We start from the raw sequence: 57380 nt of genomic DNA, 5'->3' as shown, positions 1-57380 counted from the left end.
GAGAGTCCGGGGGCGACGGGTGCGAGCGGTCCCGCGGCCTGCGCGGGGACCATCCCCGCGGCCGGGACGGCGAGCAGGGCGACGACGAGTGCGGCGCGTCGACGCCAGGGGCGAGATACGGCCATGACGTTTCTCCTGGTGACAGGGGACAAAGGAGCAGTGACCTACCAACGAGTAATACCCGGACGGGTGACGGCGCTCACGTCGATGACAACTTCTCGGAGCAACATCACCGTGCCTACCTGCGACGTGTCGCCCCGTTGGTCCAGATGGAGGCGCTACTTTGTGCATCGAGACCGACGAGATGGGGAGGGTTCGGTGCGACTCGTTCGCCTCGCTCAACAGCCGTCCCGGGTGGCCGAGGACGTCCGCGCCGCGCTGGCCTCACTCGGCCGGGGCAGCAACGTCGTGGGCGGGATCGCCCTGGTAGGCGCCAGCCCGGTCGAAGGAAGGCCCGTCGAGGCCGTCGTCGTGATGCCGAAGGGCGTCCTGATCGTCATCGGCGTCGACCTGCCCGACCCGGCACTGAAACTCGAAGCCCCGCTCGGCGGGCCGTGGAAGGCCGACGGCTGGCCGCTGGTCCACGGGGACACCTCGATCAACCCGGCCACCGACGCGCTCTCGCTGTCCGCGGCGTGCACGCACAAGATCGCGGACGTCGCACCCGGCGCCGGGCCGATCGGCACGATCATCGCCGTCGGCCCCTATGTGGAGACGGTCGATCAGCCCGCCGCGGACCTCGCCGGCTCGGTCCGGGTCCTCTACCCGACGGCGACGACGATGCTCGCCGCGACGGTCTCGCTGGCCACCGCGGCCCGGCCCCGCTCGGTCCAGCAGGCGCGGGAACTGATCGCCGCGCTCGCCCCGGACGCGCCGCCGATGCCCGAAGAGATGTTGCTCGGGGAAGGGTTCAGCGCCTATTCCGACGACGAGCCGACCGTGATCCGCGAGAACCCGCTCGTCGCGATCGCCCCGACGGTCCCGGTGCAGCATCCGGGGAAGGGGAAAAGACCGGCGAAACCGGCCGTTCGCCCGGTCAAAGCCGCTCCGCCCGTTCGGCCCGTCCCGCCGGTTCAGCCCGCTCGGCAGGCCGTCGCCGCGAATCCCGTTCCGCCGGTCCGACAGGCCCCGCCACCGGCGGCGGCCGCTCCCGCCGCGGCCCCCGCTCCGGCTCCCGCCGAACCGGCCCCGAAGGCACCGCACCAGTCCAAGACGGTGAAATGGCTCCCGCTCGCCGCGATCGGCCTGCTCATCGTGCTGCTGGTCGCGGCGATCAGCGTGGCTTCCGGCGGTGACGACACCGCGGCCACGCAGACTCCCCCGCCGCCGACCGCGGAGACCAGTCCCCCGCCACCGAGCAGCAGCGCGGTGGAGAACATCCAATTCACCTCGCGGGCGTCGGCCGCCGACCAGAAATGCGCGTCGCACGCGTACGGCGACGTCCAGTCGAGTCTTCAGCGGACGAGTTGCTCCGCGGTGAAACGGGCCAGTTTCGCCAGTTCCATCGACGGCCGGGCCGCCGCGGTCACGATCGCCGTCGTCGATTTCCCGAACGCCGAACAGGCCACCGCGTTCAAGGCCGCCGCCGACACCCCCGGCGGTGGCGGCATCCTCGACGTCGCCACCGAGACCAACCAGTGGCAGGGCGACGTCCCGGTGTTCGAGAGCGCCGCATACCAAAGCCACCTGGACGGGAATTCGGTCCGGCTGGTCCAGGTGGTGTGGGTGCCGGGACCGTCCACTCCGGACGATCCCAGCCTGGTCCGGGGCGCGAAGGCCGCCCTCGAACTCCCGGTCAACGGCTAGAGGCCGTATGCCTCCAGCAGGCGCAGCCACACCTCGCTGATCGTCGGGAACGACGGGACGGCGTGCCACAGCCGTGACAGCGGGACCTCGCCCACGATCGCGATCGTCGCCGAGTGCAGCAGTTCGGAGACGTCCTGCCCGACGAAGGTCGCGCCGACGAGGACACCGCGTTCGGTGTCGACGACGATCCGCGCTTTGCCCGCGTAACCGTCGGCGTGCAGCGACGAACCGGCGACCGCGATGTCGATGTCGACGACGCGGTGCGGCTTGCCCTCCTCGGGTCCGGCGAGCCCGACCGAAGCGACCTCCGGATCGGTGAAGACGACCTGCGGGATGGCGTGGTGGTCTGCCGTGGCGCTGTGCGCGCTCCACGCGGCGGAGTCGACCGGCTTGCCCGCGGCCTGTGCGGCCACCGAGTCCCCCGCGGCCCGGGCGGCGTACTTGCCCTGGTGGGTCAGCGGTGCCCGGCCGGTGACGTCCCCGACGGCGAACAGCCAGTCACCGTCCACAGCGGACACACGGCCGTTGTCGTCCGTCGTGAGCGGCGCGCCCGCTTCGAGCCCCAGCGTCTCGACGCCGAGCCCGTCGGTCGCCGGGCGGCGGCCGGTGGCGACGAGCAGTTCGTCGACGAGCAACCGGTCACCACCCTTCAAGGCCAACTCCTTACCACCGTCCACAGCGGACACGGAGTCGAGACCAGAGCCGGTGTGCACGGTCACCCCGACTTCGCGGAGTCCCGCGATGACGGCGTCGCCCGCGAAATCCGGCAGCCGGGGCAACGGACGCGCCCCCGAGATGATCAGGTGGACTTCGGCGCCGAGGGTCGCGAAGGCCTGCGCCATTTCGACGCCGACGACACCGCCGCCCAGGACGCCGAGCCGGCGCGGGACCGCTTCCGCCGAGGTCGCCTCTCGCGAACCCCAGGGGGAAATGGTGTCGAGCCCAGGGATCGACGGCGTCCGCGGGACACTGCCGGTGGCGACGATCACGGCGTGCCGCGCGGTGAGCACGTCACCGCCGTCGACCGTGACCTCCCGCTCACCGGTGATCCGGCCGTGCCCGCGGATCGGGGCGATCCCGACCCCTTCGGCCCACTTCACCTGTCCGGTGTCATCTCCCTTGCCGGTGAACCAGTCCCGGCGCGCGAACACCTCGGCGGGGTCGACCGCGTCGCCGACCGGGACGCCGGGGACCCGTTTGGCGGCGGCGAGGAGGTTCCCCGGCCGAAGCAGTGCCTTGCTCGGAATGCAGGCCCAGTAAGAACATTCGCCGCCGAAACGTTCATGTTCGACGAGGGCGACCTGAAGACCGCCGCGGGCGGCCCGTTCGGCGGCGACCTCGCCGACCGGGCCGCCTCCGATCACGATCACGTCAAAAGTCTGTGCTGACATGCATTCAGCGCACACCACCGCGCAGCTTCGCGCAACCTGCCGCTATCCTCGTGTCGCTGCGTGAGTCATCAGCCGCGGGTTCAGGGTTCACCGTGCCGGTTACGCAGTAGAACGATCGAGCGCGGGAGGTTTTTTCATGGCCAGGAACACTGCTGTGCATTTGCTGGACGATCTGACCGGCGAGGCGGCCGAAGAAACGGTCGCTTTCGGTTTGGACGGAATCGCTTACGACATCGACCTTTCGGCCGACAACGCCGGCGCACTCCGGGAAATCCTGAGTGCCTATGTGGAGAACGGCCGCCGGATCGGTGGACGCAAACTGCGGCCGCGGGTCGTGCAGCGCCCCAAGGGCGCGCGGGTGTCGAAGTCGACCCCGAAGACCGCGGCCACCGCCGCGAAGGCCGAGGCGAAGCCGGCCGCGAAGCCGGGCCGCAAGCCCGCCGCGAAGGGTGTCGCCGGCCGCAAGCCCGCCGCCGCCAAGAAGGCCGCCGCCCCCAAGGTGGAAGCCAAGGCTCCCGCCAAGACCACGGCGAAAGCCACCGCGGCCAAGGCGAAGTCGACCCGTGGCGCGGCTGCGAAGACCACCGCGGCCAAGGCTCCGGCCGGTCGCGCGAAGGCCGCCGCCGCGGCGAAGACCCCGGCCAAGGCAGCGCCGAAGACCACCGCCAAGACGACGGCCGCGAAAGCCGCCCCGAAGGCCGCGGCCGCGAAGACGACCGCCGCCAAGGCAGCGCCGAAGACCGTCGCCAAGGCGCCGGCGAAGAAGGCGGCCGAGCCGAAGAAGACCACGCGCGGCTCCCGCAAGGTGCCCGCCGTCACTTTCTCGGCCACCGAAAAGTAGTTCATCGAAAAAGGCCCTTTCGCGATTTTCGCGAAAGGGCCTTTTTCGTTTCAGCTCATTTGCGCTGAGCGCCTTCGGAATGCCATTCCGGATAGTGGTACCTCGTGTGCCGGAGCGAGCCGTGCCACTCCCGCTCCCGCGCCGACGGCTTCCGGGTGGTGAGTTCACCCAGTTGCGCGGCCGCCGCGAGGCGGACCGCGGCCGTGACTTCGGCAACACCTTTACGCAGGCCGTGCTCGGCGAGCGACGCGACCTGGCTCCGGTGGGAGTCGAGCGGACGGGGATCCGCGGGTGCCGAAGTGAGGTACCGGCCGACCCGCTCGGCCGCGGTCGAAACGAGCAGGGTGGAATGCGCGAGCAAGCCCGTTCTCGTCCGGAACACGGCGAAACCGCACAGCTTCGAGTCACCGACGAACAGTCCCCGATCACCGAGCCGCGACGGCAGCCCGAGCTCGGCCACCGTCGCCGTCATCAGTTCCCCGAGCGCTTCGAGCGGTTTGACGGCTTCTCCGGACAGCCCGAGTCCCGGCAGGACAAGGGTGATGTTGAGATTGCCGGGATCGTGGAACACCGTGCCGCCGCCGCTGGCCCGGCGCAGCACCGGAACCCCGTCGCTCGCACAGACATCCGCCTTGACCTCGCGTTCGATCTTCTGCCCCCGCCCCACGACCACACTGTCGGTGTTGCGCCAGATCCACAGGACCGGCGCCTCCGGTGCGGCTCGCAGGAGGGCTTCGTCGAACGCGAGGTTGTCGGCCGGGTCGTCGAACGCGGCGACGACTTCCGAGGGGCCGGTCACAGTGCTTTGAGTTCCTCCACGATCTCGCCCACCGACGATTTGGCGTCGCCGAAGAGCATGCTTGTCTTCGCATCGTAGAAGAGCTCGTTGTCGATGCCGGCGAAGCCCGAGCTCATCGAGCGTTTGAGCACGATCACCGACCGGCTGTGGTTCACCTTGAGGATCGGCATCCCGTAGATGGGCGAGCCCGGATCGGTCTCCGCGGCCGGGTTCGTGACGTCGTTCGCGCCGATCACCAGCGCGACGTCGGTCTGGGCGAACTCGGAGTTGATCTCGTCCATTTCCTTGAGCTGCTCATACGGGACGTCGGCCTCGGCGAGGAGCACGTTCATATGCCCCGGCATCCGGCCCGCCACCGGGTGGATGGCGTAGGCGACCGTGATCCCCTTGGCCTCCAGCAGCTTCGCCATCTCGCGGACCACGTGCTGCGCCTGCGCGACGGCCATGCCGTAACCGGGGACGACCACGACCTTGTTCGCGTACGCCATCTGGATCGCGGTGTCGGACGCGCTGGTGCTGCGGACCGGCCGGACCTCGCCGGACCCGCCGCTCGTGACCGTCGTGCCGCCGCCGAACCCGCCGGCGACGATGGCCGGGATCGACCGGTTCATCGCCTTCGCCATCAGATTCGTCAGGATCGAACCCGAGGCGCCGACGATCATGCCCGCCACGATCAGCGCGGTGTTGTCGAGCGCGAGACCCATGGCCGCGGCCGACAGACCGGTGAGCGCGTTCAGCAGGGAGATCACGACCGGCATGTCCGCGCCGCCGATCGGCAGCACGACCACCACGCCGAGCACGCCCGCCGCGACGAGCAGCCCGATCATCAGCAGTTCGGCGCTGCCGCCGGTGGCGATGACGACCGCGAAGACGATCGCGGCGACCAGCACCAGCGCGTTCACCGGCTGCTGCAGCTTGCCCAGGGTGATCGGGCGGCCGGAGATGAGTTCCTGCAGTTTCCCGAACGCGATGTTCGAGCCCCAGAAGGACACCGAACCGACGACCGCGGCGAACAGCGACGCGATCGCGACATACGCCGGCTCGTGCGCGTAGCCCTCGGTGGTGCGGAACTCGACCCACGCGATGAGCGCGACCGCCCCGCCGCCGACGCCGTTGAACAGCGCCACCATCTGCGGCATCGCGGTCATCTTCACCTTGCGCGCGGACGGCACGCCGACGGCCACACCGATGCCGACGCCGAGGGCGATCAGCAGCCAGTTGGTCATCCCCGGTGTCAGCAGCGTCGCGATCACCGCGAGGCCCATGCCGACCGCGGCGATCCAGTTGCCGCGGACCGCGGTGCGCGGACCGGTCAGGCCCATCAGGCCGTAGATGAACAGTGCGAAGGAAATGATGTAGAGGACGGCGATGAAGGTCGTCACTTGTCACCACCGTCTTCCGGCTTCTTCGCCTTGAACATCGAGAGCATCCTGTCGGTGACGAGGAAGCCGCCGACCACGTTGATCGTGCCGAAGGCGATCGCGATCACCAGCAGGATCTTGTTCAGTACGCCGTCGACCCCGAGGCCGAGCACGATCAGCCCGCCGAGCAGGACGATGCCGTGGATGGCGTTGGTGCCCGACATCAGCGGGGTGTGGAGGGTGTTGGGCACCTTCGAAATGACGGTGAAGCCCACGAATCCGGCGAGTACGAGGATCGCCAAGCTGCCTACGAGCATCACTCGCCTCCTTCTTCGCCGGAAACGCCGGCCCCGGCCACACAGGCCCCGGCGACGATCTCGTCGGAGAAGTCGAGCGCGAGCTTCCCCTCCTTGTCGACGAGCAGTTCCAGCAACTCGGTGACGTTGCGCGCGTAGAGCTCGCTGGAATGCGCGGGCATCTCCGCCGCGAGGTTGAGCGGCGAGCAGATGGTGACGTCGTGCTCGACGACCTCCTCGCCCGGTTTCGTCAGTTCGCAGTTGCCGCCGGACTCGCCGGCGAGGTCGACCACGACACCACCGGCGGGCATCCCCTTCACCGCGTCGGCGGTGACGAGGGTCGGCGCCTTGCGGCCGGGGACGAGCGCGGTGGTGATCACGACGTCGTACCTCGTGATCGCCTCGGTCAGCCTGCGTTGCTGTTCGGCCTTCTCCTCATCGGTCAGCTCGCGGGCGTACCCGCCTTCGCCGGCCGCCTCGATGCCTAGTTCGAGGAACTTCGCGCCGAGCGACTTCACCTGCTCGCCGACCTCGGGCCGGACGTCGTACCCGGTGGTCTGCGCGCCGAGCCGTTTCGCCGTCGCCAAGGCCTGCAGCCCGGCGACGCCCGCGCCGAGCACGAGCACCTTCGCCGGTGGCACCGTCCCTGCCGCGGTGGTGAGCATCGGGAAGAACCGCGTGAGTTTCTCCGCGGCCAGCAATACCGCGCGATAGCCCGCGACACTGCTCTGTGACGACAACGCGTCCATCGCCTGCGCACGGGAGATCCGCGGGATCGCCTCGACGGCGAAGGCGCGGACGCCCGCCGATTCGAGTGCCGCGATCCCCTCGGGGTCACCCCGTGGATTCAGGAAGCCGATGAGAATGGTGCCCTGTTTGAGCTTCGCGACTTCGGCCGCGCTCGGAGGCGCCACCTTCACCACGATGTCGGCATCCCACGGATCGCCGATCACCGCGCCCGCCTGCTCGAAGGTCTCGTCGGCGAGGAGCGCGCCGGCGCCCGCGCCGGGCTCGACCACCACCCGCAGTCCGCGTCCGGAGACGCGCTCGATGAGTTTCGGTACCAGCGCGATGCGGCGTTCGCCTTGTCCGGTTTCCCGGACAACACCGACCGTGAGCTGCTCGTTTTCTGCCGCCACAGGCGACCTCCTCGCTGGAGAGGACCACACGAACCCGCACTGTTTACCACGTCCGACCGACAACTTTCCTGGCTGAACGTATCCGGACGGCATCTTTCCGTGACATCGCTCATCACGATCGATCCAGCCATCGATCCAGGTGCGCGATGTCATAAGGGGTCCCCTCAGGACACATTTCGTCCTATGGGGACCCCTCATGACACTTACGGAGCAACGGCTTCCCGGATCACGGAACGCTGCGCCAGTTCGGCACCCCCAGAAAGATCAACCGCAGCCGCCGTTCGGCCGTGCGGACGATCTCGTCGTCACGCGAAGGTGTTTCGAGCAACTCCAGCACCGTCGTGAGCATGGTCGTCACGATCAGGTCGGCGAGCAGGTGCAGATCCTCGGTCAGCCATTCGCGGAGGTTGTCGAACCGCGCGAGGTCGACGGCGAGTTCGCTGACGAAGAGCTTGAGTTCGAAGCCGATCGCCTGCCGGACCGGGCCGGTGCCGCCGTAGCGCTCCCTGGTCAGGAAATGGAAGTGGGCCTCGTGCGCCCGCACGTGCTCGCGCAGGATGCGCACGGACGTCCGGATCATGTCGTTGTAGGCCGCGGGCCTCGTGCGCGCCGAGCGGATCATCGTGCGCAGGGTGCGCATCGACTCCTCGACGAGCGCCACCCCGAGTTCGTCCATCGAGGCGAAATGGCGGTAGAACGCCGTCGGCACGATCCCGGCCTGCTTCGCCACCTCGCGCAGGCTCAGTCCGGAGAACCCGCGTTCCGCCACCAGGTCCAGCGCCGCGTCCAGCAGCGCCTGCCGGGTGCGCTGTTTGCGCTCCTGCCGGGAAACGGGCTCTGTTGTCACGACGGTCAGCGTAATCGCCTCCGCGCTATCACCCACGTCACATCGCCGTCCTCTCGCGTTGACAAGCGGGACCATCGCCACTTCACTGTTGAGTGTACAAGCGTTCACTGAAATTGGGAGAAAGTGATGACGGCACTGGTACCGCGCAGGGCCAGACGGCTGGCCTCGCTGGCCGAGGCCCTGCTCACGCCCCACGGAATGGACCGCTACCTCGAACTCGTCGACCCGATGCTGGTCCGCCGCGAGATCCGCGGCCTGGTCACCGACGTCCGGCGGCAGACATCCGACACGGTCACGCTGACCGTCCGGCCGAGCCGGGCCTGGCGGGGTTTCGCCGCGGGCCAGTACGTGCGGGTGACCGTCGAGATCGACGGCGTCCGCCGGACCCGTTGCTACTCACCCGCCGGTTCGGAGCACGACGGCACACTGGAACTGACCATCAAGGCCGACCCGCAGGGCCTCGTCTCGCGGCATCTGAACCGCACGATCACCACGGGTTCGGTCCTCGGACTGTCCACTGCGGACGGTGAGTTCACCCTGCCGTCGCCGAGGCCCCGGCGGATCCTCCTGGTGAGCGGCGGGAGCGGGATCACGCCCGTCCTGTCGATGCTGCGCACGCTGGCGGACGAGAAGTACGAGGGCGACCTCGCCTTCCTGCACTACTCCAACGGCGCCGAAGACGCGCTCTACCGCCCCGAGCTCGCCGACCTCGCCCGCCGCCTGCCCGGCCTGCGGGTGGTACACGCGTTCACTCACGCGAAAACCGGCGGCGACCTGCACGGGTTCTTCTCGAAGGAACACCTCACGGACGCCGTGCCGTGGTATCCCGACGCCGCGACCTTCCTCTGCGGTCCGAAGCCGCTGATGGATTCGGTCCGGGAGGCGTTCGAGGCCGACGGGCTCGGCGCACATCTGCACACCGAGGAGTTCACGCCGCCGGCACTCACCTTCGACACCGAGAACGCCGAAGGACAGGTCCGGTTCGCGCGCAGCGGCCGCGAGTTCGAGAACTCCGGGAAACCGCTTCTGGAGCAGGCCGAAGACGCCGGGCTGAGCCCGGAACACGGCTGCCGGATGGGCATCTGCTTCTCCTGCACCCAGGTCAAGACCTCCGGCTGCGTGCGCAACGCCAAGACCGGTGAGACCTCCAGCGAAGAGAACGAAGAGATCCAGCTCTGCATCTCCGTCCCGGTCGGGGACGTCGAGATCAACGCTTAGAAAGGAGCCAGTCATGACGGGCTTGCAGGACAAGCTGACCCCGGCGCAGGTCGAGGAGTTCGGCCGCGAAGTGGACGAGATCCGGCAGCGGATCGTCGCCGACCTCGGACAGGTCGACGTCGACTACATCCACAACATCATCAAGACCCAGCGCGCGCTCGAAGTCGCGGGCCGCGGGCTGCTGTTCGCCGGGTTCTTCCCGCCCGCGTGGATCGCCGGCGTGACCGCGCTTTCGGTGGCGAAGATCCTCGACAACATGGAGATCGGCCACAACGTCATGCACGGCCAGTACGACTGGACGCGCGACCCGGCGCTGAGCTCGCAGAAGTTCGAGTGGGACAACGTCGCCCCCGCCGAGAACTGGCGCCACTCGCACAACTACATGCACCACACGTACACGAACATCCTCGACAAGGACCGCGACATCGGTTACGGCGTCCTGCGGATGGACCCCGCGCAGAAGTGGAATCCGTACTACCTGGGCAACCCGGTGTACGCGACGCTGCTCGCGCTGTTCTTCCAGTGGGGCGTCATGCTGCACGACCTCGAGTTCGACCGCATCGTCAAGGGCGAGCGCAAGTGGTCGGACAACAAGGAGGTCGGCCTGAAGATGCTCAAGAAGGCCGGTCGCCAGGTCGGCAAGGACTACGTGCTCTTCCCGCTGCTGACCGGTCCGCTCGCGCCGCTGACCTTCCTCGGCAACGCCACCGCGAACCTGACCCGCAACCTGTGGGCGTTCTCGATCATCTTCTGCGGGCACTTCCCCGCCGACGTCGAGAGCTTCACCGAGGAGGAGACCGAGAACGAGTCGCGGGGCCAGTGGTACCTGCGGCAGATCCTCGGCTCGGCGAACATCACCGGCGGCAAGCTCTTCCACGTCATGACCGGGAACCTCTCGCACCAGATCGAGCACCACCTGTTCCCGGACATCCCGGCACGCCGCTACCCGGAGATCGCGGGCGAGGTGCGGGCGATCTGCGAGAAGTACGGCCTGCCGTACAACACCGGCCCCCTGCACAAGCAGCTGTTCTCGGTGGCCAAGAAGATCGTGAAACTGGCCATGCCCTGGAACGGTGAACCCCGCACTCCCGCTACCGTGGAGAGCGACAAGACCCTCCGAGCGGCTTAAGGTGTCTGACATGGTCGGTCAGTTCGAAAGCACCAAGGACGTGGTCCAAGAGGTCACCGAATCCGCGGCCACCCACATCGGCAACATCGCGACGATCATCACCGGCGCGATCCGGGACATCGCCCGCGAGACCGGCGACTGGCTGACGGACGTCATCGAGATGCGCGAAGCGTCCCAGCGGGCGCAGGCGGACGAAGAGCACCGCGAAGACTAGGGAAACCTGGATGGGCACGAGGCGGGTGGTCACGGCAAGGTGAAGCCGTGACCACCCGCCTCGTCCCGCGTGTCCTCGGCGCACAGCTGAGCCGCGCGTACTGGGCGGAGCTGGCGTGGGTGCTCATCGGCGCGCCGCTGACGCTGGTGTTCGTCGCGCTCGTCGTCGTCGGCCTGTTCCTCGGGATCGGCCTGAGCCTGCTCACCGTCGGGCTGCCGGTGCTCATCGGGGTCGTGGCGGGCGCGCGGCTGATCGGCGCCGCGCACATCGGCCTGGCGCGTACCCTGCTCGGGACGACGGTCACCCCGCCCGCCCGGCCCGAGCTGCGGCCGGGTCTGTGGAACGGGGTCAAGAGCAAGATCGGCGATCCGATCGGCTGGCGGTCGATCGCCTACCTGGTGATCCGGCTGCCGCTGTCGTTGATCGAGTTCTTCCTGGTCGCGATCCTGTTCGTGTACGCCGTGAGCACGCTGACGTACCCGCTTTTCTGGCTCACCCTGAACGGGGAGGCCATGCCGGCGTTCGACCTCCATGTCGACGCCTGGCCCCTCACCCTGCCGCTCGCCCTCACCGGGCTGGCCATGCTGCTGGCGATGCCGTGGGTGGTCCACGGCCTGACCGAGTTCGACCGCCTGCTGGTGCGCGGGGTCCTCGGTGCGGAGGACCTCTCCAAACGGGTGCGCGACCTCGAACGCAGCCGGGCGGCCGCCGTCGACGACGCGACGTGGCGGCTGCGGCGGATCGAACGCGACCTGCACGACGGCGCGCAGGCCCAGCTGGTGGCGCTGGCGATGAAGCTCGGCATCGCGAAGGACGAACTCTCCGGCGGCGGCGACATCGACCAGGTCACCACCCTGGTCACCGCCGCGCACGCCAACGCGAAACAGGCACTGGTCGAACTGCGTGACCTCGCCCGCGGCATCCACCCCGCCGCGCTCGACGCCGGTCTCGACATCGCACTGTCCACTTTGGCCGCGGGCTCGGGCATCGACGCGCGGATCAGCGTGGACCTGCCGAGCAGGCCGTCGCCGTCGATCGAGACCATCGCCTACTTCACCGTCGCCGAACTCCTGACCAATGCCGCCAAACACACTTCCGCCGCGATCGAGGTCGACGTGGGTATCGTCGGTGACGCCTTGCGGCTCGTGGTGCGCGACGGCGGCGAAGGCGGGGCCCTGCCGGAACGCGGTGGAGGGCTCGCCGGGATCGCCGAGCGGCTCGCGACGGTGGACGGCAGGCTCGACATCGACAGCCCTCCTGGAGGGCCTACGGTGATCGGCGCGGAAATACCATTACGGAAATAGGACATGGGGGGCGGCGTGCGCGTCGTGATCGCGGAGGATTCGGCCATCCTTCGGGCGGGGCTCGTCGAGCTGCTGAACCTTCGGGGGCACGAGGTCGTCGCGGCCGTCGCCGACGGCGACAGCCTGTGCGCGGCGGTGCGCGAGCATCTGCCGGATGTGTCCATTGTGGACATCCGGATGCCGCCGACGCACACCGACGAAGGGCTGCGCGCGTCGATCACGCTGCGCGCGGAACTGCCGGGGTGCGCGATCCTGCTGTTCTCGCAGTACGTCGAGACGCAGTACGCGACGGAACTCCTGGCCGACCGCGCGGGCGGTGTCGGCTACCTGCTGAAGGACCGCGTCGCGGAGGTGTCGGACTTTCTCGACGCGCTTCGGCGGGTCGCCGACGGTGAGACCGTGCTCGATCCGGAAGTGGTCAGCCAGCTCTTCACCGCCACCCGGAAGACGGACGCGCTCGCCGGGCTCACGCCGCGGGAGCGGGAGGTGCTGGGCCTGATGGCGGAGGGGCGGTCGAACTCGGCGATCGCCGCGGCGCTGTTCCTTTCGGCCGGCTCGGTGGAGAAGTACGTTTCGAGCATCTTCGGGAAGCTGGCGCTGCCACAGTCCGAAGGGGACAACCGGCGGGTTCTCGCCGTGCTGCGTTACCTGGAGTCTTGAGGCGAGCCGGGCCCCTAGGCGACGCAAAGTCCGTGAAGGCCTCCTTGCCTACCCTGAGGGTAGTGAAGGAGGCCTTCACGGACATCTTGTCCGATGTGGACTCTCGCCGGGGCCGGCATGGGTGTTGTGAAGGGCTGGCGCTGTCAGGGCGGACGGACGGAGGCAGGGGTGACCCTGCACGCCTCACCGAGGTTCGGCAGGGACCCCGGCCGGCTCCGGCAGGCAAAGCTGCACCCACGCGACATCCCGCCAGGCCCCGTGCTTGTACCCGATCCGCCGGTACGTCCCCACCGGCTCGAATCCCAGCGCGCGATGCAGTCCGGCGCTCGCGTCGTTCGGCAGCACCATCCCCGCGCAGAAGTTCCGGAACCCGCGCGACGCCAGTTTGTCCAGCAGCGCCTGATAGAGCGCGCGGCCGCCACCGGTCCTCCGGCGGCCGAGCTCCAGATAGACGCTGACCTCGCATGACCAGCGATATGAAGGACGACCGCTGAAGGGCCCTCCGTAGGCATAGCCCGCGACGCGGCCTTCGTCGTCTTCGAGCACGAGCCAAGCATGGGATCGCTGCGCCTTGGCGATGCGCTCGGCCATCTCGTCGGGCTTGGGCGGCTCGGTCTCGAACGAGATCGCCGTGTCGGTTACGTACGGCGCGTAGATCCCCGCGCACGCCGTCGCGTCGGCTTCCGTCGCCTCCCTGATCACCATGGCGACCATAGTAACCGATGTTGCCACTATAGTGAGCAGCATGTCGGATCCCTTGTCCGCGTCGCTCGCCGCGACGCTCCAGTCCGCGAGGCTCGACCAGAACCTCTCGGCCAACGCCCTCGCCGAGTCCTCGGGCGTGTCCAGGGCGATGATCGGCAAGATCGAACGGGGTGAGGCGCAGCCGACGGCCGTCCTGCTCAGCAGGCTTTCCGCCGCGCTCGGGATGACGTTGTCCGAGCTGATCGCCCGCGCCGAACACGGCGATCGGCGGCTCGCGCGCGCGGCCGATCAGCCGACCTGGACCGACCCCGACACCGGCTATGTGCGCCGAGCGGTGTCACCGTCGCTCGGCGGGCCGCTGGAACTGGTCGAGGTCGTGCTGCCCGCGGGCGCCGAAGTCGCCTTCCCCGCCCACACCTACACGCTGACCCACCATCAGATCTGGGTACTCGACGGGCATTTGCGCTTCCGCGAGGGCGACGTCGACCACGAACTCGACGCGGGCGACTGCCTGCAGCTCGGCACTCCGCAGCAGTGCGCCTACGTCAACCCGACCGGCGAGCCGGTCCGATATCTGGTCGCCCTCGCCCGGCGGCACGCCTGATACTCGGGCGATGGATTCCCTGGCCCTCACCTACATCGCGGCGAAAGCGCGCGGCGGGCACGAGGCAGGGCTGCCGGTGACCCCGCACTTCCATCCCGCCCGATCCACAGTGGACGGACGCGCGGTACTGGCGGCGATGGCCGAGGACGGCTTCTACCGCAACCAGTTCGAAACCGGGACGAGCAACGGCGGACTGACCGCGCACCCCGGCGGAGACCGCCGGCATTGGGAGAGCCGGATGTTCGGCGGCGCCTACGACGTCTTGCTATCCGGACAGTGTGCCGCGTCCGGCGGATTTCGGTTACGGCACCACGGTTTCGACACTGATCGCACTGGCCGAGCGAGACGACGTCGAAGCCCTCGTACTCGACCCGAGTCACCGCGGCACCGACGTCGGAAAGGCCGCGCTCCGGCTGGACTGTCCGGTCGAATGGCATCCGGGATTCCGCCTGACGACCGAAGAACTCGAACGGCACCCCGCGTACCGCGGTCCCGAATTCGTCGAACTCGGGATGACGCTGGCCGAAGGCGGCTACCTTGATCCGCAAGCTCTCAAACGCGTCTGGCACTACGTGGCCCGCTTCGGGGCACTACCGTGACGGGCATGTATTCCACGGAGATCGAGGTGCGCACCGGCAGCGTGGCCGTGGTGCACGACCTGACCAAGGACGCCGAGACCTTCCTGCGCGACGCGGACGCCGAGGACGGGATCCTGCACGTCTTCGTCCCGCACGCGACGTCCGGGCTGGCGATCCTCGAGACCGGCGCGGGCAGCGACGAAGACCTGCTCGCCGCGCTCGACGACCTGCTCCCCCGCGACGGCCGATGGCGGCACCGGCACGGCAGTCCCGGTCACGGCCGTGACCACGTCCTGCCCGCGCTGCTGCCGCCGTTCGCGACGATCCCGGTGCTCGGCGGCGTGATGACGCTGGGCACCTGGCAGTCGGTCTGCCTAGTGGACACCAACCTGGACAACCCGGTCCGGCGCGTCCGCTTCAGTCTTCTCGAGGGCTGACCGGCCCGGCCACAGCGCTAGCGCCAGCCCTGCCGCGAGCAGCCCGGCGAGCACCCAGACCCCGGTCGCGACGTCCGGCGCGCCGGGCACCCCCTGCAGCAGGCTCCGGAGCCCTTCCGCGGAGAACCGGAATGGCGTCCAGGACCACAGGATCGCGCGGTAAGCGGGGTTCAGCAGCTCCGGCACCTGGCCCGCGACGGCGGGCGCGACCAGGTACAGCGGGCCGAGGATCGCCATCGCCCGCACGCCGAGCAGCCGCAGCAGACCGGTCTGCAGGGCGGCGAATCCGGTCGAGGCCAGGAACAGGAAGCCGAGGACGTCCCAGCCGAGTGGGAGCGCGGAGTCCCACAGTTTCAGGAATCCGGCCAGGACACCGGTGACCAGGACTCCCGCCGAAACGATCTGCGTGAAGCGCGCGGTCACCCCCGCGTCCCGGCCGATCCGGCGGCCGGCCACGATCAGCACGGCGCCGGCGGCCAGGCAGCCGACCCACGCCAGCGCGCTCAGCGCGAGCGGCGCGATCCGGCCCGCCGCGCTCGCGGGATGCAGTGTTTCGACCTTCGGCGTGCCACCCAGCGCCTGCGCGGCACCGGTCAGGACCTGCTGCGCGATCTGCGCCCCGGACGGGTTCACCGCCCCGGAGACCACGACCGTCGACGGGAGTTCGAGGACGCCGTAGACCTCCTTGTCCTCCAGCAGTTTCCGGCCTTCCTCGGGCGAGGTCACCCGCCAGGAGACCTGCCCTCCGCCGTGGGACGCGATCCCGGTCACGGCCGCCTGGAGCGGTCCCGGCGGCGCGGCCACGGCGACAGGAAGGCCGTCGGGCGCGACGGTGGCCTGCGCGCCGAAGGTGAGAAAGCCGAGTACGACGGCGACCAGCGCGCCCGCCACCGCGGCGACCAACGTGAAGGCCCCGGCGGGGCGACGGGTCGGCATGACCTTCCTCCAGCTATTCGTCACTTGTTGAATTAGGTGTCAAGGTAGGCGCCCGCCTTCAAGAAGTCAACAGACGTTGAATTAGCTCACCGGTACCGTCGACGGCGTGACTACTCCGCACCGGCTAGTGCTGTGGGACATCGACCAGACCCTCGTGGACCTGCGCGGCCTCGGCGCCGCCTGGTACACGGCCGCGCTCGCCGAGGTCGCGGGCGTCGAACTGCGGGCGCTGCCGAACTTCGGCGGCCGCACCGAACGTGCCATCAGCGCGGACATCCTGACCTCGCACGGCGTCGAGCCCACCGAGGAGAACGTGCGCAAGCTCTGGCTCGCGCTGATCGCGGTCTCCGAAAGCCAAGCCTCGACGCTGTCCTCGAACGGCCGGGCGCTCCCGGGTGCCAAAGAAGCGCTGAACGCCTTCGCCGGCCACGGCGGCGTCGTCCAGACGCTGGTCACCGGGAACCTGCCGGAGATCTCCGTGCACAAGCTGACCGCGTTCGACCTGCACGAGCACGTGGACTTCGAGATCGGCGGCTACGGCTCCCTCTCGGCGCACCGGCCCGACCTGGTGCCCGCCGCCGTCGGCCAGGCTTCGGCGAAACACGGCACCGACTTCGCGCCCACGTCGGTCGTCGTCATCGGCGACACCCCGGACGACGTGCGCGCCGCGCTCGACAACGGCGCCGTCGCGGTGGCCGTGGCGACCGGGCAGTTCAGCGCGGAGGAACTGGCCGACGCGGGCGCGCACACCGTGCTCGGCGACCTGTCCGACCTGGCAGCGGTACGTGCGGCCGTGCTGGGGGACGGCAACTAGTGGTTGCCGTCGGAAGTCCTTCGGGGGTATTCGGCGGATCCAGGTTTCCGCTGGGCGTGCGGCCGTGAGGTCCTCGTACCGGGTTGTACTCGGGCCTCACGGCCGTGCGTCCAGCGGAAACCTGGGCCGTCGAGACCTCCGGAGGACTTCCGACGGTGACCACTAAACTCTCTTCATGGCATACCCAGGCGGGAACGGCTGGCCGGAGCAGCAACCGCAGCAGCCCTATCAGCAGCAACCCCCGCAGCAGGGGTATCCGCCTCAGTACGGCCAGTACCCGCAGGATCCCCAGCAGCAGTACCAGGACTACCAGCAGCAGGGGTTCCAGCAGTTCCCTCAGCAGACGTACCAGGGCTTCGCGCCGGAGCCGCCGAAGAAGAGCAAGAAGGGCCTCTGGATCGGCCTCGGCGCGCTCGTCCTGGTGATCGCCGTCGGTGCCACGCTCTTCTTCGTCCTGCGTGACGGCGAAGACCCGCGGCCTCAGGCCGGTCCGCCGCCTTCGTCCGCGCCGGTGCCGCCTTCGTCCTCGGCGTCGAAACCGCCGCCCACGAGCAGCGGTGCCCCGAAAGACAACAAAGTGCCCTCGACGACGCCCGGCTGGCAGGGGATCCTGTCAGCCAAGGACAAAGCAGCCTACGACCTGCCCGCGTCCGGCTGGGAGACCAAGCCGGGCCAGATCGTCGGCTACAACGAGGGCGAGTTCAAGATGGTCATCCACGAGGCGTCGACGTACAAGCTCGGCGCCTGCCCGGATGCCCGAGGCTCGAATCGTGGCGTCGTCGGCTTCGCCACCGCGGGCCAGATCCCGGTCGAAAACGCGGCCAGGGGCGCCGTCCGGCTCTGGATCCAGTCCGCCACCGGCAAGGCCGACGTCCCGATGCCCGACGTCAAGCAGGTCCCGATCGCGAGCGGAGCGATCCAGGCGACCAGTTCGACAGGCACGTTCACCCCGCCCGAGACCGAGGAGTGCCGGGCTCCGAGCGTGAAGATCACCTCGGCCGCGTTCCAGTCCGGCGAGCAGACCATCTGCTTCGTCATGGCCATCGACCAGGGCACTCCCGACGCGCTGCCCGACGCGGAGGTCCAAAAGATCCTCGCGAGTTTGAGGCCACAGCAATGACCGGCCCCGGTGGGCGCCCCGACGAACCGCGAACGTGGTTCGTCGATCCGCTCACCGGGAAGCCGCTCGAAACCGAAGACGAGCAGACGGGGCCGCTCCCGGTCGTCCAGGACGCCGTCCCGCCGCGCCGTCGCCTTCGCCTCAGGCCGGCGCTGGGTGTGCTCGGGCTGGTCGTCGTCCTCGTCGTCGGCACGACGGCCACCTACCAGGCCAGGACCGCGACCCCGCCGTCCTCGGCGCAGGACCTCGTCCTGCCCGATCCGGAGGTGCCCACCAGGATCGAGCCCGTGATCGCGGGCTGGCAACCCGTGCGGTCCGACGATCACCCGCTCGTTTTCGACGTCCCGCCGGACTGGAAGATCGAGGAGCCCGACGTCGCCGTCGGGTACGAGACACCGGCCGGGGACCTCGTCACCCTGCAGGGTGTCGCCAGGTACCACCGCGATTTCTGCCCCGGCTCCGCTCTCTCCTCGCGGGCGATGGCGGGGTTCACCACCATCGACGAGGGCGAGGTCGGCGGCATCGCCCAGGCCGCGGAGGAAACGACCCTGCGCTGGGCGGAAGCCGCGTATGGCGCCGATGGCGGCCGGTCCCCGAAGACCGAGATCGGCAAGGCCGGTCCGGTGAGGATGCTCGAGGGCGACACGACCGCCACCGCCGTGACCACCACCGTCGTCCCGGCCGCGGACGGGCCGTGCCCCGCCCCTTCGGTCGCGATCACCGCGATCGCCCTCCCCCTGCGCGCCCTGCCCGGATCAGGCCGCTACCACGTCCTTCTGGTGCTGGCGGACCAGGAGATCCCTGACGCGGTAGCCAGGGACATCGTCCTCAAGATGGGTGAGAGCATCCGCCGCGAGTAGCACTCCCCTAAGGGAAATATGGGTCCCGTGCCGGATGTGTCGGACCGGCCCCGCGCCTACCTTGATTTCCATGCCAACAGGGGGAAGCGGGACGGCCGCGCCGGGCCGGACGCACAAGATCGCCACGGTACTGAGGCACCGGCTGCCTTTCACCACCCTCGTCACGCTGACCATGCTCGCGCTCGCCTTGGCCACGGGCGCGCTCTGGTCGGCCGCCGAGGATCGCGCGGTGTACCCGTACATCGCGTATGGGCTGCCGTCGCTCGAAACAGGCCGGTGGTGGACCTTGCTCACCGGACCGCTGTTCGCGGTCGTCCCGCTGTACTACCTGCCGATGGTGCTCAGCTTCGCGTTGTTCGCCGGATTCGCGGAATGGCGGCTCGGCACCCGCCGGGCGATGGCCGTCGCCATCGGCGGCCAGTTCGTCAGCGTGCTGGTGGCGGTCCAGTTCCTCGCCTTGAGCCGCAACTCCGGCTGGGAGTGGGCGGAACGGATCGCGGGCAGCCTCGACGTCGGCTTCTCCGGCGGCGCGCTCGCCGCGGTCGCGGTCGCCAGCGCCACCCTCCGCCCGCCGTGGCGCCTGCGGTTGCGCGCCGGGCTGTGCGTCTACGCCGGGATCGCGATCATCTTCGTCGGCACGCTCGCCGACCTCGTCCACTTCTTCGCCCTCGTCCTGGCCCTGCCGTTCGGGCGCCGGTTCCTCGGTGCGAAGGATTCCAGCCGCGAACGGCGACCGAGCCTGCGTGAGTGGCGGTTCTACGTCGTGGCCGGTCTGCTGGTGCTGACGGTCGCCGAACTGGTGATGTCCTTCGTGCCGGGCAACGGCCCCTTCGGTTCGTCCGAGGAGCTTTCGCTGTCCACCTGGGAAGTCATCGTCCTGTGCCTGATCGTCGTGCCGATCATGAACGGCCTGCGCAAGGGCAGCCAGGTCGCCTGGTGGTGCGCGATGATCCTGACCTCGTTCGTCATCCTGCAGGTGCTGGTCTACGGCGGGGTGCTCACGCTCGCGGAGATCTTCGGTGACGACAGCGAACTGATGGATCCGCCGCTGTTCTTCGTGGACAACCTGCTGTGGACGGTCGAATTCGCACTGCTGGTCTCCTCTCGCGGCGCCTTCCGCGTTCCGTCACGCCGCAAACGCCGCCGTCTCGGCCGGATGGGCAACCCCGCGCTGGCCCGCACCCTGCTCAGCCGTCACGGCGGAAGCACGCTTTCGTGGATGACGACGTGGCCGCAGAACTCCTACTTCGTGGCCGCGGACGGCAAGTCCTACCTCGCCTACCGGCGCCACGCCGGTGTCGCCATCGCCCTCGGCGACCCGATCGCCCCGGACGGCGCCGCCGACCGGACGATCGCCGAGTTCATCACGATGTGCGAGAACACCGGTCTCGTGCCGTGCCTGTTCTCCGCGACCGGTGACACCACCGCCAAAACCGACGAACTCGGCTGGAAGCAGGTCCAGGTCGCCGAAGACACCCTGATCGAACTGGAGACGCTGGAGTTCCGCGGCAAGCGCTGGCAGGACGTGCGGACCGCGCTCAACCGCGCCAAGAAGGACGGCATCGAGTTCCGGCTCGTCCGGCTCGCCGACCAGCCGCGCGCGGTGATCTCGCAGGTGCGCGCGATCTCCGAAGAGTGGATCAGCGACAAGGGCATGCCGGAAATGGGCTTCACCCTCGGCGGGGTCGACGAGGCGATGGACCCCGAGACCCGCGTCGGTCTCGCGGTGGACGCCGACGGCGTGGTCCACGGTGTGACGTCGTGGATGCCGGTCTACACCGGCGCGGGCGCGGTCGGCGGCTGGACGCTCGACGTCATGCGCAAGCGCGCCGACGGATTCCGCCCGTCGATGGAGTTCCTGATCGCGTCGTCGTGCCTGGCCTTCCGCGACGAAGGCGCGAAGTTCGTCTCGCTTTCCGGCGCACCGCTGGCGAGCTCCGGCGAACCCGCGCACGCCGTCGAGCGGGTGCTTGACGCGCTCGGCACGATGATGGAGCCGTTCTACGGATTCCGTTCGCTGCACGCGTTCAAGGCGAAGTTCCAGCCGCGGCACGTCCCGCTGTACCTCGCGTTCCGCGACGAGGCGGATCTGCCGCGGATCGGGATCGCGCTCGGCCGGGCCTACCTGCCGAACACCGGACTGCTGCGGCTGGCGAAGCTCGCTCGCTCCGGCAAGAAGCCCCAGCCCCAAAAAGATCAGCGCAACGTCGAAGGCGGCGGCGTGATGGTCTTGCGGTCGGCCTCCGGGACACCCCGGTAGGTCTTGAGGATCTTCAGGATCTGCTCGCGGTCCGCACTGCCCTGCTGGTCTTGGTCCGAATAGACGAGCAGGGCGGCGGACGCGTCGCCCATGTCCACCGCCTGCACACCGACGAGGGCACGCTTCGGGACACAAGTCCCGGTGTATCCGAGGGTCACCTCGGCGATCAGGATGTTCGCGGGGGCTTTCTTGCCGGTGCCCAGGGTGAACTCCGCCGCCTGCGGCGGGTCCGCGACGATCTTGGCCGACAACGGGCCGTCCTCGGGGTTGTACGCGCTGACCACGAGGTCGTACAAGGCCTTGTTCGCCGCGCCGGGTGCGTCGGCGACCTTCACGGTCGTCAATCCGCTGCCCCCGATCCGGCTCCCCCGGACCGCCGGGCAGTAGTCGTCGCCGACGAAAGCGCTGGAGAACAGGGAGATGCCGGGGACGAGCGCGGTCTTCTCCCAGCCGTGGACCGTGCCGGGTTTCGGCGTCCAGTTCGGCGGGACGTCGTAGGCGACCTGACCGTCCGCCCCGGCCACCGACTGCCAGCCATCGGTCACCGGCGGCGCGACGACGCGCGGCGACGGCGTGTAGACGACCGGAGTCCGGGAAGTCGGCGCGCTGCTGTCCGACGAGCGGTCACTGTTGTTCGCGAGCGCGGCGACCGCTATAACGCCGAGCGTGGCGAAGAAGCCGTACATGGCCCTTCGCCCGCTTCGCGACATCGGCTGCTTCGCCGGCTTCGGAGGCTCAAGCGCGGGTTTCGGTGCGGGCTCGACAGACGGCGGCGTGTAGCCGGGCGAGTCCGAGGGCTCATAGCCCCCGAACCCGCTCAGCGCCTGTTTGTCCTCGTAGCCCGGGGAATCCCCGCGCTTCTTGCCGAACATTACGAGCGGACGAGCTTGACCAGGTGCTCCACGACCGCGTCGACGGCGATCTCTTCGCGGTCGCCGGTGCGGCGGTCCTTGACCTCGACGACACCGTTCGCCAGGCCGCGCCCGACCACCAGGATGGTCGGCACGCCGACGAGCTCGGCGTCCGCGAACTTCACGCCCGGGGAGGCCTTGCGGTCGTCGAGGACGACCTCGATCCCGGCGGCGTCCAGCTCGGCGGCGAGCTTCTCCGCGCCGGCGGCGATCGTCTCGTCCTTGCCCGCGATGACGACGTGCACGTCGAACGGCGAGACCTCGCGGGGCCAGATGATGCCGAGGTCGTCGTGGTTCTGCTCGGCGAGCACGCCGACCAGCCGCGAGACGCCGACACCGTACGAGCCCATGGTGATGCGGATGGGCTTGGAGTCCGGGCCCAGCGCGTCCAGCGAGAACGCGTCGGCGTACTTGCGGCCCAGCTGGAAGATGTGCCCGATCTCGATGCCGCGCGCGGCCACCAGGGTGCCCTTGCCGTCGGGCGAGGCGTCGCCTTCGCGGACCTCGGCGGCCTCGATGGTGCCGTCACCGGTGAAGTCGCGGCCCGCGACCAGGTCGACCACGTGGTGGTCACGCTCGTCGGCTCCGGTGACCCAGGCCGTGCCGTCGGCGACGCGCGGGTCGAGCAGGTAGCGGACGCCGTTGTCCTTCAGCGCCTTCGGGCCGATGTAGCCCTTGACGAGGAACGGGTTCTTGGCGAAGTCGGCCTCTTCGAGCAGCTCGAACTCGGCGGGCTCGAGTGACGCTTCGAGGCGCTTCGTGTCGACCTCGCGGTCTCCGGGGAGGCCGATGGCCAGCAGCTCCCACTCCTTCGCGCCCGGCTGGCGGGTCTTGACCAGGACGTTCTTGAGCGTGTCCGCGGCGGTGAAGGTGCGGCCGAGGTCGGCGTTGTTCAGGAACGCGACCAGCGACTCGATGGTCGGGGTGCCCGGCGTGTGGTGGACCTTCGCCTCGGGGAGACCCTCGACCGGCTTCGCCTCGGGAGCGGGCGTGGTGACCGCTTCGACGTTGGCGGCGTAACCCGATTCGGTGCTGCGGACGTAGGTGTCTTCACCCGTCGCGGCGACGGCGAGGAACTCCTCGGAGGCCGAGCCGCCCATCGCGCCCGAAGTCGCCTTCACGACGACGTACTCGATACCGAGACGGTCGAACAGCTTGGTGTACGCCTGCCTGTGCAACTCGTACGACTTCGCGAGACCTTCGTCGTCGAGGTCGAAGGAGTAGGAGTCCTTCATGACGAACTCGCGGCCGCGCAGGATGCCGGCGCGGGGACGCGCCTCGTCGCGGTACTTGGTCTGGATTTGGTACAGGACGACCGGGTAGTCCTTGTACGAGTTGAATTCACCCTTCACGGTGAGCGCGAAGAGCTCTTCGTGCGTCGGGCCGAGGAGATAGTCGGCGCCCTTGCGGTCCTTGAGACGGAACAGCGCGTCGCCGTACTCGGTCCAGCGTCCGGTGGCCTCGTAAGGCTCCTTCGGCAGCAGCGCGGGGAACTGGATCTCCTGCGCGCCGAAGGCGTTCATCTCTTCGCGGACGACGTTCTCGATACGGCGCAGCACCCGCAGGCCCAGCGGCAGCCAGGAATAACCGCCCGGGGCAACCCGGCGGACGTAGCCGGCGCGTACCAGGAGCCGGTGGCTCGGTACCTCGGCGTCCGCCGGATCCTCACGCAGGGTGCGAAGGAACAACGACGACATCCTGGTGATCACTTCTGGGCTCCTCGCTGGAATTACGTGCTGAGACGTTCTGCGCAGCGTAGTCACCCCGCCCCGGGGCTGTTCAACCGGTTATCGCGGGCGGCCGGTTTTGTCGGTGGGTGTCGCTAGCGTGCCGACATGGGTATCGAACTGGGCATGATCACGATCGACTGCGCGGATCCGCGCGCGCTCGCGGCGTTCTGGACGAAGGCGCTCGGGGTGGAGGTGGATCAGGACCACGACGGCGAGTTCCTGATCCTGCACCCCAAGGTGGAGAACGGGCCCGTGTTCGCGTTCCAGCGCGTGCCGGAGCCGAGGGCGGGCAAGAACCGGGTCCACATGGACTTCGGTTCCGAAGACCGGGAGAAGGAGGTGGAACGCCTGATCGGACTGGGTGCGACGAAGGTGGACGAGCACAAGATGCCGGGCTTCGCCTGGACGGTGCTGGCCGACCCCGTCGGCAACGAATTCTGCGTCGCCACCCACGGGTAGTGAGGCCGGTCCCGATGGTCAGAATGGCGGTATGACGGAGCGAGCCATCCTGCCCTGGGCCGACATCGAGCTGCCCGAAGGCCTGAGCGCGCGGTTCTACGACGGCACGGACCCGCTGCCGGAGGGCGACCTCGATGACGTCGAGGTCTACGTGCTGCCGTACGACGCGGGGGCGGAGCCGACGAAGCTGATCGACCGGCTTCCGTCGCTGAAGCTCGTGCAGTCGCTCTCGGCCGGGGTGGAGAGGCTGGTCCCGCTGGTGCCGGCGGGGGTGCGGCTGGCCAACGGCCGAGGCCTGCACGACCTCAGCGTCGCCGAGCACGCCCTGGCGCTGATCCACGCTTCACAGCGGGATCTACCGCGATGGTTCGCGCAGCAGGCGACGGCGTCGTGGGATCGCGAGCACACGCGCTCGCTGGCGGACAGCCGTGTGCTGCTGGTCGGCCACGGCTCGATCGGCCAGGCCATCGAGCGGCAGCTGGTCGCGGCCGAGGCCGTCGTCACCAGGGTGGCGAGCACGGCCCGGCCCGCGGAGCGGGTGCACGGCGTCGGCGAGCTGGCGGAACTGCTGCCGTCCGCCGACATCGTGGTCCTGATCCTGCCCGAAACGCCCGCGACGATGGGTCTGTTCGGCGCCGCGGAACTCGCCGCGCTGCCGGACGGCGCCCTGGTGGTGAACGTCGGGCGAGGCTCGGCGATCGACACCGCGGCGCTCACGGCGGAGACGGTCGTCGGGCGGCTGCGCGCGGCGCTGGACGTCGTCGATCCGGAGCCACTGCCCGCCGGGCATCCGCTGTGGACCGCGCCGGGCGTGATCGTCACGCCGCATATCGCGGGCGGGTCGGCCTCGTTCTACCCGCGCGCGAAGCGGCTGGTCGCCGAGCAACTGCGCCGGTATGTCGCGGGCGAAACGCTGCTGAACGTGGTAAGCGGTAAGGAGGGTTAGGGCGGACCGTGCCCCAGGTACGTGAAGGCCTCCTTGCCTACCCTGAAGGTAGTGAAGGAGCCCTTCACGGACTTGCGGATCGCCACGTGCGCCCCGCGCGCACCAGTAGTCACAACGGCTGCACGTGAAGGCCCCCTTGCCTCGACTCAGCCGAGGAAGCACCTTCCCAAGTACGTGAAGGACCCCTTCATTTCGCTAGGCGCAATGAAGGAGTCCTTCACGTACCGCAGGCAACCAGGGCGGCGGTACCGCGTGGGTCGGGTTGGTCGTGAGTGGCAAGTGTCGTTAGAACGACACTTGCCACTCACGAGGCTTCTATGCGGCGCTGGAGCGACTACGGCCAGTGGGTCCGGTAGGCGAGCCAGTCACGCATGGCCGCGGCGAGACGGCGTTGCGCCGCGCGGACTCCGGTCGTGGCCGGCGGTTCCGGCAGCCGCGAAGCCCGTTCCGCATGCCCGGCCAAGGCGACGCCGAACGCGGTGACCGCCCAGACCGGGACACCCGCGAGCACGGGGCGCCGCCGCAGCAGGCGGTCGACGTCGGCGGGCTCGTGCCCGGCGTCGAGCAGGTACGGGACGAGCGCGACCAGGTCGAGCCAGCCCGCGCCCCTCGCCGGGTAGCGCCAGTTGGTGACGAGCACCCTGCCCGGTCCGGTCCGCACCAGGTATTCGGGCTGGATGTCGTTGTGCAGCAACGTGTCCCCGGCCGACCAGGGATGCCAGGACGTCTCCAGCTGGACGAGCCTGTCGAGATTGCGGACAGCCCAGTCGTCGAGGTCGGCGGGGAGTTCCTTCGCCAGTTCGTGCCAGCCGCGCAGGAGTGGGCCGAGATCGTCGAGCGCGTCCGGGACGTCGGGCAGCGGGCACGGCGTGAGCGTGCGCCCGAGCGCGCCGAAGGTGGCCAAGACCGCGGAGAGGTCCGGCGACCCCGGACGCAGGTTCGGCTTGGCGCCGTCGAAGTCGGCGAACGCGAGCACCAGCCAGGCACCATCCACAAAGGACAGCAGCTGTGGCGTGGGCGCCTCCGGCGGAAGCCGTCGCGCGATGGCGGCCTCCGTCCGGAAACCGCCAGCTCGCGGGCTGTCCGCCGGGATCGCCTTCAGGAAGACCCAGCGATGACCGCGGTCGAGTTCGAGCCTCGCGGCGACACCGCCGTCGAATTCCGGGTTCTGCCACAACGAACGGCGGACCACCGACCCGAGCTCACGCTCCACGGTGTCACGCGTCGCCGACGGCAGGTCATGCCAGCCGAGGCGTGCGGAAACCGGCAACGCCCTACCACCCCCAGCGATCTCTCCGAGAAGATCGACTGTACCGAAATCCACCCTTTCGAGTGACAACCGGTCAGGTCGGAACGGGCTTCACGTACCCGGCCCAGCGCTGATGCTCGCTGAACCCGACGCGCTCGTAGACCCCGAGAGCGCGGTGACTGTTGTCCTGATCGACGTTGAGCGAGGCCCGCTGGAATCCCTTGGCCTTGGCCTGGACGAGCGTGTGCCCGAGCAGTGCGCCCGCGATCCCGCGCCCGCGAAGGCTCGCGTCGGTCGCGACGTGACTGGCATACAGCTCTTTCACACCTGTGACGGCCTCGTCCGAGGCGAAATACGCGGTCAGCACCATCGCGATCACGCGGTCCCTGGCCGGGCTCAGCAGCAGGAACGACAGATCCGGCTGGAAGTCCTTCCCGCCGACCACCAGATGCCGCCACGCCTCCGGCGACTGCGCCGTGCTCCCCCAGTGGTCCGCGAAGGTCTCGTTGCGGGACCGCAGGGTGAATTCCTCGTACTTCTCTTCGTAAGCGACGAGAGGGAACTCTTCGGGTAGCGGTTCGGCGGGCGGGATCGCCGCGAGGTCGGCCCGCATGTCGACGAACCACCGCGCGTGCTCGTATCCGGCGTCCACCAGCACGTCGGAGAGCCAGCGCTGCTTGGTGGTGGCCGCGGCGTGCAACTCCAGCGGCGCGTCCGGGAAGGACTTCGCGTGGACCTCCTTGCCCGTCTTTTCGAACCAGTCGATGAGCTGCGCGGCGATCGCGTCGTCGCGGTACTCGGGATGGACGAGCGTCTCGACCCGCACCATATGCGCCGGATTCGCCGCGTCACGACGCCTGAGCAAGCCGTAAGCGGCCAGCTTGTCTCCGTCCCAGGCGCTGGTGGTCGCCGTCGGCAGGTCGACATTCGGCGAGCCGATCTCCTCGGCGAGATCCTCGGCGTTGTAATGCTCACCGATCGGCTCGACACGCTCCGCCGCGGCGAAGGTTTCGGCCAGTCGCGGCATGTCTTCCATCGTCAGCGGGCGCCAGATCAGGCTCATGCGGACGAGGCTAAGCCCGCGCCTCGGGGTGACGCACTCCATTTAGTTACGCTTCCGTGGTGCTCGTGCTGCTCCCCCCTTCCGAAACCAAGGCCGCCGGTGGCACCGGCGCGCCGCTGGACCTGGGCGCCCTGTCGTTCCCGGAACTGAATCCGACCCGGGCCAAGCTGGCCGACGCGCTGTCCGAGCTGGCGGCCGACGTTCCGGCCAGTGTCGCCGCGCTCGGCATCACGCCGCGGCAGGCCGACGAGGTCGCCCGCAACGCCGAGCTGTGGGCCTCGCCCACGATGCCCGGGCTGCGCCGCTACACCGGGGTGCTCTACGACGCGCTCGACGTGAAGTCCTTCACCAAGGCGACCCTGGCGAAGGCCGAGAAGCGCCTCGCCGTCGCTTCGGCGCTGTTCGGCGTGGTCGCGGCGACCGACCCGATCCCCGCGTACCGGCTTTCCGGTGGGAACGCGCTGCCGTCGCTCGGGACCATCCGCAGCGTGTGGAAGCCGGTACTCGAACCGGTGCTCCAGGGCATCGAAGGGCTCGTCGTCGACCTGCGCTCCGGGACGTACTCGGCCCTCGCGAAGCTCCGCCCGGACGCGGTGACCGTGCGTGTCGTGACCGAGGACGCGAAGGGCAACCGGACCACGGTGAGCCACTTCAACAAGGCCTACAAGGGACGGCTGGCCGCCGAGCTGGTGAAGTCCCGCAGCGAACCGTCCACTGTGGAACAGCTGATGCGGCTGCTGTCGAAGGCCGGTCTCGACGTCGAACGCACCGGCGACCACAGTCTCGAACTACTCACCGGTGACGGCGTGCATTAGTTCCGTACCCCTACGGGCTTCTTCCTCGGTTGTTCCACCAGGCGCGGATGCGGAAAGTGATTTCCAGCCACCTGGAAAGGAACCACCGTGAACAGAAGACAACGGCTGCTGGGGATCGCCACCGCCACCCTCGGCTGCCTCTCGGTCCTCCTGCCCGCGCCGGCGGCCGCCGCGAACCTGCCCGCGGTCACCCCGACGGACCAAGCTGTCGTCCCCAGTGGACCGCACACGAACTCCGTCGGCGGCACGCCCGCCTCGGTCAAGGACCATCCGTTCATCATCGCGGGCCTGCGCCAGGGCGGCGTCCGGCCGCAGGGCCAGACGTGCACCGGCTCGGTCGTCGCGCCGCGCAAGATCCTGATCGCCGCGCACTGCAAGGCCGCGGACGGTGAGAAGAGCTTCCTCTATGGACTGGACGATCTCAACGCGGGTGGCGGAACGAGGATCGGCGTCGTCAGCTACGACACCCATCCGAAGTACGTCAACTTCGACCAGGGTTACGACGTCGCTGTGGTCACCACCGACGCCGACATCCCGGTGCCGGGTGGCCAGTACGCGAAGGTCGCGACGTCGGCCGACACGGACCTCAACAAGCCGGGCAAGTCCGGGCTCGGGCTCGGCTACGGCAAGAAGGACTTCAACGACGACACCCGCAACGTCGAACTGCACAAGTTCACCCTGCCGGTCGTGCAGGGCAGCAACTGCAACGGTGTCGGCGCGGGCTTCAAAGACGCCACGATGATCTGCAGTGGCTACAGCGACGGCCACGTCACGATCCTGCCGGGTGACAGCGGCGGTCCGCTCATCGTGGACGGCAAGGTCGTCGGCGTCGCGTCGTGGAGCCGCAGCGACTTCAAGTGGTACAGCGTCTACGGCCGGCTCAACAACGACATGGGCGACTGGGTCAAGCAGCAGATCGGCGAGCCGCAGAACCCGGAGACGTTCTCCCTCGCGGTGACGCCCTCCTCGCTCAAGGTCGAGCCGGGCAAGTACGTTTCGGCGACGGTGACCAGCAAACCGGGCAAGAACGGCGCGGAGAAGGTCGATCTGAGCGCGTCGGGCCTTCCGGACGGGGCGAAGGCCACCTTCCAGCCCGCGTCGATAACCTCGGGCGAGTCGGCGAAGGTGAGCATCGAGGTGCCCGCCGGGACGGCCGAAAAGGACTACGCGGTCACGATCTCGGGCAAGGGGACCGCCGACACGGCGACCACGAAGCTGACGCTGACCGTCGGCAACGGCGGACCGCAGCCCGGCAATCTCCAGGTGAGCGTGAGCCCCGGCAGCGGGACCGTCCAGCCCGGGTTCTTCAGCAACGTCACGGTTTCCGCCACCGGCGGGACCGGCACGATCACGCTGTCGGCGTCCGGACAAGGCCTGCCGTTCGCACCGTTCTTCAACCCGAAGACGATCTCGAGCGGCGGCAACTCGACCATGCAGGTGGTCGCGCCGTTCCAGCGCGGCACGTACCCGGTGACCGTCACCGCGACGGACTCGGCGGGCAAGACCGCGACGGCGACCTACACCCTGACCGTCCAGTAGCGCGCGTGTCATGAAAGGGTCGTTCAGGACATATCTTGTCCTGAACGACCCTTTCATGACACTTCAGGAGCGGGAAAGCACGGCCATCGCGGCATTGTGCCCAGGGATGCCCGACACACCGCCGCCCCGCACAGCGCCCGCTCCACAGAGCAGCACCCGTTCGTGCGCGGTCTCGACTCCCCAGCGACCCACCTGAGCCGCATCGGACGCGTAGGGCCACGACAGATCCCGATGGAAGATGTGCCCCGCGGGCAGACCCAGCTCGGCTTCGAGGTCCAGCGGCGTCTTGGCTTCGACGCACAACCGGCCGTCCGGCGAGCGCAACACACAGTCCTCGATCGGCTCGCCCAGCACACTGTCCAAAGAGGACAAAGTCGCCCGCAAAGCCTCTTCGCGCGCGGCGTCGTTGCGCCCCTCGAACAGCCGTGCGGGCATGTGCAGCCCGAAAAGCGTCAGCGTCTGTACCCCGGCGGCCTGTTCGGCCGGGCCGAGGATCGACGGGTCGGTCAGCGAATGGCAGTAGATCTCGCACGGCGGCAGCGACGGGATCCTGCCCGCGGCGGCCTCGGCAAAAGCCGTCGCCAGCTGCTCATAACCCTCGTTGACATGGAACGTCCCCCCGAACGCCTCCCGCGGATCGACACCCGGATCGCGCAGCCGCGGCAGCCGTGACAGCACCATGTTCACCTTGAGCTGCGCGCCTTCCGGCACCTCCGGCGGCTCCTCCCCCAGCAGGCGCGCGAGCGTCCGCGGCGCGACGTTCGAAAGCACATGTCCGCCGCGCACGGTGAACTCGTCGTCGCCGAGCCGATAGCGCACCGAGCCGTCCGGATCGACGGACAGCACCTCGGCCTCGGTCACCAAGCGCGCCCCGGCGTCGCGAGCGGCCGACGCGAGCGCCCCGGTCACCGCGCCCATGCCGCCGACGGGCACGTCCCAGTCACCGGTCTCGTTGCCGATCACGTGATAGAGCAGGCAGAGGTTCTGCCGGAAGTCGCCGGCGTCGGCGAAGGTCCCGATCAGCGCGTCGGTCAGGACGACGCCGCGCACGGTGTCGTCGCCGAACATCCCGGCGAGTGTCTCCGAGATCGGCCGTTCGAACAGCGCGTCCCAGGCCTCCGGCTCGATCCGCGAACGCAGTTCCTCCCTGGAGACCAGCGGTTCGGTCAGGGTGGGGAACGTGGCCTCGGCGACCCGGGAGGTCATCGCGTAGAACCGTTGCCACGCTTCGAAGTCCTTTGTGGACCCGGTGAGCGCGGAGAACGACGCCGAGGTGCGGCCGTCGTCGCCCGTGTCGACAAGGAGACCGCCGTCGCCGACCGGCGTGTACGACGACATCCGCCGCCGCCGCAGGTCGAGTCCGAGCCCGAGGTCCGCGATGATCTCGCGCGGCAGCAGGCTCACCAGGTACGAGTACCGCGACAAGCGGACGTCGACGCCGGGAAAGGCCCGGAACGAGACCGCCGCCCCGCCGACCTCGTCCCGGCGTTCCAGCACCAGCACCGAACGGCCCGCCCTGGCCAGATAGGCGGCCGCCACCAGGCCGTTGTGCCCGCCACCGACGATCACGGCGTCATACGACTCCATCAAGCCTCCCAGCGAAACGACAGTGCGCCGCGGTCATCGTGACCGCGGCGCACCGCCGTTCGCAAGGACTCAGAAGGTGATGGAGAAGCCTTCGATCGTCCCGCTGTCGAACCGGTAGACGTCACGGACCCGCAGTTTCCAGGTCCCGTTCGCCGGTTCGGACGAGGCGTTCACCGTGTAGGAGGTGTGCACGCCGCTTGCCTCGCCGATCCCTCCCGCCTGCTTGAGACCGAACACCGCACCGCTCGGCCCGATCAGGTCTATCGCCAGGTCACCGGAATAGGTGTGCGCGATGTCGACCTTGACCGGCAGCGTCGCCGACGCCTTGCCGTCGCAGCCTTCCTGCGTCACCGAACTGGTCACCGCGTCACCCGCGTCCGGAATGGACACCGGTGTCGTGTTGGATTTGGCGCCGCACTTGGGGCCGGGGCCGCCTCCGCCGATGAACGAGATGTTCAGCAGCTTGTTCACCGTTCCGCTCGGCAGGCCCTTGAGCACGCCGTCCGAGGAGTTGTTCACCAGCGCGTCCCGCGTCTGCTGCGGGGTGGCGCCGGAGTTGGCGGACAGGTAGAGCGCCACCGCGCCCGCCACGTGCGGCGTGGCCATCGAAGTCCCGCTCATGTTCGCCGACCCACCGTTGGACGTGGACAGCGACGTGATGTTGCTGCCAGGGGCGAAGATGTCCACGCACGAACTGTGGTTGGAGAACGAGGACTTGTTGTCGTTCTCGTCCGAGGCGCCGACCGTGATCGCCTCGGGGATGCGGGCGGGGCTGACGTTGCAGGCGTTCTGGTTCTCGTTGCCCGCCGCCACCGCGTAGACGAAGCCCGCCGCGATGGACTTCTTGATGACGTCGTCGCCGAGGCCGACCTGGTCCATCTTCAGGCTCAGGTTCGCCACCGCCGGTTTGGTGCCGTTCGCGGTCAGCCATTCCGCCGCGTCCACGATGGCGGAGTCGGGACCGTTGCCCGAACAGTCGTTGCCCAGCACCTTCAGCCCGACGATCTTGACCTTCTTGGCCACGCCGTAGGTCTTGCTGCCGATGGTGCCCGCGGTGTGACTGCCGTGCCCGTTGCAGTCCTTCCCGTTACCGCCGACGAAGTCCTTGCCGATGGACGCGCGGCCTTCGTACTCCGGGTTGTCCGGGTTGATGCCGGTGTCCATGTCGTAGGCGGTCACGCCTTCGCCCGTGTTCGGGTACGTGAAGCTCTTGTCACGCGGCAGGTTCTTCTGGTCGATCCGGTCCAGGCCCCAGGTGGGGTTGGTCTGGGTGCCGACGGCACGCGCGGTGCCGTCCTCATAGACCGCCTTGACCGCCGGATCCGCCGCGAGGCGCCGGGCCCGCAGCTCGGACATGCCCTTGACCGAGAAGCCGCGGAGCACGTTCTTGTACGCCGAACGGACTTCGCCGCCGTAGCGGCCGGCAAGTGCCGCCGAAGACTGCTCGACGGCCACGGTGCCGACTTCGTGGAGTACGACGATGTACTGGTCCCCGTAGTGCTGGTTCGCCTGCACGACAACGCCTTCCGCCTGCGCGGCGACGGCGTTGCCGGCGGCGAGCGCGGCCAGCGCGGTGGCCGCGAAGGCCACCACGCCGGCGCGCACGCCGCGGCGCATCAGAGACCTGCCACGTTCAGCAGCTTGTTGGTCGAGCCGGTGCCAGGGCTGGTCACGACGCCGTTGGTGGCGGCGGCGGCCAGACCGGAAGCCACGGCGGCGGGGTTGGCCGACGGGTGCGAGGTCAGGTAGATCGCGGCCGCGCCGGCGACGTGCGGCGTCGCCATCGAGGTACCGCTCATCTGCTGGGTGCCGCCACCGTTGCGCAGCGAGGTGATGTTGGTGCCGGGCGCGAAGATGTCGGTGCAGCTGCCGTAGTTCGAGAACGTGGACCGGCGGTCGTCGTTCTGCGTGGCGTTGACGGTGATGGCCTCCTTCACCCGGGCAGGGCTGGTGCTGCAGGCGTTCGTGTTCGAATTCCCGGAGGCCACCGTGTTCGTGATGCCGGCCGAGACCGCGCGGCGCACGGCGGCGTCGACGCCGTTGTCGGCCGGGCCACCGAGGCTCATGGTGAGCACCGACGGGCCCTTGGCGTTCTTCACGACCCAGTCGATCCCGCTGATGATCTGCGAGTACTGGCCGCTGCCCTGGCAGTTCAGCACGCGGACCGCGACGATCTTGGCGCCCTTGGCCACGCCGTAGGTGGCGCTGCCGACCGTGCCGGCGACGTGCGTGCCGTGGCCCTGGCAGTCCTTGGCGTCGGCGTCGTTGTCGATGAAGTCGTACCCGCTGGACGCGCGGCCGCCGAATTCGGACTGGCGGTAGTCGACACCGGTGTCGACCACGTAGACCGTCGCCCCCGCCCCGTCGTTCGGGTAGGTGTACTTCTTGTCCAGCGGCAGCTTCTGCTGGTCGATCCGGTCCAGGCCCCAGGTCGGGTTGTCCTGGGTGCCGGTCATGTGAGCGACGGCGTCCTGCTGGACGAAGTCGACGTTGGGGTCGGCGGCGAGCCGTTTGGCCTGGGCCTCGGTCATCTTCGCCGAGAAGCCGTTCAGCGCGGCGCTGTAGGTCGCCTTCACCTGGCCGCCGTACTTGGCGGCGAGGCCGGCGTCGCCGCTCTTCAGCGAGACGATGTACCCGTCCGTGACCGCTCCCGGCACGCCGGCGCCGAGGATCTGCCCCTCGGCGGCCGTCGCCGATCCGGCGAAGGCCAGCGAGGCCGCCACACAGGCCCCGGTGAGCACCGCACCCGCGATCCGGTGACGTCGAAGTTCTCCACGCATTTCCTGAGCTCCGTTCACTCGAACAGGTGGTTCGCGCCGACGGGAATCCCGCCTCGCGCCGTGACGAGCAGTCACAGTGAAATCACTTTCGGGTGGCGGCACCTGCGCGAACAAGCGAGGCAACGGTCCGTAGGACTACGTATCTAATAGGGAAAGTCCCCGTCCCTACGAAAGTTGTGTGACCGTCCGAGCGGGTTCCGTGATCGCCGAGCCCGCCCTTAAGCTGCGTTCACTCGAACGGTGTTGTTCGTGAAGCGGGGGTGACCCGGCATGGTGATCGGTGGCTGCCGACGCAGGACGAGTTCGCCCGTGCTCGTCGGCCGTGATGCGGAACTGAACGAGCTCCTCGACGGCGCGATGCGCTCGCCGTCGGTGCTCATGCTCGAAGGTGAAGCGGGGGTGGGCAAGACCCGGCTCGCGACCGAACTGCTGGCCTGCCCTGAACTGGCCGGGCGGCCGGTCCTGACCGGGAGCTGCCAGCCGCTGCGCGAGCCCTTCCCGTACGGCGTGATCTTCGACGCGCTGAAGGACGCCCGTCCGGCGCGCGAACTCAACCCAGTGACCGGCGTGCTCGGGCCCTACCTGCCGGAACTCGAGGCGATCCTGCCCCAGCCGCCCGCCCGGCTCGGCGATCCGCGCGCCGAACGGCACCGGCTCTTCCGCGCCGTCCGGGAGCTGCTCGGCTCGCTGGGCCCGCACATCCTCCTCATCGAAGACCTCCACTGGGCCGACGACGGCTCGCGCCGCCTGCTGCGGTTCCTGATGACCGACCCGCCCGCGGGCCTGACCCTCCTCCTCACCTACCGGCGCGAAGAGACGCCCGGCGGCATCCCGCTCGGCAGCGCCCACCGGCCCGCTCACGGCACCGCGCACACGCTCGTCACCCTCCGTCCGCTCGACCGCGACGGTGTCCAGTCGCTGGTGTCGGCCCTGCTCGGCGAGGCGAACGTCTCGGCCGAGTTCGCCGCGCGGCTGCACGAACGGACCGCGGGCATCCCGTTCGTGGTCGAGGAGATCGTGCACGCGATCGGTGGCGTCGAGGGCGCGGTGCACGCCGACGGCGCGACCGCGCGGCGCCTGCTCGACACGGTCGAGGTCCCGGCGCTGTTGCGGGAGGCGACGGTCGAACGCCTCACCACGCTGCCGTCGGCCGCCCGGCGGATCACCGAAGCCGCCGCCGTCCTCGGCACACCGTCCACTTCGGACCTGCTGACCGCCGCGGCCGCGCTCGCCCCCGAACGCGCCCGCCGCGCGCTCGTCCTCGCGCTCGAACGCAACGTCCTGGTGGAGACCGACGAGGGCACGTACGGCTTCCGGCACGCATTCGCCCAGCAAGCCGTCTACCGCACCATCCCCGGCCCCGATCGCCAGGAACTGCACCGGCGGGCCGCCAGGCTGCTGCGCGATCGCCTCCCGCAGTCCCTGACGCGGCTCGCCGAACACTGCCGCAAGGCGGGCGACCGGGCAGGTGCCCTGAAGTACGGCGAAGCGGCCGCCGATCAGGCGTCGACGGTCGGCGACCTCGCCACCGCGACGGATCTGCTCCGCACCCTGCTCGACGAACCGGGCCTGCAACCGTCCGATGTGGACAGACTGGCGGTCAAGTTCAGTTCGGTGGCGTGCAACGGCCTCGCCCAAGCCGAGGTCGTCCCGGCGTTGGAGCGGCTGCTCACCGACGGGAGGCTGTCCGGGCGGCTGAGCGGCGAGGTCCGGCTGGGGCTCGGGCTCCTGCTGGTGCGCCAGGCCGGCGGACTGGAGGCGGCGAGGACCGAGATCGAGATCGCCGTCAACGACCTCGCCGACCGGCCCGACCTGGCCGGACGCGGGATGGGCGTCCTCGCCCAGCCGTGGGTCGGCGCGACCCCGCTGCGGGAACATCGGCGGTGGATGGACCGGGTGGACGGCCTCATCGCCGAGGCCACCGACCGGCGGCTGAAGATCATCCTGCTGGCCAACAACGCGGCGTCGCGCCTGCACATCGGGGACGCGCGCGGCTGGGAGATGCTGGACCGGGCACCCACCAGCGTGGGTTCCGCCGACGAGCAGCGGCATCTGGCGCGGCTGCACTGCAACAGCGCCGACGCCTGCGCCTGGACGGGCCACCACCGGCGGGCCAGGAGCCTGCTGCGCAGCGGGATGCAGCTGGCCGCCGACTGCGGGGCGCCGTACGTCGTCAGCACCGCCCGCACGACGGCCGTCCACACCGACTGGCTCACCGGCAACTGGGACGGCCTCGCCGAACGGGCGGACGCGCTGATCGACGAGTACCGCGACCTCCTGCCGGTGACCAGCGAACTGTGCCTGGTGCTGGGCCTGCTCGCCGCCGCCCGCGGCGAATGGGACGAAGCCGCGGCCAGATTCGCCGGCACCGCCGCGGACCAGCCGGAGAACGCGTACACGCCGGTCGCGATCGCCGCGCACGCCGGGATGGCGGGCATGCTGCTCGCGCAGGACCTCGGCGAGGCCGCCGTCACGCAGGCCGAGAAGGGACTGGAACTCTTGCGCGCCAAGGGTGTCTGGGCCTGGGGCGCCGACCTGCTCGTGGCCGCCGTCGACGCGTACTGCGCCACTGGCCGGGACGACGACGCACGACTGCTGACCGACGAGTTCGAACGCGAGATCGGCGATCTCGACGCGCCGTCGACCCAAGCCGCGCTGGCCGCGAACCGCGGGCTCATCGCGGCGTCCCGCGGCGACCACGCGGACGCGATCAAGGCCTTCGACCAGGCACGGACGCGGTTCGAGGCCCTCCCCGCGCCCTACCACGCGGCGCTGATCGCCGAACGGGCCACGCGGTGCCGTCTGGCCTTGAACGAGGACGTCGCCGAGACCTTCGCCGCGCTCGCCGAAGCGTTCGACCACCTCGGCGCGACCCGCGACGCCGCGCGCTGCCGCCACGCGTTCCGGTCCACCGGCGCGGTCGCCCCCTCGCGGCGAGGCCGCCGGGGCTACGGCGACGAACTGTCCCCGCGCGAGCGCGACGTCGCCCGCCTGCTGGCCGCCGGGCACACCAACCGGGAGATCGCCGAGGTGCTGTTCCTGTCCCGGCGCACGGTGGAACAGCACGTCGCGAGCGTTTTGCGGAAGCTGAAGGTGCGGTCGCGGAGCGAGCTGGCGGGGCTTCGGTCGGCTTAAGCGCTTGGCACGGGCTTGCGGATCGCCACGTACCCGCAGGCGACCAGGGCGGCGGTGACGAGCGGGTCGGGGTGGTCGTGAGTGGTAAGTGTCGTTCTAACCCCACTTGCCACTCACGACCACCTGTACCGAGCTGGGCCCGCACCCCGAAACAATTCGGTTGCGCACGCCCCACGGCGTCGGAGATGATCGTGCGCGATCCGGCAGGGAGCCGGTGGATGCGACAGGGAGGTGCCTCGTGCTGATGACTGTCCGGGGCGTTGTCCGCCCCCATCCACTCGCCCCTCGCGGCTGAGCGCGGCGCCACGACGCTCGCCCGGTGGGGCACCCCTGACTAGGAGAACCCACCAGTGCGCAAGCACGATCTCGAAGAAACCCACGAACAACGCCCTCGCCGCACTCGTCGCGCCCGTTTCGACGACGAACCCGAACCCACCCGCGGCGGGCGGCTCACCGAAGCCGAACGTGTCCGGCTCGCCCGGCTGCGCGAAGACGCCTACACCGAAACCGCCATCCCCGACGGCGCCGACCGTTGGAGCACCTGGGGAGACGCGGAGCAGGGGCCGCAGCCGCGGCCGGACTGGGTGATCACCGAACTGGCGGCGGTCGACACCGAGCTCGGCATCCTCAAGACCGGCAAGGAGGCCGACGTCCACCTCGTCCGGCGTAATCTGCCCGGCACCGACGGCACGGTGCTGGCGGCCAAGCGGTACCGCAGTGGCGAGCACCGGTTGTTCCATCGCGACGCCGGGTACCTCGAAGGCAGGCGGATGCGGCGTTCGCGGGAGATGCGGGCCATGGAGTCGCGCAGCAGCTTCGGCCGCAACCTCATCGCCGAGCAGTGGGCGGTGGCCGAATTCGGCGCGCTGAGCAGGCTCTGGGCCGTCGGCGCCCCGGTGCCGTACCCGGTGCAGCGTGACGGCACCGAGCTGCTGCTGGAATTCCTCGGCGACGGCGAGACCGCCGCGCCGCGGCTGGCGCAGGTCCGGCCGGAGCCGGAACAGTTGCGGGAGCTGTGGTTCCAGACCTCGGCGATGCTGGAGCTGCTGGCGTCGCAGGGGCTCGCGCACGGCGACCTCTCGGCGTACAACCTGCTCGTCCACCGCGGGCAGATCATGGTGATCGACCTGCCCCAGGTGGTCGACATCGTGGCCAATCCCGGCGGGATCGAGTTCCTCGCGCGGGACGTGCGGAACATCGCCACGTGGTTCCACTCGCGGGGACTGCCGGAACGACTGACGGCGGCCGACGAGCTGATCGGGGAACTGCAGGAGATCGCCGGTCTTCGGTAGCCGGGGGCCGAAGGCTTCGACACCCGGAGCCTTCGGCCTGACCGTCCACAGTGGCTCGTGCCGGCCCCCGACTGGAGACCCTGCCCACAATCGGTCCCTCCAGTTGGGAGGCCGGATAACGGTCCGGTACAGTAGTACTAGACCGCAACCGGCGGCGTGGATGAGTGGTGTCCGTCGCCTCCAAAGCCAACCGAATGGCTCGCGGTATCCGTATCAACCAATAGGCGCGCGGTGTCACGCAGACGCGGTGTGCCGGGTTCGTCCCTGTGAACGCCCATCTGTGCACACCATCTTGCCTTGCCTGCGTGCGGGCAGCCCGGGCCTCCTTGCGACGTGCCACGTCCGAGAGGCATTTGTGACAGTCACGTTCAACTCCGGCCACACCTCACCGTCGGCGCGTCAGCACCGCAAGCCGCGCACCCGCCCCGCGGGTGACGCGATGCTGCACGATGACGCCGTCGAGACGGTCAAGGCGACGACCTGGGAGGAGCTCGGCCTTCCCGAGCCGCTGCTGAAGGCTCTGGCCGACGGCGGAATCACCACCCCGTTCCCGATCCAGTCGGCGACCATCCCCGACGCGCTCGCCGGCCGCGACGTGCTCGGCCGCGCGCAGACCGGTTCCGGCAAGACCCTGGCCTTCGGCCTCGCGATGCTGACCCGGCTCAACGGCGGTCGTGCCCGTCCGAAGCACCCCCGCGCGCTGATCCTCGTCCCGACCCGTGAGCTGGCCATGCAGGTCGCCGACTCGCTGACCCCGCTGGCCAAGTCCCTCGGCCTGTGGTGCCGCACCGCCGTCGGCGGCATGGCCTTCACCCGCCAGGCCGACGCGCTTTCCCGCGGCGTCGACCTGCTGATCGCCACCCCCGGCCGGCTGTCGGACCACGTCCGACAGGGCACCGCGTCGCTGTCCGACATCAACTTCGTCGCCCTCGACGAGGCCGACCAGATGGCTGACATGGGCTTCATGCCGCAGGTTCGCGAGATCCTCGACCTGACCCCGCGTGACGGCCAGCGCCTGCTGTTCTCCGCCACCCTCGACGGTGACGTCGACCGCCTGGTCCGGGCGTACCTGACGAACCCGGTCACCCACTCGGTCGCCCCGTCGACCGCCAGCGTCACCACCATGGATCACCACGTGCTCCAGGTGTCGCACCAGGACAAGCAGGACATCATCACCGAGATCGGCGCCCGCGAGGGCCGCACGATCATGTTCGTCCGCACCAAGCACCACGTGGACCGCCTCACCGAGCGTCTGCGCGAGAAGGGCGTCCACGCGGCCGCTCTGCACGGCGGCAAGACCCAGGGCCAGCGCAACCGGGTCCTCTCGGACTTCAAGGAGGGCTACGCCCCGGTCCTCGTCGCCACGGACGTCGCCGCGCGCGGTATCCACGTCGACGACATCTCGCTGGTGCTGCACGTCGACCCGGCCGCCGACCACAAGGACTACCTGCACCGCGCCGGCCGCACCGCGCGCGCCGGGGCGTCCGGTGTCGTGGTCACGCTGGTCACCCACGACCAGCGCCGCATGGTGCGCCGGATGACCGACCGCGCCGGTGTCCGCGCCGAGCAGACCACGGTCCGCCCGGGCGACGCCGAGCTCGGTCGCATCACCGGTGCGCAGCAGCCCAGCGGCGAGCCGGTCGTCGAGCGTCGTCGTGAGTCCCCGCGTCGTGGCGGTGGCCGCGGCTACGGTGGCGGCGACCGCGGTGGCTACCAGGGTTCGCGCGAGGGTCACGGTCACCGCGAAGGCGGCCGTCCCGGCGGCTTCCGCGGCCGCCCGCAGCGTCGTGGCGAGTCCGGTGGCGGCAACGGCAGCGGCCGCCCGCAGCGGCCGGGTAGCCGCCCGCGTCGCAGCTACGACAGCTAAATCGAATATCGCGTGCTCCTGACCGGAACTCGCGTGATTGAGGACGGAACTCTCGAGTTACGGCTCCGATCACGCGAGTTCCGTCTTTGATCACGCGAGTCACGTGTTCCAGCACCCGTCTGACGGGTTTGCGAACGGCGAATGGGAGACTGCGGGACGTGACTTCTCCCGCTCCCCAGAACCTCCCGCCCGAGCAGGTTTTCGACTGGCTCGACGTGGAGGCGGAGAAGCGGGCCGAGGCCGGGCTGGTGCGCAAACTGCGCATCCGGCTGGCGCAGGAACCCGAGCTCGACCTCGCGGGCAACGACTACCTCGGGCTCGCCAGGGACAAGCGTGTCGCCGGTGCGGCCGCGGCGGCCGCGTTGCGCTGGGGCGCCGGGTCGACGGGCTCCCGGCTCGTCACCGGCACCACAGAGATCCACGCGGAGCTGGAGCAGGAACTCGCCCGGTTCTGCGGCGCGCAGGCCGCGCTGGTCTTCTCGTCCGGCTTCACCGCGAACCTCGGCGCCGTCACGGCCCTGTCCGGAGCGGATTCCGCGATCGTCACGGACAAGTACATCCACGCGTCGCTGATCGAAGGCTGCCGGCTGTCCCGATCGGACATCGCCGCCGTCGCGCACAAAGCGCCGAGCGCCATCAAGCACGCGCTGGCGACCCGCCGCAAACCGCGCGCGCTCGTCGTCACCGATTCCGTGTTCTCCGTCGACGGTGACATCGCCCCGCTGGAGGAGCTCGCCGGTGTCTGCCGGGAGCACGGCGCGTCACTGCTCGTCGACGACGCTCACGGCTTCGGTGTCCTTGGCGAAGGCGGCCGCGGTGCCGTCCACGCGGCGGGGCTCGCCGGAGCGCCCGACGTCGTCACCACCATCACGCTGTCGAAATCCCTTGGGGCACAAGGCGGAGCGGTGCTCGGACCGCGGCGTGTGATCAAACATCTCGTCGATACCGCGCGCAGTTTCATCTTCGACACCGCGCTCGCGCCCTCCAGCGCCGCGGCCGCGCTGGCTGCTCTCAGCGCGTTGAAGGCCGAGCCGGAACTGGCCACCAAGGCGACCGAAGCCGCCGGAAACCTCGCGATGCAGCTGAAAGCGGCGGGGTTCCGGGTCAGCCTCCCGGACGCCGCGGTGATCTCGATCCAGGCGCCGTCGCCCGAATCGGCCGTCGCGTGGGCGGCCGAGTGCGCGGATCAGGGCGTGCGGGTCGGCTGCTTCCGGCCGCCGTCCGTGCCCGACGGCATCTCCCGCCTGCGCTTGACCGCGCGGGCCGACCTCACCGAGGCCGATGTGGACCGCGCGGTCGGGGTGATCACGGCCGCGGCGCCTCCCGGCGCCACATCGTGAGGTGCGGGATCCCGTCTTCCATGAACTCGTCGCCTTCGACCACGAAGCCGAACTTGGCGTAGAAGTCCTTCGCGTACGTCTGCGCGTCGAGGACGCACGGCGCGTCCCCGATCCCCGCGAGCGCGGTCTCCATCAGCCGTCCCGCCAGTCCCTTGCCGCGTGAGCGGACGGACGTGCACACCCGGCCGATTCGGAAGGTGCCGCCGGCGTCCTGCAGGACCCGCAGGTACGAGTCGACCGCGACGGAACCGCCGATCCAGAGATGCCGGGTGCCGGGCAGGATGTCGCGCCCGTCGATCTCGTGATAGGCGCAGTCCTGCTCGACGACGAACACGTCCACGCGCAGGCGGAGGATGCCGTGCAGCTGCGTGGCGGTGATCTCGTCACCGGCGACGGACAGCGGGAACGACGTGGTCTCGGTGATCGGGGTGTCGGTGCTCACGCCCACTTGTTAGCACATCGGACGTGAAGAAGGCATCGATCAGCCGATGAGCCCTCGGCCGTTTTGCTGGGAGATCTCGTTCGCGAAGTGGGAGACGCGGGTGTACACACCCGGTTTGCCCGCCTTGGCGCAGCCTTCGCCGAAGGACACGATCCCGATCAGCGTGTCGCCCACCATCAGAGGTCCGCCCGAATCGCCCTGGCAGGCGTCGACCCCGCCTTCAGGGTAACCGGCGCACACCATGTCGCTCGGGTCGTAGCCCGAGTACGCGGTGCGGCAGGTCTTGTCGCCGACCACCGGGACGACCGCGCTGCGCAGGTAGTCCGACCGCGCGCCGCCGTCGGCGACACGGCCCCAGCCGAGCACCGTCGCCTTCGTGCCTTCGCTGTACAGGTCGGCGTTGCCGTTGTCCGCGACCTTCGCGGGGCGGTACGGCAGCTGGCCGTTGACCGTCATCACCGCGATGTCGTCACCCTTGCCGGGGTCGCCGCTGTAGTCGGGGCTGACCCAGACCCGCGAAACGCGCAGTTCCGTCCCGTCCCGCGAACTCTTGTCGTCGCGTCCCGCGACCACGCGGACGTCGCTCTTCTTGACCGCGACCGCGCAGTGCGCCGCCGTCGCGATCGTCGTGGAGCTGACGATCACCGCGCCGCAGTACTGGTTTCCGCTGCGATCGGACAGGTAGACCGCGTAGGGATACTGCGAGACCGAAGCCTTCCCGCCGCCGACGATCCTCGGCTCGGCGGCCTTGTCCGGGCCGCTCACCGCGCTGTCGTCCGCCGACGCGCTGCTGACCGCGACAGGCACCATCACAGCCGTCGCCACCACCGCTCCGACCGCGAGCAGCAGGGTGCGACGTGACTTTTTGGGCATTTTCGGTCCCTTCACCGGGGCGTACGTACGGTCAGACCCTGGGAAGTCATTCGACTCCAGCGCGTACACAAGCGATCGCAAATACCATAATCGGAGAGAGCCCGATGCGGTGTCACTGAAACGGGTGGACCTGTGCTCACCGAACGCATCTGTCAGGCTGGGCCTCGTGCGGGCGACGGCGACGATTCTGGCGGCAACGGCCTTTCTCCTTTTTTCGTGTTCCAGCCCGGCGCCGCCCGAAGCGACACTGGCGCCGCCCACATCGGCCGCTGCCACCAGCTCCGCGAAAACCTCTTCACCAGCACCGACACCGAGCACCTCGACCCTGCCGCCCGCACCGGCCTGGCAGGTCGGCGCGAAGCCGCTTCCCTTGCGCCCTGACGGTTTCGGGCAGATCTTCCCGACTCCTCCCGTCCTTGCCGATCGTTCTCTGCCGACGGCCGACCTGCTTCCCCCGCCCGCCGGGAACCGGTTCGCGGGCACGGTGAATGCCGTTCCCGCCGCCGTGCTCGCGCGCAGCACCTGGCAAGCGGGCTGTCCGGTCAAAGCCGGCGAACTGCGTTATCTCACCCTGTCGTTCTGGGGTTTCGACGGCCGCGCGCACACCGGCGAAATGCTCGTGAACGCTTCCGTGGCGAATCCCGTCGTGACCGTGTTCGGCCGGTTGTTCGCCGCGAAGTTCCCGCTCGAGGAAATGCGGGTGACCGCCCCCGCCGAACTCGCCGCTCCCCCGACGGGCGACGGGAACAACACCAACGCCTTCGTCTGCCGTCCGGCCCGCGGCCAGACGAACTGGTCGGCGCACGCCTACGGGCTCGCGATCGACGTCAACCCCTTCTGCAACCCGTACACCAAGGGTGACCTCGTCCTGCCCGAACTCGCGTCGGCGTACCTCGATCGGGGAAATCAACGGCCGGGGATGATCACCCCCGGGGATCCGGCCGCGGCCGCCTTCTCCGCGATCGGGTGGACTTGGGGCGGCACCTGGACGACGCCGAAGGACCGGATGCACTTCAGCTCCACCGGACGCTGACCGGGAACAACCGGACGTCGTGACAAGTTGGCTAGAGTCGGAACCACCCCGCTCCCCGCCGCAAAGGAAGACAGCGTGCCCCACTACGACCTGGTGATCGTCGGTACCGGATCGGGCAACTCGATCCTCGACCCGCGTTTCGCGGACTGGAACACGGCGATCGTGGAGAAGGGCACGTTCGGCGGCACCTGCCTGAACGTGGGCTGCATCCCGACGAAGATGTTCGTGCACGCCGCCAACGTCGCGGCCACCCCAGCGTCGTCGTCGAAGTTCGGCGTGGACGAGGAACTGACCGGGGTCCGCTGGCGCGACGTGCGCGACCGGGTCTTCGGGCGGATCGACCCGATCGCCGCGGGCGGGCGCGAGTACCGCGTCAAGCACGAGGACAACAAAAACGTCACCGTGTACGAGGGCGAAGGTCGCTTCACCGGGCTCAAGGAGCTGCAGGTCAGCTACCCCGACGGCCGCGCGGGCGAGACGATCACCGCCGACCGGTTCGTGCTCGCCGCGGGCGGGCGCCCGGTGATCCCGGACGTCCCCGGACTCACCGAAACCGGGTATCACACCTCCGACACGGTGATGCGGCTCGACGAACTGCCCGCCAGCATGGTGATCCTCGGCGGCGGGTACATCGCGGCCGAGTTCGCGCACGTCTTCACCTCGTTCGGGGTGAAGGTGACCGTCGTCAACCGGTCCGGCGCGCTGCTGCGCTCCGAGGACGACGACGTCAGCGCCCGGTTCACCGAACTGGCCGCGCAGCGGTTCGACGTCCGGCTCGACCGGAAGAGCGTCCGCGCGCGCGAGACCTCGTCGGGCATCGCCCTGGACCTCGAAGGCCCGAAGGGTGCCGAGACCGTCGAGGCCGACGTGCTGCTGGTCGCCACCGGCCGCACGCCGAACTCCGACATCCTCGACGTCGCCGCCACCGGCGTGACGACGGGCGAGCGCGGGCACGTCGTGGTCGACGAGTACCAGCAGACCGTGGTCGACGGGATCTACGCGCTCGGCGACATCTCGTCGGTCTTCGAGCTGAAGCACGTCGCGAACCACGAGCAGCGCGTCGTGCAGCACAACCTGCTGCACCCGGACGAGCGGATCGAGTCCGACCACCGGTTCGTCCCGCACGCGGTGTTCACCTCGCCGCAGGTCGCTTCGGTCGGGCTGACCGAACGCGAGGCCCGTGAGCGCGGCGTTTCGTACGTGACGTCGCATCAGGACTACGCCGGCATCGCCTACGGCTGGGCGATGGAGGACAACACCGGCTTCGCGAAGCTGCTCGCCGACCCGGCCACCGGGCAGCTGCTGGGCGCGCACATCATCGGCCCGGAGGCGTCCTCGGTGATCCAGCCGCTGATCCAGGCGATGAGCTTCGGTCTCGACGCGAAGAGCATGGCGCGCGGGCAGTACTGGATCCACCCGGCGATGCCGGAACTGGTCGAGAACGCGCTGCTGAACCTTCCGCTGGACTGAGCTCCCGCCGCCCAAGCGCGTTTAGTCCTCTGAATGCGCTTGCCTCCGCCCGACCCGTGCAATGAAGGGGCCTTTCATCGCAAAATTTGCGATGAAAGGCCCCTTCATTGCACGCCGGCCGTCTCAGACGACGCGTTCGCAGCCGCGGGCCCCGTTCCGCACCGCGAGCTCGCTCACCGCGTTCATCTCGATGTCGGAAGCGCCCATCAAGGCGGCCGAGCGGGCCCCGTCCCGATCGAACCGCTCGCCCGCCTCGACGTACCGGCGGACCGCCGCCAAGAACTCCTCACGCGCCGATGCCGCCCCTCCGGGCACCGTGCGGACCCCCGTCGCCCCCTTGAGGACGTCCTTGGCGTCGTCCACCTTCGTCGCGACGTAGTGCTGCCACTTGCGCAGCTCCGTCGCGGCGTCCCCCTCCGGGTCCGGCCAGTAGCGCTCGATCGCCGCGCTGCTTTCCGCCCCCACCTGCACGCACACCCGGTCGACGGCGCGGTAGAACTCGAGCGGCGAGATCGCCGGCGCGGGCCGCTCCGACGCCACGCCGACGCACACCGCGACGAAGCAGGTCAGAGCCGTCCCGTACGCCAGTTCTTCCACCACGCCGACCCCCAGGACCGAGCTTTTGAACAGGTTCAACTCGATCAGGTTATGGCTCCGCCCCGGACGGGGTCAAGAAGTTTTTTGAACGCGTTCAGACGAAGCGGCGACGGCCGGCCAGCGCGCCGAAGGTCATCTGCGCGACGAAGACCACGAGCATCATGATCCAGGGCACGGTCCAGGCGCCGGTGAGGTCGTGAAGCAGCCCGAAGAGGAACGGCCCGACGGCCGCCATCAGATAGCCGATGCCCTGCGCCATCCCCGACAGCCGCGCGGTGTCCTCGCCGGTGCGCGCCCGCAGCGCGATCACCGTCAGCGCGAGCGAGAAGACGCTCATCCCGAGCCCGATGAGGACACACCAGAACAGCGGCGAGAAGGACGGGGCGATCATCATGCCGAGCATGCCCGTGAAGCCGAAGACGCCCAGCCCGAGGATCCACGGGCTCTGACTGCCGTGCCGCGCGGCCATCGGCGCGACCACGAGACTGATCGGGACCGCGATGAGCGACATCAGCCCGAGCAGCAGACCGGAATCGCCCTTGCTCACCCCGGCGTCGATCATCACTTCCGGCAGCCAGCCCATCACGACGTAGGCCAAAAAGGCCTGAGTGCCGAAGAAAAGCGTGACCATCCACGCAAGCGGGCTACGCAGGAGCGATCGCCCGCTACCCTGCTTGCCTGCCTCGGCGACGGGTGCACGCCCCACACCGCGGGCTGCGAGAATCCAGACGAGGAGTGCGAGCACAGCCAGCACCGACCAGGCGCCGAGTCCTTGGCGCCAGCCGCCGAACGCGTTCTCCAAGGGAGGGGTGAGCGCGGACCCCAGGGCGCCTCCGCCCTGCAGAGCGGCGGTGTACACGCCGGTCATCATGCCAACACGCGCCGGGAAGGAGTCCTTGATGACGACCGGGATCAGTACGTTCGCCAAGGCGATTCCCGCCGTGGCCACCAGGGTTCCCCCGAGCACGACGTACGGTCCGTCGATCACGCGCAGCACCAGGCCGACGGCCAGCACCGACAGCGCGGCCGCGATGGCCGCGCCGATGCCGAACCGGCGGGCCAGCGCGGGCGCGGCGAGTCCGGCGGCGGCGAAACAGAGACCGGGGAGCGTGGTGAGCACGCCCGCCCAGGTCGCCGTGGCGCCGAGGTCGTCACGCATCTCGCCGAGGATGGGGCCGACACTGGTGATGGCCGGGCGCAGATTGAAGGCGACCAGCACCACCGCGAGGCCGAGCAGAAGGCCACCGGTGATCACCCCCGGCCGCCACTCCGTTTCGATCGAGCCTTCGAGTTCAAGACTTTCATCGAACGGGGAAACGGATTCTCGGGAGTCGACACGCACGTCGGCTAGTATCACATACATAGGATGATTGGATGAAGGGACAACGCTGTGCCATTGGCCACCACGCGCCGTGCCGGCCTGGTCGATCAGGTCATCGAGCAGCTGCGTGACGCCGTCACGCAGGGAGAATGGCCCATCGGTGAGCGGATTCCGACCGAACCGGAGCTGGCAGGACAGCTCGGTGTCGGACGCAACACCGTCCGCGAGGCCGTTCGCGCGCTCGCACACACGGGACTGCTGGAAGTCCGTCAGGGCGACGGCACCTACGTGCGGGCGACGAGCGAGGTCTCGGGCGCCATCCGGCGGTTGTGCGGTTCGGAACTGCGTGAGGTGCTGCAGGTGCGGCGCATCCTCGAGGTCGAAGGCGCCCGGCTCGCGGCCGCGTCGCGGACCGAGGAGGAAGTGGTCGAGCTGCGGTCCCTGCTCGAACGCCGCAACGCCGAACTGCGAGAGGGTCACTGGGAGGATTTCGCCCGCCTCGACGCGGAATTCCACTTCGCGGTCGTCCAAAGTGGACATAACACCCTGTTGACCGAAATGTACCGCGGGCTCACCGAGGTGATCACGGCCAGCGTGGCCGCGACGTCGAACGTCACGCCGGGGCACGAGTACCTGCCGGAGATAGGGCATGAAGGGCTCGCCGAGGCCATCGCGGACGGCGACGCCGACCGGGCCGCCAGCGAGGCGTGCGGTTTCCTGGACGAGCTCCTGGCCCGCGTGGAGCACGACGAGAGCTGAAAGTACGTGAAGGCCCCCTTCACTGCGCTAGGCGCAGTGAAGGGGGCCTTCACGTACTTGTCTCGCCTAGGGCACTGTCAGAATCTCCGCGCCGTCCTCGGTCACCACGAGGGTGTGCTCGAACTGGGCGGTCCACTTCTTGTCCTTGGTGGTGACGGTCCAGTCGTCGGCCCAGATGTCGTAGTCGATGGTGCCGAGCGTGATCATCGGCTCGATCGTGAAGGTCATGCCCTGCTCGATGACCGTTTCGACCGACGGCTCCTCGTAGTGCAGGACGGTCGGCGCGGTGTGGAACGCCGGGCCGACACCGTGGCCGGTGAAGTCGCGCACGACGCCGTAGTCGAACCGCTTCGCGTACGCCTCGATGACGCGGCCGATCACGTTGAGCTGCCTGCCGGGGCGGACGGCCTTGATGGCGCGCATGGTCGCCTCGCGGGTGCGCTCGACCAGCAGCCGCGCCTCCTCGGAGACGTCACCCGCCAGGAACGTCGCGTTGGTGTCGCCGTGGACGCCGCCGATGAACGCGGTGACGTCGATGTTGCAGATGTCGCCGTCCTCGATCACCGTCGAGTCCGGGATGCCGTGGCAGATCACCTCGTTGAGCGAGGTGCAGCACGACTTCGGGAACGCGCGGTAGCCGAGGGTGGACGGGTACGCGTGGTTGTCCAGCAGGAACTCGTGGATCACCTTGTCGATGTCGTCGGTCGTCGCGCCGGGTTTGACCGCCTTGCCGCCCTCCTCCAGCGCCTGCGCCGCGATCCGGCTCGCGACCCGCATCGCCTCGATCACCTCGGGCGTGCGGACCCCGTTGCCCGTGTCGCGTTTCGGCGCCGGCCTGTCGACGTACTCGGGGCGGGCGATGCTGGCGGGGACGACTCGCCTCGGCGTCTGGACGCCGGGCTTCAAGGGGGAGCGAACGGACATGTGTCCAGCCTACGACCTGGCGGCTAACCCAGCCCCGCCAGGAAGCGCTGGGCGGCCTCGACGGCCGGTTTGGATGTCCCCGCGTCGGTGGTCAGCACCGCGAAGGCGAGGTCTCCGGTGTAGCCGACGAACCAGCCGTGCGCGTGTGTACCGTCGCCGAACTGGGCCGTCCCGGTCTTGCCCCGGACGTCGGGCAGGGGTTCGAGCAGGGTCGCCGTGCCGTCGGTGACGACCTGGCGCATCATCCCGCGAAGGGCGTCGAGGACCTCCGGACGGATCGGTTTCCCGAGTCCGGACGACGTCGCGGCCATCCCCCGCACCAGCGTCGGCACCGCGACCTTCCCGGACTGGACCGTCGCGGCGGCGACGGCCAGCCCGAACGGGCTCGTCACGACGGTCCCCTGGCCGAACCCGTTCTCCGCCCGCTGCGCGACGGTGTTCGCCGGCGGTACCGAACCGGTGATCGTGGTCAGGCCGGGGATCACGAAGTCGGCGCCGATGCCGAGGTCGCGCGCGGCGTCGGTCAGCGCGGCGGGCGGCAGGTCGGTCGAGAGCTTCGCGAACGTCGTGTTGCAGGATTTGGCGAACGCCGTGGACAGCGGGACGACGCCGAGGGCGAACTTGCCCTCGTTCGGCACCGTCCGGTTCTCGAAGGTGGCCGTGCCGGGGCAGTCGACGGGGCTGTCCGCCCGCACCGAGCCCGCGGACAGCGCCGCGACGGCGGTCGCGATCTTCATCGTGGAGCCCGGCGGGAACCGGCCGGTGAGCGCGATCGCGCCCTGAGGGTCGGCCGGGGCGTTCTGTGCCACGGCCAGGAGTTCGCCTGTCGACGGCTGGATCGCGACCAGCGCGGAGGCCGTCGGGACAGGGGCGAGCGCCCGCTCGGCCGAGCCTTGCGCCTTCACGCTGAGCGTGCTGACGACAGCGGGGGCCGGTTTGGGGTGTTCGGTGTGCAGGTCGATGAGCTCGCCGCCGCCCGTGTCGAGAGTGACGACGCGCCAGCCCGCCGAACCCTCCACCTGGTCCTCGACGAGCGAACGGACGGCGGGGAGCACCTGTTTGCCGAAGTTCTTGTCGTCGGGCAGCAGCCTGTCCTGCTGGCTGAACCGGACGCCCGGCAGGTCGTAGATCTCGGGTTTCACCTCTTGGTAGCTGCTCGCCCGCAGGCTCACCACCGGATAGCCGGCTCCGGGCTTGAGCGCCTTCACCCCGTCGCGGATCGACTGCCCGGTCACGGAGGCTTCGAACCGGTTGAGCGCCGCGCCGAGTTTGTCGGAGACCGCCACCAGGTCGCCCGCCTTCGCCGGGTCGAGCACCACGCTGACGACGTTCTGCGGGCGCAGCAACGGCATCCCGTCGCGGTCCAGCACCGGCGCGAGGTCCGGCGGCTCGGACTTCAATGTGATGCTCTGCTGCGCGGCCAGCTGCGGATGGAGCACGGTGGGCAGCCAGCGCACCTTCCAGCCGTCCTGGGTGGAATAGACCTGCGCGTCGGCCTTGTACGTCCAGACACGGCCTCGCGGGAGATTCCAGGTGAGCTGATAGGTCGCCGTCCCGTTGTCCGCTCCGGACGCGTGCTGGACCTCGTCGGCCGCGACCTTGATCGACTCGGGGGAAAGCGCCTTTCGCGCCATTTCCAGAGACGTCCGCGCGGCATCCGGGGAATCGGTGAAGAAAGCGGCGGCGCCGACGTCACCGGAAGAAAGACCGTCGAGGAAACCCGTGATCGCGTCTTCGGGACCGGAATCGGTGAAGAGTCCGCACCCGGCGGCCGAAAGGCCCACCACCCCCGCGAGCACGGCGACGGCGAAACGACGACCTGCTGGCATGCCCCGGATCCTGCCAGTCCTGGCGGCTTCCGACCGGATGCAACGCCGGTCTGGCTGTGTCCTCTAAAAGAGATGTGTCCTCTAAAAGAGAACTGTCGCGTACTGCCCGACCTGCTGGAAGCCGATCCTGCGATAGGCGGCGAGCGCCGGGCTGTTGTAGGCGTTGACGTACAGGCTCGCGGTGCGGCCCATCCCGCGGACGAGCCTGTTCACCACGGACGCCGTCCCGGCTGTACCGAGGCCGCCGCCGCGGCGTTCCGGATGCACCCAGACCCCCTGGATCTGGCCGACGGTGGAGGACATCGCGCCGATCTCGGCCTTGAAGACGACCTCGCCGTCCTCGAACCGGGCGAACGCCCGGCCGCCGGCGATCAACTCCGCGACGCGGGCGCGATAACCGGCGCCGCCGTCACCGTTGCGGGGATCGACGCCGACCTCTTCGATGAACATGGCTATCGCGGCCGGGAGATACCTGTCGAGTTCCTCGGGGCGCACCGCGCGGACCGCCGGATCGGCGGCGACGGACGGAACTCCGTCGAGCGCCATCAACGGCTGGTCGTGCCGTACTTCGCGGGCGGGGCCCCATTCGGACTCGAGTTCGTCCCACAACCCGAGTACCTGCTCGGCCGGGCCGACCAGTGACGAACAGCTCCGCTGGCGGCGCAGGGCGCGATCGGCGAAGGAGCGTAGGGCGGAGGCGTTGCCGCGCAACGGGATCAGGTTCGGCCCGGAGAAGCACAGCCCCTGGAGCCTGCCCGCCCGCACCGGGCGGGAATCGGCGGCCCAGAGCTCACCACCGAGCCGCCAGGGGTCGAGACCCGCGGTCTCCACCCTGGCACTGACCATGCAGCTGCTGACCGGGTCTGTGGCGAGCGCGGCACGGACCGCCGGATAGTCCCGATCATCGAGCAGCCGTGCACCTGCAAGCCGCAACACCACTCCAGGGTGCCAGATGAGCGGCGTAAACGGAACGCAAGCTTCACGACACGCTGAGAGAACCTCAGCAGGTCGGGCCCCACAAGCGCCATGAAAGGTCCTTTCCTTGCAAATTTTGCGAGGAAAGGACCTTTCATGGCATGGTCTCGACCACTCAGCCGACCGTGACGGTGGGCTCTCCCTCGCCGATCATCTGGCCCGACTCCTCGGCGATCCGCATGGCCTCTTCGATCAGCGTCTCGACGATCGCGTGCTCGGGGACGGTCTTGATGACCTCGCCCTTGACGAAGATCTGGCCCTTGCCGTTGCCGGACGCGACGCCGAGGTCGGCCTCGCGCGCCTCACCCGGACCGTTGACGACGCAGCCCATGACCGCGACGCGCAGCGGGATCTCCATGCCTTCGAGCCCGGCGGTGACCTGCTCGGCGAGCGTGTAGACGTCCACCTGCGCACGGCCGCACGAGGGGCAGGAGACGATCTCGAGCTTGCGCTCCTTGAGGTTCAGCGACTGCAGGATCTGGATCCCGACCTTGACCTCTTCCACCGGCGGCGCCGAAAGCGACACGCGGATGGTGTCGCCGATGCCCTGGCGCAGCAGCGCGCCGAAGGCCACGGCCGACTTGATGGTGCCCTGGAACGCCGGGCCCGCCTCGGTGACGCCGAGGTGCAGCGGGTAGTCGCACTGCTCGGCGAGGATCTCGTACGCGCGCACCATGACCACCGGGTCGTTGTGCTTCACGGAGATCTTGACGTCGTGGAAGTCGTGCTCGGCGAACAGCGACGCCTCCCACAGCGCCGACTCGGCCAGCGCCTCCGGGGTCGCCTTGCCGTACTTGTCCATGATCCGCTTGTCCAGCGAACCCGCGTTGACGCCGATCCGGATCGGGGTGCCGTGGTCCTTCGCGGCCCGCGCGATCTCCTTGACCTGGTCGTCGAACTTGCGGATGTTGCCCGGGTTCACCCGGACCGCCGCGCAGCCCGCCTCGATCGCGGCGAAGACGTACTTCGGCTGGAAGTGGATGTCGGCGATCACCGGGATCTGCGACTTCCGTGCGATCGCGGACAGCGCCTCGGCGTCGTCCGCCGACGGGCACGCGACGCGCACGATGTCACAGCCCGCAGCGGTCAGCTCGGCGATCTGCTGCAGGGTCGCGTTGACGTCGGAGGTGAGCGTGGTGGTCATCGACTGCACCGAGATCGGGTGCTCGCTGCCGACGCCGACCGGCCCGACCTGCAGCTGTCGGGTCTTGCGACGCTCGGAGAGGACGGGAGGAGGAAGCGCTGGCATACCAAGAGCGACAGTCACGCCTTCAAGCGTACCTACCCCGATCGGCGGACATACACGACGTCAGCCGTCACGGTGAGCAGCATTACCTGGGCAGCCCAACGGGCTTAACCGTGCGCTCTGTTATCGGCCCTACGCGTCACTGGAACAGCTTGACCGGGTTCACGATGTCGGCGGTGACGGTGAGCAGAGTCACCGCGCCACCGATGAAGACGAGCACCATCGTGACCGCCGAAAGCTTCGTGTAGTCGACCGGACCACCCGCCGACTTGCCGCACAGTTTCCGGAACCAGTCCCGGACCCGCTCGTACCAGACGACCGCGATGTGCCCGCCGTCGAGCGGGAGCAGCGGCAGCAGGTTGAACACGCCGATGAAGAAGTTCAGGCTCGCCAGCAGGAGGACGAAGACCTCCCACAGCCCGCGCTCGGCGGCCTCGCCACCGATCCGGCTGGCACCGACGACACTGACCGGGGTGTTCGGATCGCGTTCGCCGCCGAAGATGGAATCCACCACCGCGGGGATCCGCGACGGGAACTCGATCAGCCGCTTGGCGGTCTCGGAGAACATCGTGCCGGTGAAGTCGAACGTCGCCCCGACCGCGTCGACCGGGCCGTAGGTCGCCACCAGGGTCTTCGGTACCGGTGAGGCGCCGATCATGCCGACGTCCTTGACCGTGGTCTTGTTGGCGCCGTCGGCCACCAGCCGCTGCACGCGCGGCACGTCGACGGTCAGGTCGAGCCGCTGTCCGTTGCGCTCGACGACGAACGGCGTCGGGCCGCCGGCGACCTGGACGGCGGCGAGCATGTCGGTCCAGGCAGGCGTCGGCTTGCCGGCCACCGACAGGATCCTGTCGCCCGCCTGGATACCGGCGGTCTTGGCCGGGGTCGGCGCACCCGCCGGGCAGGTGGTGTCGTTGAGCTGTTCCATCGTGGTGGCCGTCCGGGCGCAGGAGGTGGCGCTGATCACCGGCTCGGTGGGAGCACTCTGCGCGGCCGGGTTCGGCAGGCCCATGGTGACGGCCATCAGGTAGAGGATGACGAAGCCGAGGATGAAGTGCATGGCCGAGCCCGCCGACATGACGACGGTGCGCTTCCACGTCTTGAAGCGCCACATCGCGCGCTTCGACTCCTCCGGGGTGACCTCGTCGAGCGCGGTCATGCCGGCGATGTCGCAGAACCCGCCGAGCGGGATCCACTTCACGCCGTACTCGGTCTCGCCGCGGCGGAAGGAGAAGACCGTCGGCCCGAAGCCGATGAAGTAGCGCCGGACCTTCATGCCGAAGGCCTTGGCCGCCCACATGTGACCGGCCTCGTGCAGCGCGACCGACAGGCAGATGCCCAGCGCGAACAGCACGATCCCGAGAATGAAGACCACGCGCTACTTCCCCTTACCGATCAGCGAACCGGCACGCTCACGAGCCCAGCGCTCGGCGGCCAGTACGTCATCGACGTCGCGAGGTTCGCGACGCCATTCGTCGGCGGCTTCCACCACCTGGGCAATAGTGTCCACAATCGAGGTGAAGCCGGTGTTCTGTGCCAGGAAGGCGGCCACCAGTTCCTCGTTCGCGGCGTTGTAGACCGCCGGGACGCAGCCACCGACGGTTCCGGCGTGCCTCGCCAGCTCGACGGCGGGGAACGCCTCGTTGTCCAGCGGCTCGAAGGTCCAGCTCGCGGGCTTGTCCCAGACGCAGGCGACCGCGGCGCCGGGAACGCGGTCCGGCCAGTGCAGGGCCAGCGCGATCGGCAGCCGCATGTCGGGCGGGCTGGCCTGGGCGATCGTCGAGCCGTCCACGAACGTCACCATCGAGTGAATGATCGACTGCGGGTGGACGACCACGTCGATGCGGTCGGTCTCGATGTCGAACAGGAGCTTCGCCTCGATCAGCTCCAGACCCTTGTTGACCAGGGTGGACGAGTTGATCGTGATGAGCGGGCCCATCGACCAGGTCGGATGCGCCATCGCCTGCTCGACGGTGACGTCGGCCAGCTCCTCGCGCTTGCGGCCGCGGAACGGGCCGCCCGAAGCGGTGAGGACCAGCCTGGCGACCTCGGATTCGCGGCCCGCGCGCAGGGCCTGCGCGATCGCGGAGTGCTCGGAATCGACCGGGACCAGCTGACCGGGCTTGGCCGCGGCCAGCACGAGCGGCCCGCCCGCGATCAGCGACTCCTTGTTGGCCAGCGCGAGCGTGGCGCCGGTGGCGAGCGCGCGCAGGGTCGGCGGGAGCCCCTGGGAACCGGGGAGCGCGTTGAGCACGACGTCGACCGGGGTGGCGTCGATCATCTCGACGACCGCGTCGGCCCCGGCGAAGATACGCGGGAGCTTGAAGTCGCCGCTGGAGTAGCCGCGCTTCTGCGCCTCGGCGTACAGCGCGAGCTGCAGGTCTTCCACCGCCGTCGGCCTGCTGACGGCGACGGCGTCGACCTCGTGAGCCAGGGCCTGCGCGGCCAGCGCGGCCGGGTCGGAGCCGCCCGCGGCGATCCCGGCGACCCGGAACAGGTCCGGGTTACGGGCCGCGACGTCGAGGGCCTGGGCGCCGACCGAACCGGTCGAACCGAGCACGAGCACACTTCGCGAGGTAGTCATCGGGGCTCATTGTCGCTTGGGGCCCGTCGGGCACGTGCAGCCAGGTGTGGGATCATTCGCGGGCAAGCGAACCATCGGGTTTTGAGGAGTTGATCGTGGCGAGCAAAGCGGTCGAAAAGCGCGGCCGGGTGGGCGTCGACACCGTCGACCCCCGCGACGAGCCGTCGGCCGAGTGGGGCTGGCACGGTTCCTTCCCGAAGGCGACGCGGATCGCGGGCTGGCTGAGCGCGATCATCCTGCTGGTGATGCTGTACGGCAACCACCACGGCTGGACCGAGAACCTGTGGCTGATCGGGCTGTCGCTGCTGATGATGTTCGGGCTGGTGCTCGACATGCGCAAGCAGCGCACGGCCTGGCGCAAGTAGTTCTTTCACGGCTTCACCGGCCCCCGTTCTCCTTCGAGGACGGGGGCCAGTTGCCGTTCTGGGCCCAGAGCTCTCCGACGATCTTGACCGCGTCGTCGGCCTCGACCCCGTAGCGATGCCGGTACTTCGCCGCCGGCCGCTGGATCGCCGCGGCGACGTCCCCGATGGCGACGTCGTTCCAGGAGCCGTTCGGGAAGAACTGCCGCATCACGGCGAGGAACCGGCCGGTCGCCCACTCCGGGTCGGTCCGCTGCTCGAAGCTCCCCCAGCTCGCGCGCTGCTGGAAGAGCCCGACCGAGTCACCGAGGCCGCCGTCGAGGTTGGCGATGCTCGACTCGACGATCACCGTCGCGATCGCGATCGCCGCCGCGCGTTCGTTGAGGCCGGATCTCTGGACGGTTTCGACGACGGCTCTGGCGCACGAGGTGTTGTAGGGGTTCATGTAGCCGCGCATCTTGGTGGCCAGCTGCTGGTTGAGCGCTCCCGCGGTGTCGGTGTCGTCGGCGGACGAACCCGTTTGGGCGCAGGGCAGGGCGACGTGCTCGACCTGGTCGGGCCGGATCTCGGTGGGCGGGAGCGGGGTCAGGCCGACGGTGGCGGCGAGGTACAGGGCGGTGAGGGAGCTCAGCATGTGCGGTGGCCGTCCGGTGCGGGTGGTCGTGAGTGGCGATTGGTGTTCTAACCCGAATCGCCACTCACGACCACCTGGACCGACGCCTCACCGCCGCCCTCACCCACTCGGTGTACAGGCGGTTTCCTCGGCTGAGCCGAGGGCAGGCCTTCTCTGCGACTGCTGATACGCCTGGGACAGACGTGGCGATCACCGAGTCCGTGAAGGCCTCCTTCCCTACCTTCAGGGTCAATGCCAGGAACTTAAGGGCTGGCGTTGATCACGGTTTGAGGGTGGTGGGCGTGGTGGCCTGAGAGGGC

Annotated in this window: 53 protein-coding genes and 1 pseudogene (1 of these 54 running past the window's edge); 27 read left to right on the top strand and 27 right to left on the bottom strand. The window is 69.3% G+C overall.

The window, feature by feature from the left end; genetic code table 11:
* Positions 1–125: the 5' portion of a S8 family peptidase gene (locus tag ACFOSH_RS44890; protein WP_378248099.1), read on the bottom strand. Its footprint begins 1348 nt before the window's first position; only the first 125 of its 1473 coding nucleotides appear in the window; its start codon is at positions 123–125; its stop codon lies off the left edge, out of view.
* Positions 126–318: 193 nt separating this feature from the next.
* Here ACFOSH_RS44890 and ACFOSH_RS44885 point away from each other — a divergent pair, with 193 nt between their 5' ends.
* Positions 319–1806 (top strand): hypothetical protein, encoded by a 1488-nt coding sequence (locus ACFOSH_RS44885; protein ID WP_378248097.1) that lies wholly within the window; start codon positions 319–321, stop codon positions 1804–1806.
* On the opposite strand, the gene ACFOSH_RS44880 is transcribed toward ACFOSH_RS44885, so the two are convergent.
* Positions 1803–3176 carry a dihydrolipoyl dehydrogenase family protein gene (locus ACFOSH_RS44880; protein ID WP_378248095.1) on the bottom strand — a complete coding sequence of 458 codons (1374 nt, stop codon included), beginning with the start codon at positions 3174–3176 and terminating at the stop codon, positions 1803–1805. The genes ACFOSH_RS44885 and ACFOSH_RS44880 overlap by 4 nt on opposite strands.
* A gap of 157 nt (positions 3177–3333) precedes the next feature.
* Between ACFOSH_RS44880 and ACFOSH_RS44875 the strand changes: the two genes are divergently transcribed.
* Positions 3334–4038 carry an Lsr2 dimerization domain-containing protein gene (locus ACFOSH_RS44875; protein WP_378248093.1) on the top strand — a complete coding sequence of 235 codons (705 nt, stop codon included), beginning with the start codon at positions 3334–3336 and terminating at the stop codon, positions 4036–4038.
* 55 nt (positions 4039–4093) lie between these two features.
* On the opposite strand, the gene ACFOSH_RS44870 is transcribed toward ACFOSH_RS44875, so the two are convergent.
* The 5 genes from ACFOSH_RS44870 to ACFOSH_RS44850 all read right to left on the bottom strand — a co-directional run bounded on the left by ACFOSH_RS44870 (position 4094) and on the right by ACFOSH_RS44850 (position 8516).
* The gene (locus tag ACFOSH_RS44870) at positions 4094–4837 is read right to left on the bottom strand and encodes a lipoate--protein ligase family protein (RefSeq protein WP_378248091.1); all 744 of its coding nucleotides are present in this window, start codon (positions 4835–4837) and stop codon (positions 4094–4096) included.
* Positions 4834–6219, bottom strand: coding sequence for an NAD(P)(+) transhydrogenase (Re/Si-specific) subunit beta (locus ACFOSH_RS44865; protein WP_378248089.1), 1386 nt, complete (start codon positions 6217–6219; stop codon positions 4834–4836). Before ACFOSH_RS44865 ends, ACFOSH_RS44870 begins: the two co-directional genes overlap by 4 nt.
* On the bottom strand, positions 6216–6515 hold the full coding sequence (locus tag ACFOSH_RS44860) for an NAD(P) transhydrogenase subunit alpha (protein ID WP_007032801.1): 300 nt from the start codon (positions 6513–6515) through the stop codon (positions 6216–6218). The genes ACFOSH_RS44865 and ACFOSH_RS44860 overlap by 4 nt, the downstream gene beginning before the upstream one ends.
* Positions 6515–7633: a Re/Si-specific NAD(P)(+) transhydrogenase subunit alpha gene (locus tag ACFOSH_RS44855; protein WP_378248087.1), complete on the bottom strand. Its 1119-nt coding sequence runs from the start codon at positions 7631–7633 to the stop codon at positions 6515–6517. Before ACFOSH_RS44855 ends, ACFOSH_RS44860 begins: the two co-directional genes overlap by 1 nt.
* A gap of 226 nt (positions 7634–7859) precedes the next feature.
* On the bottom strand, positions 7860–8516 hold the full coding sequence (locus tag ACFOSH_RS44850) for a TetR family transcriptional regulator (protein WP_378248085.1): 657 nt from the start codon (positions 8514–8516) through the stop codon (positions 7860–7862).
* Positions 8517–8606: 90 nt separating this feature from the next.
* Between ACFOSH_RS44850 and ACFOSH_RS44845 the strand changes: the two genes are divergently transcribed.
* From ACFOSH_RS44845 to ACFOSH_RS44825, 5 genes are read left to right on the top strand one after another with little or no spacing between them, the layout of a single operon-like run.
* Complete coding sequence (locus ACFOSH_RS44845; RefSeq protein ID WP_378248083.1) at positions 8607–9698, top strand: ferredoxin reductase; 1092 nt, start codon at positions 8607–8609, stop codon at positions 9696–9698.
* A 13-nt stretch (positions 9699–9711) separates the two neighbouring features.
* Positions 9712–10827, top strand: coding sequence for a fatty acid desaturase family protein (locus ACFOSH_RS44840; RefSeq protein ID WP_378248081.1), 1116 nt, complete (start codon positions 9712–9714; stop codon positions 10825–10827).
* Between the two features lie 10 nt (positions 10828–10837).
* A complete protein-coding gene (locus tag ACFOSH_RS44835) occupies positions 10838–11041 on the top strand; it encodes a hypothetical protein (RefSeq protein WP_101609572.1) in 204 nt (67 codons plus the stop codon).
* A 47-nt stretch (positions 11042–11088) separates the two neighbouring features.
* On the top strand, positions 11089–12345 hold the full coding sequence (locus ACFOSH_RS44830; protein WP_378248079.1) for a sensor histidine kinase: 1257 nt from the start codon (positions 11089–11091) through the stop codon (positions 12343–12345).
* A 15-nt stretch (positions 12346–12360) separates the two neighbouring features.
* A complete protein-coding gene (locus tag ACFOSH_RS44825) occupies positions 12361–13005 on the top strand; it encodes a response regulator transcription factor (protein WP_378248165.1) in 645 nt (214 codons plus the stop codon).
* A gap of 183 nt (positions 13006–13188) precedes the next feature.
* On the opposite strand, the gene ACFOSH_RS44820 is transcribed toward ACFOSH_RS44825, so the two are convergent.
* Positions 13189–13719, bottom strand: coding sequence for a GNAT family N-acetyltransferase (locus ACFOSH_RS44820; RefSeq protein WP_378248077.1), 531 nt, complete (start codon positions 13717–13719; stop codon positions 13189–13191).
* A 31-nt stretch (positions 13720–13750) separates the two neighbouring features.
* On the opposite strand from ACFOSH_RS44820, the gene ACFOSH_RS44815 reads away from it, so the two are divergent.
* The 3 genes and pseudogenes from ACFOSH_RS44815 to ACFOSH_RS44805 all read left to right on the top strand — a co-directional run bounded on the left by ACFOSH_RS44815 (position 13751) and on the right by ACFOSH_RS44805 (position 15329).
* On the top strand, positions 13751–14314 hold the full coding sequence (locus ACFOSH_RS44815) for a helix-turn-helix domain-containing protein (protein WP_378248075.1): 564 nt from the start codon (positions 13751–13753) through the stop codon (positions 14312–14314).
* A gap of 10 nt (positions 14315–14324) precedes the next feature.
* Positions 14325–14913 (top strand): annotated as a pseudogene (locus ACFOSH_RS44810) (DUF3626 domain-containing protein).
* 5 nt (positions 14914–14918) lie between these two features.
* Positions 14919–15329 carry a YjbQ family protein gene (locus ACFOSH_RS44805; RefSeq protein ID WP_378248073.1) on the top strand — a complete coding sequence of 137 codons (411 nt, stop codon included), beginning with the start codon at positions 14919–14921 and terminating at the stop codon, positions 15327–15329.
* Here ACFOSH_RS44805 and ACFOSH_RS44800 read toward each other — a convergent pair.
* A complete protein-coding gene (locus ACFOSH_RS44800; protein ID WP_378248071.1) occupies positions 15267–16265 on the bottom strand; it encodes an ABC transporter permease in 999 nt (332 codons plus the stop codon). The genes ACFOSH_RS44805 and ACFOSH_RS44800 overlap by 63 nt on opposite strands.
* Positions 16266–16392: 127 nt before the next feature.
* Between ACFOSH_RS44800 and ACFOSH_RS44795 the strand changes: the two genes are divergently transcribed.
* The 4 genes from ACFOSH_RS44795 to ACFOSH_RS44780 all read left to right on the top strand — a co-directional run bounded on the left by ACFOSH_RS44795 (position 16393) and on the right by ACFOSH_RS44780 (position 21319).
* On the top strand, positions 16393–17079 hold the full coding sequence (locus ACFOSH_RS44795) for an HAD hydrolase-like protein (RefSeq protein ID WP_378248163.1): 687 nt from the start codon (positions 16393–16395) through the stop codon (positions 17077–17079).
* Between the two features lie 175 nt (positions 17080–17254).
* Positions 17255–18199: a hypothetical protein gene (locus tag ACFOSH_RS44790; protein ID WP_378248069.1), complete on the top strand. Its 945-nt coding sequence runs from the start codon at positions 17255–17257 to the stop codon at positions 18197–18199.
* Positions 18196–19059 (top strand): hypothetical protein, encoded by an 864-nt coding sequence (locus ACFOSH_RS44785; RefSeq protein WP_378248067.1) that lies wholly within the window; start codon positions 18196–18198, stop codon positions 19057–19059. The genes ACFOSH_RS44790 and ACFOSH_RS44785 overlap by 4 nt, the downstream gene beginning before the upstream one ends.
* Positions 19060–19129: 70 nt before the next feature.
* On the top strand, positions 19130–21319 hold the full coding sequence (locus ACFOSH_RS44780; RefSeq protein WP_378248065.1) for a bifunctional lysylphosphatidylglycerol flippase/synthetase MprF: 2190 nt from the start codon (positions 19130–19132) through the stop codon (positions 21317–21319).
* On the opposite strand, the gene ACFOSH_RS44775 is transcribed toward ACFOSH_RS44780, so the two are convergent.
* Entirely contained in the window at positions 21256–22191 is a 936-nt protein-coding gene (locus ACFOSH_RS44775) for a hypothetical protein (RefSeq protein ID WP_378248063.1), read from the bottom strand. The genes ACFOSH_RS44780 and ACFOSH_RS44775 overlap by 64 nt on opposite strands.
* A complete protein-coding gene (locus tag ACFOSH_RS44770; protein ID WP_378248061.1) occupies positions 22191–23939 on the bottom strand; it encodes a proline--tRNA ligase in 1749 nt (582 codons plus the stop codon). Before ACFOSH_RS44770 ends, ACFOSH_RS44775 begins: the two co-directional genes overlap by 1 nt.
* Before the next feature lie 126 nt (positions 23940–24065).
* On the opposite strand from ACFOSH_RS44770, the gene ACFOSH_RS44765 reads away from it, so the two are divergent.
* On the top strand, positions 24066–24419 hold the full coding sequence (locus ACFOSH_RS44765; protein WP_378248059.1) for a VOC family protein: 354 nt from the start codon (positions 24066–24068) through the stop codon (positions 24417–24419).
* Between the two features lie 31 nt (positions 24420–24450).
* Positions 24451–25365 (top strand): 2-hydroxyacid dehydrogenase, encoded by a 915-nt coding sequence (locus ACFOSH_RS44760; RefSeq protein ID WP_378248057.1) that lies wholly within the window; start codon positions 24451–24453, stop codon positions 25363–25365.
* Positions 25366–25699: 334 nt separating this feature from the next.
* Here the strand turns inward: ACFOSH_RS44760 and ACFOSH_RS44755 are convergent, their stop codons facing one another.
* Both ACFOSH_RS44755 and ACFOSH_RS44750 read right to left on the bottom strand, forming a co-directional pair.
* Positions 25700–26635, bottom strand: coding sequence for an aminoglycoside phosphotransferase (locus tag ACFOSH_RS44755; protein ID WP_378248055.1), 936 nt, complete (start codon positions 26633–26635; stop codon positions 25700–25702).
* Between the two features lie 73 nt (positions 26636–26708).
* Positions 26709–27677, bottom strand: a complete 969-nt coding sequence (locus ACFOSH_RS44750) for a GNAT family N-acetyltransferase (protein ID WP_378248053.1) — start codon at positions 27675–27677, stop codon at positions 26709–26711.
* Positions 27678–27736: 59 nt separating this feature from the next.
* Here ACFOSH_RS44750 and yaaA point away from each other — a divergent pair, with 59 nt between their 5' ends.
* Both yaaA and ACFOSH_RS44740 read left to right on the top strand, forming a co-directional pair.
* Entirely contained in the window at positions 27737–28492 is a 756-nt protein-coding gene (gene yaaA / locus ACFOSH_RS44745; RefSeq protein ID WP_378248051.1) for a peroxide stress protein YaaA, read from the top strand.
* 87 nt (positions 28493–28579) lie between these two features.
* The gene (locus tag ACFOSH_RS44740) at positions 28580–30031 is read left to right on the top strand and encodes a trypsin-like serine protease (protein ID WP_378248049.1); all 1452 of its coding nucleotides are present in this window, start codon (positions 28580–28582) and stop codon (positions 30029–30031) included.
* 63 nt (positions 30032–30094) lie between these two features.
* Here the strand turns inward: ACFOSH_RS44740 and ACFOSH_RS44735 are convergent, their stop codons facing one another.
* The 3 genes from ACFOSH_RS44735 to ACFOSH_RS44725 all read right to left on the bottom strand — a co-directional run bounded on the left by ACFOSH_RS44735 (position 30095) and on the right by ACFOSH_RS44725 (position 34398).
* The gene (locus ACFOSH_RS44735; protein WP_378248047.1) at positions 30095–31618 is read right to left on the bottom strand and encodes a phytoene desaturase family protein; all 1524 of its coding nucleotides are present in this window, start codon (positions 31616–31618) and stop codon (positions 30095–30097) included.
* A gap of 69 nt (positions 31619–31687) precedes the next feature.
* Entirely contained in the window at positions 31688–33235 is a 1548-nt protein-coding gene (locus tag ACFOSH_RS44730; protein ID WP_378248045.1) for a S8 family peptidase, read from the bottom strand.
* Positions 33235–34398: a S8 family peptidase gene (locus ACFOSH_RS44725; RefSeq protein ID WP_378248043.1), complete on the bottom strand. Its 1164-nt coding sequence runs from the start codon at positions 34396–34398 to the stop codon at positions 33235–33237. The genes ACFOSH_RS44730 and ACFOSH_RS44725 overlap by 1 nt, the downstream gene beginning before the upstream one ends.
* Before the next feature lie 309 nt (positions 34399–34707).
* Between ACFOSH_RS44725 and ACFOSH_RS44720 the strand changes: the two genes are divergently transcribed.
* The 4 genes from ACFOSH_RS44720 (at position 34708) to ACFOSH_RS44705 (ending at position 42032) form a co-directional block, all read left to right on the top strand.
* Complete coding sequence (locus ACFOSH_RS44720; RefSeq protein ID WP_378248161.1) at positions 34708–37533, top strand: ATP-binding protein; 2826 nt, start codon at positions 34708–34710, stop codon at positions 37531–37533.
* Positions 37534–37883: 350 nt separating this feature from the next.
* Positions 37884–38825 (top strand): serine protein kinase RIO, encoded by a 942-nt coding sequence (locus ACFOSH_RS44715; protein ID WP_378248041.1) that lies wholly within the window; start codon positions 37884–37886, stop codon positions 38823–38825.
* Positions 38826–39180: 355 nt separating this feature from the next.
* Entirely contained in the window at positions 39181–40692 is a 1512-nt protein-coding gene (locus tag ACFOSH_RS44710; protein WP_378248039.1) for a DEAD/DEAH box helicase, read from the top strand.
* Positions 40693–40850: 158 nt separating this feature from the next.
* Positions 40851–42032 (top strand): 8-amino-7-oxononanoate synthase, encoded by a 1182-nt coding sequence (locus ACFOSH_RS44705; RefSeq protein ID WP_378248037.1) that lies wholly within the window; start codon positions 40851–40853, stop codon positions 42030–42032.
* Here ACFOSH_RS44705 and ACFOSH_RS44700 read toward each other — a convergent pair.
* The gene (locus ACFOSH_RS44700) at positions 41998–42480 is read right to left on the bottom strand and encodes a GNAT family N-acetyltransferase (RefSeq protein WP_378248035.1); all 483 of its coding nucleotides are present in this window, start codon (positions 42478–42480) and stop codon (positions 41998–42000) included. The two genes, ACFOSH_RS44705 and ACFOSH_RS44700, sit on opposite strands and share 35 nt — an antisense overlap.
* Before the next feature lie 33 nt (positions 42481–42513).
* Positions 42514–43347 carry a S1 family peptidase gene (locus ACFOSH_RS44695; protein ID WP_378248033.1) on the bottom strand — a complete coding sequence of 278 codons (834 nt, stop codon included), beginning with the start codon at positions 43345–43347 and terminating at the stop codon, positions 42514–42516.
* 132 nt (positions 43348–43479) lie between these two features.
* Here ACFOSH_RS44695 and ACFOSH_RS44690 point away from each other — a divergent pair, with 132 nt between their 5' ends.
* From ACFOSH_RS44690 to ACFOSH_RS44680, 3 genes are all read left to right on the top strand, one after another.
* Positions 43480–43728 carry a hypothetical protein gene (locus tag ACFOSH_RS44690; protein WP_378248031.1) on the top strand — a complete coding sequence of 83 codons (249 nt, stop codon included), beginning with the start codon at positions 43480–43482 and terminating at the stop codon, positions 43726–43728.
* Entirely contained in the window at positions 43718–44380 is a 663-nt protein-coding gene (locus ACFOSH_RS44685; RefSeq protein ID WP_378248029.1) for a M15 family metallopeptidase, read from the top strand. The genes ACFOSH_RS44690 and ACFOSH_RS44685 overlap by 11 nt, the downstream gene beginning before the upstream one ends.
* 75 nt (positions 44381–44455) lie before the next feature.
* Positions 44456–45850 carry a mycothione reductase gene (locus tag ACFOSH_RS44680; RefSeq protein ID WP_378248027.1) on the top strand — a complete coding sequence of 465 codons (1395 nt, stop codon included), beginning with the start codon at positions 44456–44458 and terminating at the stop codon, positions 45848–45850.
* A 123-nt stretch (positions 45851–45973) separates the two neighbouring features.
* Here the strand turns inward: ACFOSH_RS44680 and ACFOSH_RS44675 are convergent, their stop codons facing one another.
* Together ACFOSH_RS44675 and ACFOSH_RS44670 are read right to left on the bottom strand one after the other, a co-directional pair.
* On the bottom strand, positions 45974–46486 hold the full coding sequence (locus ACFOSH_RS44675; RefSeq protein ID WP_378248025.1) for a hypothetical protein: 513 nt from the start codon (positions 46484–46486) through the stop codon (positions 45974–45976).
* Between the two features lie 55 nt (positions 46487–46541).
* The gene (locus ACFOSH_RS44670) at positions 46542–47789 is read right to left on the bottom strand and encodes a CynX/NimT family MFS transporter (protein WP_378248023.1); all 1248 of its coding nucleotides are present in this window, start codon (positions 47787–47789) and stop codon (positions 46542–46544) included.
* 48 nt (positions 47790–47837) lie between these two features.
* Between ACFOSH_RS44670 and ACFOSH_RS44665 the strand changes: the two genes are divergently transcribed.
* Positions 47838–48527 (top strand): FadR/GntR family transcriptional regulator, encoded by a 690-nt coding sequence (locus tag ACFOSH_RS44665; protein WP_378248021.1) that lies wholly within the window; start codon positions 47838–47840, stop codon positions 48525–48527.
* Positions 48528–48593: 66 nt separating this feature from the next.
* Here ACFOSH_RS44665 and map read toward each other — a convergent pair whose 3' ends face one another.
* The 6 genes from map to dxr form a co-directional block, all read right to left on the bottom strand.
* The gene (map, locus tag ACFOSH_RS44660) at positions 48594–49451 is read right to left on the bottom strand and encodes a type I methionyl aminopeptidase (RefSeq protein WP_378248020.1); all 858 of its coding nucleotides are present in this window, start codon (positions 49449–49451) and stop codon (positions 48594–48596) included.
* A gap of 23 nt (positions 49452–49474) precedes the next feature.
* Positions 49475–51280, bottom strand: coding sequence for a penicillin-binding transpeptidase domain-containing protein (locus tag ACFOSH_RS44655; protein ID WP_378248019.1), 1806 nt, complete (start codon positions 51278–51280; stop codon positions 49475–49477).
* 81 nt (positions 51281–51361) lie between these two features.
* Positions 51362–52216 carry a GNAT family N-acetyltransferase gene (locus ACFOSH_RS44650; protein WP_378248018.1) on the bottom strand — a complete coding sequence of 285 codons (855 nt, stop codon included), beginning with the start codon at positions 52214–52216 and terminating at the stop codon, positions 51362–51364.
* Positions 52217–52370: 154 nt separating this feature from the next.
* Positions 52371–53522: a flavodoxin-dependent (E)-4-hydroxy-3-methylbut-2-enyl-diphosphate synthase gene (gene ispG, locus ACFOSH_RS44645; protein WP_378248017.1), complete on the bottom strand. Its 1152-nt coding sequence runs from the start codon at positions 53520–53522 to the stop codon at positions 52371–52373.
* A 118-nt stretch (positions 53523–53640) separates the two neighbouring features.
* Entirely contained in the window at positions 53641–54876 is a 1236-nt protein-coding gene (locus tag ACFOSH_RS44640) for a M50 family metallopeptidase (RefSeq protein ID WP_378248016.1), read from the bottom strand.
* A gap of 3 nt (positions 54877–54879) precedes the next feature.
* On the bottom strand, positions 54880–56085 hold the full coding sequence (dxr, locus tag ACFOSH_RS44635) for a 1-deoxy-D-xylulose-5-phosphate reductoisomerase (protein WP_378248015.1): 1206 nt from the start codon (positions 56083–56085) through the stop codon (positions 54880–54882).
* Between the two features lie 95 nt (positions 56086–56180).
* Between dxr and ACFOSH_RS44630 the strand changes: the two genes are divergently transcribed.
* Positions 56181–56450: a DUF2631 domain-containing protein gene (locus tag ACFOSH_RS44630; protein ID WP_378248013.1), complete on the top strand. Its 270-nt coding sequence runs from the start codon at positions 56181–56183 to the stop codon at positions 56448–56450.
* A gap of 13 nt (positions 56451–56463) precedes the next feature.
* Here ACFOSH_RS44630 and ACFOSH_RS44625 read toward each other — a convergent pair whose 3' ends face one another.
* Entirely contained in the window at positions 56464–57081 is a 618-nt protein-coding gene (locus ACFOSH_RS44625) for a hypothetical protein (RefSeq protein ID WP_378248011.1), read from the bottom strand.
* Positions 57082–57380: the final 299 nt, after the last annotated feature.

The organism is Amycolatopsis speibonae, from assembly GCF_042647925.1.
In the GTDB taxonomy this organism is placed as follows: Bacteria; Actinomycetota; Actinomycetes; order Mycobacteriales; family Pseudonocardiaceae; genus Amycolatopsis; species Amycolatopsis speibonae.
Note: the sequence above shows the minus strand (reverse complement) of the source record. Positions and strands in the feature narration are given on the sequence as shown.

Bases quoted from the DNA above. Each gene is read 5' to 3' on its own strand.
- dxr (WP_378248015.1), bottom strand. From the start codon at position 56,085: ATGACTACCTCGCGAAGTGTGCTCGTGCTCGGTTCGACCGGTTCGGTC.
- ACFOSH_RS44695 (WP_378248033.1), bottom strand. From the start codon at position 43,347: ATGCCCAAAAAGTCACGTCGCACCCTGCTGCTCGCGGTCGGAGCGGTG.
- ACFOSH_RS44725 (WP_378248043.1), bottom strand. From the start codon at position 34,398: ATGCGTGGAGAACTTCGACGTCACCGGATCGCGGGTGCGGTGCTCACC.
- ACFOSH_RS44780 (WP_378248065.1), top strand. From the start codon at position 19,130: ATGCCAACAGGGGGAAGCGGGACGGCCGCGCCGGGCCGGACGCACAAG.
- ACFOSH_RS44655 (WP_378248019.1), bottom strand. From the start codon at position 51,280: ATGCCAGCAGGTCGTCGTTTCGCCGTCGCCGTGCTCGCGGGGGTGGTG.
- ACFOSH_RS44785 (WP_378248067.1), top strand. From the start codon at position 18,196: ATGACCGGCCCCGGTGGGCGCCCCGACGAACCGCGAACGTGGTTCGTC.
- ACFOSH_RS44815 (WP_378248075.1), top strand. From the start codon at position 13,751: ATGTCGGATCCCTTGTCCGCGTCGCTCGCCGCGACGCTCCAGTCCGCG.
- ACFOSH_RS44845 (WP_378248083.1), top strand. From the start codon at position 8,607: ATGACGGCACTGGTACCGCGCAGGGCCAGACGGCTGGCCTCGCTGGCC.
- ACFOSH_RS44760 (WP_378248057.1), top strand. From the start codon at position 24,451: ATGACGGAGCGAGCCATCCTGCCCTGGGCCGACATCGAGCTGCCCGAA.
- ACFOSH_RS44875 (WP_378248093.1), top strand. From the start codon at position 3,334: ATGGCCAGGAACACTGCTGTGCATTTGCTGGACGATCTGACCGGCGAG.
- ACFOSH_RS44840 (WP_378248081.1), top strand. From the start codon at position 9,712: ATGACGGGCTTGCAGGACAAGCTGACCCCGGCGCAGGTCGAGGAGTTC.
- ACFOSH_RS44805 (WP_378248073.1), top strand. From the start codon at position 14,919: ATGTATTCCACGGAGATCGAGGTGCGCACCGGCAGCGTGGCCGTGGTG.
- ACFOSH_RS44790 (WP_378248069.1), top strand. From the start codon at position 17,255: ATGGCATACCCAGGCGGGAACGGCTGGCCGGAGCAGCAACCGCAGCAG.
- ACFOSH_RS44775 (WP_378248063.1), bottom strand. From the start codon at position 22,191: ATGTTCGGCAAGAAGCGCGGGGATTCCCCGGGCTACGAGGACAAACAG.
- ACFOSH_RS44730 (WP_378248045.1), bottom strand. From the start codon at position 33,235: ATGCGCCGCGGCGTGCGCGCCGGCGTGGTGGCCTTCGCGGCCACCGCG.
- ACFOSH_RS44735 (WP_378248047.1), bottom strand. From the start codon at position 31,618: ATGGAGTCGTATGACGCCGTGATCGTCGGTGGCGGGCACAACGGCCTG.
- map (WP_378248020.1), bottom strand. From the start codon at position 49,451: ATGTCCGTTCGCTCCCCCTTGAAGCCCGGCGTCCAGACGCCGAGGCGA.
- ACFOSH_RS44820 (WP_378248077.1), bottom strand. From the start codon at position 13,719: ATGGTCGCCATGGTGATCAGGGAGGCGACGGAAGCCGACGCGACGGCG.
- ACFOSH_RS44835 (WP_101609572.1), top strand. From the start codon at position 10,838: ATGGTCGGTCAGTTCGAAAGCACCAAGGACGTGGTCCAAGAGGTCACC.
- ACFOSH_RS44800 (WP_378248071.1), bottom strand. From the start codon at position 16,265: ATGCCGACCCGTCGCCCCGCCGGGGCCTTCACGTTGGTCGCCGCGGTG.
- ACFOSH_RS44860 (WP_007032801.1), bottom strand. From the start codon at position 6,515: ATGCTCGTAGGCAGCTTGGCGATCCTCGTACTCGCCGGATTCGTGGGC.
- ACFOSH_RS44750 (WP_378248053.1), bottom strand. From the start codon at position 27,677: ATGAGCCTGATCTGGCGCCCGCTGACGATGGAAGACATGCCGCGACTG.
- ACFOSH_RS44765 (WP_378248059.1), top strand. From the start codon at position 24,066: ATGGGTATCGAACTGGGCATGATCACGATCGACTGCGCGGATCCGCGC.
- ACFOSH_RS44625 (WP_378248011.1), bottom strand. From the start codon at position 57,081: ATGCTGAGCTCCCTCACCGCCCTGTACCTCGCCGCCACCGTCGGCCTG.